Origin of the sequence: Streptomyces sp. B93 (assembly GCF_018070565.1) — a bacterium.
GTDB lineage: Bacteria > Actinomycetota > Actinomycetes > Streptomycetales > Streptomycetaceae > Streptomyces.
Map to the genome: position 1 here is coordinate 1 of NZ_JAGPXL010000022.1, position 55,777 is coordinate 55,777.

The following is a 55,777-nucleotide window of genomic DNA, read 5'->3' on the forward strand; positions in this document are numbered from 1 at the left end:
GCCCCCCCACCAAAAGGGGTGAACGGTCGTAACTTTCCCGTGCGGGTCGCGTTTCGTGGCGCTAAGAGATCACTTGCGCACGAATGGCTACGCGCATGACTGCGACGGTCGGTCAGCTCTTCGGGTACGGCCAGGGGTTGGGGCGGCAGCGGATGCCGTCGTACTCGAGGAACTTGGTCTGCTGCTGCATCACGGGGGCGAGGTCGCCCTCCTTGTCGCAGGTCACGTGCGAGTAGCCGAGGCGGTGGCCGATCTCGTGGTTGATCAGCATCTGCCGGTAGGCGTGGATCTGGTCGCCGTAGGTCGTCGAACCCCGCGCCCAGCGGTAGGCGTTGATCATCACGCGTTCGGTCGCGGCGGAGTCACAGGAGACGTTGTCGATCGTGGTGTCCAGGCCGGACCGGGCACACCAGTCGGCGGTGGTGCCGGGGCTGGCCAGGGTGATCACGAAGTCGGGGTCGCCGGAGTGGATGCGTTCGAAGGTGCGCCCGCCGTTGTGTGCCCAGCTCCGGTTGTCGTTCAGGGTCTTCTGCACGGCCTCCGCGAAGAGTTCACCGTCCAGCCCGAGCCCCTGCTCCACGTCCACCCGGTAGGTGTACTTCTGCCCCTTCCCCGGCGCCTTGTCGACCCCGGGGATCGCGTCGAACGTCCCCGGCCCCTCCAGGGTGGGGCTGAGCGCGTAGACCTTGCCCATCTTCTGCTCGTACGTCAGCGGGGTCGCGCTCGGTGACACCGACGGCGCGGCGCCGCCGTTCGCCCGCACCGGCGCGTCCCGCGCGTCCCGCGCCTGGGAACGCGCGCCCACGGTGTCGTCGGCCCCCTGGTCGGTGACCTGTCCGGCGACGACAACGGCCAGCACGGTGGTCACCGCGGCCGCCGCGATGCCCGTGAACGTCCGTCCCTTGCCGCCGCCCTTGGCCGGCACCGCCGGCTCTCCCGTAGGCGGGGCGTCGTCGGGGTCCGTGCCGACGTCCGGGGCGGTCTCCCACCGGGTGACGGACGCGTACGGCTCGCCCGCGGCGGCCATCGCGGGTTCGCGGGCCCTGCGCGGGACGAAGAGGTCGCCCTCCTCGTCACCGAAGGCGTCGAGGTACTCCTGGCGCGGCCCGGTCGGCCGGGTGTGCCGCGGTCGCGGTATCCCCGGCCCCTGCCCGGGCCGCCCCGGGGTCCCCGGCCTGGCAAGCGGGCCGTATCCGACGGCCCCGGCCGTCGGCCCCCTCAACTCACCCCAGGCACCGCCCGGTTCACGCTGCTCCGGATGCCCGCCACGAGCCCGCGGCCCCCCGTGCGCGGGCGTGCCGCCACCGGGAAACCGGGGGGTGCCGTGGGCGGGCGTGCCGTCCGGGAGCCGGGGAAATCCGTGCGCGGGAGTACCGTCCGCAAGCGTCGGGAACCCGTGCGCGGGCGTGCCGTCCGGCAACGTCGGAAACCCGTGCGCCGGAGTCCCGTCCGGAAGCCGCGGGAAACCATGCGCTGGCGTCCCGTCCGGCAACGTCGGAAACCCGTGCGCGGGCGTCCCGCCAGCAGACCTCGGCCCTCCGTGAGGCGCCCCCTCGTGAGGCGCCCCTCCCTGAACCGGCCCTCCGTGACCCGGCCCTCCGTGGCCCGACGCCACCCCGTACCCCGACGCCCCGCCGCCCTCCGGCGGCAGCGGCCGCCCGCGGCCGGGGCCCGGCGGTGTGGGGCCGGTGGGACCGGCCGACGGTGTGGACCCCGGCGCCCTGCGCCGGTCCTTCGCATCCGCGGTGTCGCCCTTGGGGGTGGACCCCCGACGGCTGTGGCGTCCCACGTCGCGCCTCAGCTCCCCGAGTTGGCGGATTCGATCCGGTCGCCCGAGCGTACTGCACCCCGCGCGGACCGCTGCGACTTCTCCGTGTCCAACGGCCCGTCCGCCCGCTCCGTCACCGCCGCCGAGCCCGCATCCGTTTCCGCGCCCTTGCCCGTATCCCTGCCCGTGTCCCTGTCCGTGTCCCTGTCCGTGTCCCTGTTCGTGTCGTCGAGGAAGTCACGGAAGGCCTGAGCGACCGTCCGCGGGTACTCCATCATCGCCACGTGCCCCGCCTCGGGCAGGGTCAGCAGCCGGGAGTCGCGGAAGGCGCGGGCCGCCCGCTGCGCCATGCGGAAGCCGACGAGCTGGTCACGGCCGCCGTACACCAGCAGGGTCGGCGCGAGCACCCGCTCGGCCTGCCGCCACAGGGCGTGCTGGCCGCCCAGCGTGTAGGCGTTGACGATCCCGCGCGCGGAGCGGGCCATCGCGTCCCAGAAGTACGGCAGCCGCAGCCGCCGTTCCATCTCCTCGACGGCGTGGCGGAAGCCCTCGGGCGTCACCTGTCCGGGGTCGCCGTAGCAGAGCCCCAGGACACCGCGGACGCGCTGCTCGGCCGTCCAGCCCCGGGTCATACGGGTGAACAGTCCGGCGACCCCGGGCAGCGCGAGGAGCGCCGTGGGTACGGCGGTGCGCTGGACGCGGATCTCGGGCAGGGCGGGGGACACGAGGGTCAGCGTACGGACCAGGTCCGGCCGTACCGCGGCGACACGGGTGGTGACCGCGCCACCGAGGGAGTTGCCGAAGAGGTGGACCGGGCCGCGGCCGGAGGCGTCGAGGTAACGGATGACCGCGCGCGCGTGCCCCGTGACGGAGTAGTCGCCGTCGTCCGGGGGCGGGGAGTCGCCGAAGCCGGGCAGGTCGACGGCCTCGTTCTCGACGACGTCGTCGAGCAGGGGCATCAGGGACGACCAGTTCTGCGAGGAGCCGCCGAGGCCGTGGACGTACAGCGCGGGCGGCAGTCCCTCGCGCGCGGGCGGTCTCGAACGGACCGTCAGCGTGATGCCGGACAGCCCCACCGACCTCAGCCGCTCACCCTCCGCGACCCTGACGGGCGCCACCTTCGGAAGGACGTTGGCGGGCGGCACGGACGGCAGCTCGGTCGAAGACATGCGGCAATGTTACGAGACGATCACATACTGGTTCATGTGTTCACCGTCACAAGGTGCCACGGACGGTCGCGGGACGTCACGCGGCGTACGCGGGTCGCCGCCCCTCCCCCGGTGCGCCCACCCGCCCCCTCCGGATGCGCACCGCGTGACGTCCCGTGCGCGGATCGCATAGCGTCCGGATCGGGTGTCTCCTACGCTCGTACAGAGGGCACCCGCATATGGCCCCTGCGTCTTTCAGGGGCGTCAGGCAGGTAGAAGGGAGCCCATCATGGCCGTCGACCCCACCGACCCCGAGACGTTCGAGGACGACGTACAGGAGGAGCCGGACTTCGACGTGGAGGCGCCCGAGCCGGACGCCGCCGAGCAGCAGAAGAACGTGACCCCGGACCGCGACGACCCGCTGACCGGCGTGGACCCCGCGCGGGCCAACGAGGCCGACCTGGCGGAGCAGGCGCGGGTCGTCCCGCTCGACGAGGACGACTACCGATGACCGGTCGGTGACCCGGCGCACTGCTGAGCAGGAACGAGGACGATTTTTGCCCGCTTCGCACCCGTTCGAAACCTTCTGTACGGCTATCACCGCCGTCCGGTCCGTGAAATTCTGCCTGCGCACCGCGCACAGCACGGTTACCGAAAAGTACGATGGCGGCGCGGCGCACACCGCATGTGGACGACTTTGGGAGGCGGCGTGACAGCCATCGAGCAGACAGAGGCGGCACGCCCGCGAGGCACGCGCCTGCCGCGCCGTGCCCGACGGAACCAGCTGCTGGGCGCCGCCCAGGAAGTCTTCGTGGCCCAGGGCTACCACGCTGCCGCCATGGACGACATCGCCGAGCGCGCCGGGGTCAGCAAGCCGGTGCTCTACCAGCACTTCCCGGGCAAGCTCGACCTCTATCTCGCCCTGCTGGACCAGCACTGCGAGTCCCTGATCCAGTCCGTACGGCACGCGCTCGCCTCGACGACCGACAACAAGCAGCGGGTACGGGCGACGATGGACGCCTACTTCGCCTACGTCGAGGACGACGGCGGCGCGTTCCGCCTGGTCTTCGAGTCCGACCTGACGAACGAGCCCGCCGTGCGCGAGCGCGTCGACAAGGTCACCAACGAGTGCGCCGAGGCGATCTGCGACGTCATCGCCGAGGACACCGGTCTGTCGCGGGCCGAGTCGATGCTGCTGGCCTCGGGTCTGGGCGGCCTCGCCCAGGTGGTGGCCCGCTCCTGGCTGCACAGCGACCGCAGCGTCCCGCGCGACCAGGCGGTCCAGCTGCTGGCCTCGCTCGCCTGGCGCGGCATCGCGGGCTTCCCGCTGCACGGCAGCGACCAGCCCCCGCACTGACCCACGGCGGCGGAGCGGGTTTGTTCCCGCCGCCTGTTCGCTCGTGGCGTTCTCGCGCGGAGCGTGCGCGTCCCCTCACCGGGCTAATGTGTGCTGCGTACGGCGCGGACGCCCGCGCACTTCACTGACCGTCGGAGGGACATAGCCGTGGAGGTCAAGATCGGCGTGCAGCACGCGCCCCGCGAGATCGTTCTGGAGAGCGGTCAGAGCGCCGAGGAGGTCGAGCAGGTGGTGGCCGAGGCGCTCGCCGGGAAGTCGCAGCTGCTGAGCCTCGTGGACGAGCACGGCCGCAAGCTCCTGGTCCCGGCCGACCGTCTCGCCTACGTCGAGATCGGCGAGCCGGCCCCGCGCAAGGTGGGCTTCGGCGCGCTGTAGGCGCTGCGCGAAGGGCGGGGCCCGGCGGCCGGTGCAGGCCGCGGGGCCCCGCCCTTCGCGTGTCACCGATCGAACACAGGTCCTTCACAGGCGAGGATTGCATTCCGCAGGTCAGGGGTAAGACGGGCTACGACCGTTAGGGCAGGACGGCCGCGTGGGAGGACCCCGACATGCTCTTGGAAGCGATCAGCTCCGCGATCCTCGGTCTGGCGCTGGCGTGGGCGGCCGCCCACCGGCTGCCGCACCGTCTGCCCGCCCGTCCACTGGTGCTGTCGACGGGCGTCGCCGGAGCCCTGTTCGGCGCCTTCGTCATGCACAGCGCGCTGGACGCCGGTGGCTTCCTGATGGTCCTCGTCGGCGCGGCGATCGTCTCCGTCGCGTCCCTGTCGCTGCTGCTGCGCCCGGCGGGAAGACTCCGCCGCCGCTCGGCGACGGCCTGACCCCGCCCCGCGGCCGGGCCCGCCCGCACCCACGCGGACGGCGCCGACGGCGCGGCGACGACCGGTGACCGACCGGCTCAGGCGGTCGGCCGACCAACCGGACCCGGCAGCCATCCGACCGGCCGAACCCGGCAACCAGTCGACCACCCGGACCCGACAACCAGCCGACCGGCGGAACCCGGCAGCCGCTGCCGCCCCACTCAGGCGGCCAGCCCCAGTGCCGCCATCCGCTTGGTGTGCGCCTCCGTGATGCGGGAGAACATCTTGCCGACCTCGGCGAGGTCGAAGCCGTCCGCGACCCCGCCCACAAGCATCGTCGACAGCGCGTCCCGGTCGGCGACCACCCGCTGGGACTGGGAGAGCGCCTCCCCCATCAGCCGCCGCGCCCACAGCGCCAGCCGCCCGCCCACGCGCGGGTCGGCGTCGATGGCCGCCCGCACCTTCTCCACGGCGAAGCTGGCGTGCCCGGTGTCGTCGAGCACGGCCAGCACGAGGCCCCGGGTGTCGGAGTCGAGGCGGGCCGCGACCTCGCGGTAGAAGTCGCTGGCGATCGAGTCGCCGACGTAGGCCTTGACGAGCCCTTCCAGCCAGTCCGAGGGCGCCGTCTGCTTGTGGAAGCCGTCGAGCGCGGCGACGAACGGTTCCATCGCGCGCGTGGGCTCCTCCCCGATCTCGGTGAGCCGGTCCCGCAGCCGCTCGAAGTGGTGGAACTCCGCCGACGCCATCTTCGCCAGCTCCGCCTTGTCCGCGAGCGTCGGCGCCAGCTTGGCGTCCTCGGCCAGCCGCTCGAACGCCGCCAGCTCGCCGTACGCGAGCGCTCCGAGCAGGTCCACGACCGCGGCCCGGTACTGCGGATCGGCGGAGGCGGCGGCCCAGTCCTGGGCGGCGACCCCGGTGTGCTCGGCCCTGGCGTCGGGGGCGGGGGACGTACCGGTGGCCGCGGTCTTCTCGGCGCTGTTCCCGGCGTCCTTGTCAGGCTTGTCAGAGCTGGTCATGAAGCGCACAATAGCCCGCTCACCGCGGCTCGGAAGGTCCTGGTCAGTCACCGGTCGGTCACTGTGACAGCGACGACCCGCGCCGGTGTGACGACCACTACATGACCGAATCGGCCGTCGCATGTGCGCGGATCCGGGGTATGGTGGTAATGCGCCTGCCGAATATTCGACGGGCCGCGCGTATGAGGATGCCCGGTCGGTGGCCCGATCGGCTCCGACCCGACAGCCCTCCCTGACCGTACGCCGCTGTGCGTACGACGATCGGAGGGAACCCTCAGCGGTACGAGTGCTAGAGCGTCGGCAGAGGTCCCGTGCTCTTCGGCTGCCGCAAGGCGGCCGACGTCCCCGGCACGGTCCGACACGACCCCCGCGCTCGCCTCGCACCGCGCACACAGAAGAGGCAGCACCCTGACTACGACGTTTCGACAGCTCGGAATCCTCCCCGAGACCGCCGAGGCCCTCGAGGCCGTCGGCATCATCACCCCCTTCCCCATCCAGGAGATGACGCTCCCCGTGGCCCTCTCGGGCACGGACGTCATCGGCCAGGCCAAGACCGGCACCGGCAAGACGCTCGGCTTCGGCCTCCCGCTCCTCGAGCGCGTCACCGTCCCGGCCGACGTGGAGGCGGGCCGCGCCCGCCCCGAGGACCTCACCGACGCCCCGCAGGCGCTCGTCGTGGTGCCCACCCGCGAGCTGTGCACCCAGGTCACCAACGACCTGCTCACCGCGGGCAAGGTGCGCAACGTGCGCGTCACCGCGATCTACGGCGGCCGGGCCTACGAGCCCCAGGTCGAGGCCCTGAAGAAGGGCGTCGACGTGGTCGTCGGCACCCCGGGCCGACTGCTCGACCTCGCCGGGCAGAAGAAGCTGAACCTGAAGCACATCAGGTCCCTCGTGCTCGACGAGGCCGACGAGATGCTCGACCTGGGCTTCCTGCCCGACGTCGAGAAGATCATCGACATGCTCCCGGCCAGGCGCCAGACCATGCTGTTCTCGGCCACCATGCCGGGCGCGGTCATCGGGCTCGCCCGCCGCTACATGTCGCAGCCGACCCACATCCGCGCCACCGCGCCGGACGACGAGGGCGCCACGGTCGCGAACACCAAGCAGTTCATCTACCGCGCGCACAACATGGACAAGCCCGAGATGGTCGCGCGCATCCTCCAGGCCGAGGGCCGCGGCCTGGCGATGGTCTTCTGCCGTACGAAGCGCACCGCGGCCGACCTCGCCGACCAGCTCAAGCAGCGCGGCTTCGCCTCCGGCGCGGTCCACGGCGACCTCGGCCAGGGCGCCCGCGAGCAGGCGCTGCGCGCGTTCCGCAACGGCAAGGTCGACGTCCTCGTCTGCACCGACGTCGCCGCCCGCGGCATCGACGTCGAGGGCGTCACGCACGTCATCAACTACCAGTCGCCGGAAGAGGAGAAGACCTACCTGCACCGCATCGGCCGCACCGGCCGCGCGGGCGCCAAGGGTACGGCGATCACTCTGGTCGACTGGGACGACATCCCGCGCTGGCAGCTGATCAACAAGGCGCTGGACCTGGGCTTCAGCGACCCGCCGGAGACGTACTCGACGTCCCCGCACCTCTTCAGCGATCTCGGTATCCCCGAGGGCACGAAGGGCGTGCTGCCGCGCTCCGAGCGCACCCGTGCCGGGCTCGAGGCGGAGGAGCTGGAGGACCTGGGCGAGCCGGGCGGACGCGGCGCACGCCGTGGCCGTCGGGGTGACTCGCGCACCGCCGACCGTGCCGCCGACCGCGGTCGCCCGGACCGCTCCGACCGGTCGAGCCGCTCCGACGACGCCGACGACGAGCGTTCCGCCCGCAAGCCGCGCCGTCGCCGCCGGATGCGCGGCGGAGCCCCGGTGGACGCCACCGCGGCGCAGACCCCCGCCGCGACCGCCGCACCGGACGCCGTCGACGCCCCCGAGGCGGAGGCCGTCCCGGCGCAGCGCACTCCGCGCCGCCGTCGCCGTACCCGTGCGGGCGCCCCGGCGGAGGTGGCGACCGCTGCCGAGGCCGCGCTGACGCAGGCGGAGGGCCCGGCCGTGCTGGACCCCGAGCCCGCTCCGGCCGTCCCGGCACCGGACACCGCGGAGGCCCCCGCGCAGCCGCGCCGCCGCCGCACCCGCAAGACCGCGGAGGCGGCACCGGCCACCACCCCGGTCGCCGAGCCGACCGCGGCCCCCGAGGCAGCGGCCGTGACGGAGCCGGAGAAGCCCCGCCGCCGCACCCGTAGGACCGCCGCGGTCACCGAGACCGAGGTGGCCGCACAGGTCGAGGCCGCCGCCACCGCCGAGATCCCGGCGCAGGCGACGGCGGAGCCGGAGGCCGAGGCCAAGCCCCGTCGTCGTACGACGCGCAAGGCCGCCGCGTCCGCCGAGGCCGCCGTGGACACGGCCGAGGGCACCCAGACCAAGCCCCGCCGCACCCGCAAGAAGGCCACCGCCCCCGCGGAGACCACCACCGAGGCGACGGAGGAGACGGCCGCCAAGCCGCGCCGCACCCGCAAGACCGCCGCGTCCGCCGAGACCGTGGCGGCCGAGGCGGCCGAAGCCGCGGATGCCGTCGCCGCCAAGCCGAAGCGCACGCGCAAGACCGCCGAGGCCGCCGTGGACACGGCCGAGGGCACCCAGACCAAGCCCCGCCGCACCCGCAAGAAGGCCACCGCCCCCGCGGAGACCACCACCGAGGCGACGGAGGAAGCGGCTCCCAAGCCGCGCCGCACCCGCAAGACCGCCGCCGCCAAGACGGCCGAGGCCGCCGCGGAGATCCCGGCCCAGGCCGTGCCGGAGCCGGACGCCGCGGAGGCCAAGCCGCGTCGCCGTACCCGCAAGGCGGTCGCCGCCGAGGAGCCGGAGGCGGCGGCCGAGAGCAAGCCGACGAGGGCCCGCCGTACGACCCGTAAGGCCGCGGTCGCCGCGGAACCGACGGACGGCTGACCGACCGCGGGCGACCGGACGGCCCACCAGCCGTCCACCGCCCGCGAGCCCCGCCCACACGGCCCACCCCGATGGCCCGGCCCCACCTCCCTGGGACCGGGCCATCGGCACGTCCAGGCCCTGAAGGCCGTGACCCACAGCCCGGAAGACCACGACCCCGGAGCCGTGAAGGCCATGACCCACAGCCCGGAAGACCATGCCCCAGAAGCCCTGAAGACCATGGAACCGGAGCCCTGAAGGCCATCACCCCGCACCCGTGAAGGCGTAACCCGCACCCGCTACCCTCACCCCGTGACCGCTCCCCTGCCCCTGACCCCGCCCCCCGGAGCCCGCGCCCGCACCCTGCGGACCGGGCGCGGGGACTTCGCCGTCGTCGACCATCCGGTGGCCGCCGGTACCGAACCGCGCGGGGCCGCGCTGCTGCTGCCCGGGTTCACCGGCAGCAAGGAGGACTTCCACCTGCTGCAAGAGCCGCTGGCGGCACGCGGGTACCGCACGGTGGCCGTGGACGGCCGGGGCCAGTTCGAGTCGGACGGCCCGCCGGACGACGAATCCGCCTATCTGCAAGGCGAGTTGGCCCGGGACGTGCTGGCCCAGGCCGAGGCGCTGCGCGCGTCCCTGGGCGACGGCGTACCGTTGCACCTGCTCGGGCACTCCCTCGGCGGTCAGATCGCCCGCGCCGCTGTCCTGCGCGACCACTCCCCCTTCCGCTCGCTCACCCTGATGGCGTCCGGTCCGGCGCAGATCTCGGTGTCCCAGCAACAGCGGGTGAAGTTGCTGCACGACGCGCTGGCGGTGATGTCGATGGCGCGGGTGTGGGAGGCGATCCAGGCCATGGGTCCGCCGGAGGAGGTCGGCGGCCCCGCCCGCGGGCTCGGCGGACAGGACCATCTGCGGCGCCGCTGGCTGGGCCACAAGCCCGCCCAACTCCTCGCCACGGGGCGTCAGTTGTGCACCGAACCGGACCGGGTCGGGGAACTGGCGGCCGTTCCGCTGCCGTACCACGTCCTGTCGGGCGAGCGCGACGACACCTGGCCGCTGCCGCTCCTGGACGACATGGCGGTACGGCTGGACGCGCGCCGTACGGTCGTCGCGGGCGCCGAGCACTCGCCGAACGTGGACCGGCCGCTGCCGACCGCCGAGGCCCTCGCGGACTTCTGGGACACCGTCTGATCCTCGCGGCGCGGGCCGGCCGGCCCGTCAGTACTGCGTCTGCAAGTGCTCCCAGAAGCCGTCCCGCAGTGCCCTGCGCAGGTCGGCCTGGCCGCGCAACGAGTACTGGAGCAGCCCCTCCGCCTCCACCAGCAGGTCCTGGTCGACGGGTCCGGGCAGATAGGGGTGGCCGGGCAGCAGCTCGATCAACGCCTCCCGGCCCCGGTCGGCCAGCCACTTCGCGGCGATCTGGGCGCCCACGAACCGGACGTCCTCGCGGGTGGGCCGGGTGGCGCCGGCCTCGTAGGCGGGGACCGTCCGGCGGGCGACGTACGGCTTGAAGAAGTCGAGGTCGAAGGTGCGCTGGCTGTCGACCTCCCACAGCAGCGGCTCCGCCTGGTTACGGCCCTCGGGCGCCTCGATGCCCCACAGGTGCACCCGCGCCCCGTACCCCTGCGCCGCCTCGACCGCCGACACCAGGTCCTCGTCGCCGCCGAGCAGGGCCGCGTCGCTGATGGCGCGGTGCCGGGCGAGGGACTCCAGGTCGGTGCGGATGAGGGAGTCGACGCCCTTCTGCTGGTTGTTGGCGTTGAGGTTGCCCAGGCGGACCTTCACATCGGGCAGCTCGGCGATGGTCTGCTGTTCGGCGGTGTGGATACGGCGCCGGGCGCCGTCGTACCAGTACACGCGCAGCAGCCTGCTGTCGGCGAAGATCGTGCGGGCCTTGTCGATGAGGGCGTCGATCAGGCCCTCGGCATCCAGGTCGAAGGCGCGGCGGTCCTCCGTTCCGGCGACGAGACGTCCCGCGGCCGCATAGAGGTACCCGGCATCGACGAAGATCGCGTGGGTGGAGGGCGTCTTCGCCACTTCCGCGAGCATGCGTTCCAGCAGCTCGTTGGTCCGGTCGATGCGGGCGCTGAGGGCCGTGAGGTCGTCGTTCATCACCTCCATTCTCCCGGCGGTCACGCTGCGAACACAACCGGTCCCGAACGGTCGGCAATCGAGGCACATACACAGACTTACCGGTCAGTAATTAGCCGTTCGAAAAATTTCTTTAGCGTAGGGAATGTTTGTAACACTCGAAGAGTTGCATACGTAAGTGAACACCCCAGACCGGACGAAGGGAGAAGCCATGCGCTTCGAGATCATGCGGCTCGACGACGTCGACGGCACGCCCGTGGACCGCACCGTCGTGGACGCGGCCTCCGTCAACCGGATCGTCCAGCAGGCCGCCGCCATAGGCCAGCGGCTGTGGATCCGGCCCGCGGACACCTCCGCCTCGTAAGGACGAGACGAGGGACAGGACAGACGAGGGACAGGACGACTCAGGCCCCCTGGATCACCTGGGTGACCCCGTTGATGATCTGCTGCACCGCGATCGCCGACAGCATCATCCCCGCCAGCCGGGTCACCAGCACCACCCCGCCGTCCTTGATGACCCTGATGATCAGCAGCGAGTAGCGCATCACCAGCCACAGGACGACATGGATGGCGAGGATCGCGACCCACACCGCCACCTGCGACCCGACACCGTCCGCCTTCTGCACGGCCAGGATCACCGACACGATCGCACCGGGCCCCGCGAGCAGCGGCATGCCCAGCGGTACGAGCGCGACGTTGACGTCCTTGGTCGCCTTGGGCTCGTCGGTCTTGCCGGTGAGCAGGTCGAGTGCGATCAGCAGGAGCAGCAGTCCGCCCGCGATCATCAGCGCCGGGACGGAGACATGCAGATAGCTCAGGATCTGGTGCCCGAGCAGCCCGAACACGGCGATCACACCACCGGCGACACAGACGGCCTGGAACGCCATCCGCTTCTGCACCTTGGCGGGCCGCCCGGCGGTCAGGGCGAGGAAGATCGGGGTGATCCCAGGGGGATCCATGATGACGAAAAGGGTCAGGAACAGGGAGCCGAAGACGGCGGCGTCGAACATGGGAGGGTACTGGCCTTGCGGTGAAAGTGATGAGAAGGGGGACCTACGGGGACTCAGACCGCCCCGCCACCGGCCCCCGGCACCGGGAACGCGCCCGTCGCCCGCCGGGTGATCTCGCCGTACACCTCGGGGTCCGTCGTGTACTCGCCGAGCACACAGGTCTTGCGGCTGCCGTGGTAGTCGCTGGACCCGGTGACCAGCAGCCCCAGTTCCTTGGCCAGCCCGCGCAGCCGCGCCCGGGTGTCGAGGTCGTGGTCCATGTGGTCGACCTCGATGCCGTCGAGGCCCTCGGCGGCCAGCTCGGCGATCGCGGACTCGGGGACCGTGCGCCCGCGCTTGGCGGCGCCCGGGTGGGCGAAGACCGCCACCCCGCCCGCGCCCTTGATCAGCCGGATCGCCTCGAAGGGGTCGGTCTCGTGCTTCTCCACGAAGGCCCGGCCGCCGTCGGCCAGCCAGTCCTGCGTGAAGGCGTCGCCCACGGTGGGTACGACACCCAGCTCGACCAGCGCCGAGGCGACATGCGGCCGGCCCACCGAACCGTCGCCCGCGATCCGTGCGACCTGCTCCCAGGTGACGGGCACGCCCAGCGCGTTCAGCTTGGCGATCATGCCCTTGGCCCGCGGCGTACGGTCGTCCCGCACCAGCTCCCGCTCGGCGAGCAGGGCGGGCTCCTCGGGGTCGAAGAGGTAGGCGAGCATATGCATGCTGACCCCGTCGAGACGGCAGGACAGCTCGGCCCCGGTGACGAGGGTCAGCCCCTCGGGCACCGCGGCGATCGCCTCGGCGTAGCCACGGGTGGTGTCGTGGTCGGTCAGCCCGACGACGTCAAGGCCCGCGGCGGCGGCGTTGCGCACCAGCTCGGCGGGGGTGTCGGTGCCGTCGGAGGCATTGGAGTGGGTGTGCAGGTCAACGCGCACGACACGGACTCCAAGCGACGACGGAACAGACACGGACATCTGATACTAACGGCTCCCCGGACCCCCTTGTCACAGCCGAACCCGCCGTTCACCCCCTACTAACGTCGGGGTAACGCCGGAACGGGGCGCGGGGAACCGCGCACCCCACCACAACGGGACCCACACCCGCGAACCCATCCAAGCCACCCCACCGAGCAGGCGCCCTACGGCTCAAGCAAGCGTGGGGACAACGCACCGCAGGGCACCAGCTCCAGCTCCGCGCCCGCGTCCCGCAGATCCGTCAGCACCAGCTCGTCGTACATCAGCAGCCCGGACTGCTCGGGCCACACGACCGCCCACAGCCACAGCCCCAGCGCCTCCCCCGCGAAGACGGCACGGTCGTCGGGTGTGCCGGAGACCAGCCAGAGCGGGGTGGGCCGGCCCGCGGCGAGGACCTTGGCCTGGGCGGGTTTCTCCACGTTCATGTACGGCCCCGGGTCCGGGCCGTCGATCCCGGCGTACCGCGCGCCGAGTCCGACCCCGAGTTCCTCGGCGACCAGGATCAGCTCGCCCATGCCGCCCAGCGGGCCGGGCCCGGTGCAGGCCACCGCCGAGGCGCGCCCGCCACTGCGGTCGTCGCCCGCGCTGGCCACACCGGTGAACAGCCAGCCGACCGGCAGCGGCCAGGGCATCCACACCGGCACCTTCGTGCGGTGCACCACCACACCGAGGGCCTCGACGCTGGGTGGGACCACCGGCTGCACCGGATGCACCGTGCCATGGGCATCGCACTGCCAGGAATCGGCGAAGAGGCCGGGAGCCCTGACCCGGCCACCACACTTCGGGCAACTGGGTTCGCCCCTCATAGGGCCCCACGGTCCTACCCGTACACCGCCACGTCAAGGACGATCACCCGTCCGGAGGGAAGACCGTTCCGGAAGATTTGGATGCAGCACCCACCGATGAGCGCCCATCCATGAGCGCCGGCCCGTGACATCGGTCACTCCAGCGGCACGGACCGGCGGGCGGGGTCGCGCAGGTCCGTGCCGTGCGTCAGCCAGCGCTCCTGGAGGGCCACCGCCCCGTGCACCCGCTTCCAGGCGGCTTCGTTGGGGGTCATCGGCAGCAGCGGCAGGAACCGTACGGGATCCAGCGGCTCGTCCAGCTCAAGATCCTCGACCAGGCCGCCCGGCTCGGCGACCAGCACCGAGGTGAACGCGGCGCCGGGCCACAGGGGTTCACCGGTGTCGAGGGAGGCGCCGGGTGCCACCACCACTCCCTCGACCTGCGGGGACGCGGCCAGCACGGCCAGCGGGCGGAGCACCTTGTCGGTGTCGGCGACCCCGGAGCGCACCGACAGCAGCAGCTCGGCGCGCGGACCCCTGACCGGGTCGGCGAGCATCGCGGTGGGGTCGGCCATGGGCTGCGCGGACATGCCGAGCGTGGCGTAGCGGACGATGTCCCCCTCCTGGAAACGGAGCACCTCCATACGGTCCGTACCGAGGAAGGTGACCGCGGCACGGGCGTCCGGTTCGCCCAGCGCGGTGCGCAACCGGGCCTCGACCAGAGGAAGAACATCTGTCATGCGGCGAGCATAGAACTCGTCAGCACCGGGCAAAGCAGCGCCTTGACACTTCTGTCGGCTGATACTCTTGGCCGGTGGTCGGGGCAGCACGCAGCAGCGTCGCGGACTTCACGCCCTGACGCCGAAGGAACTCCCTTACGAGGGACCGGCCGGAGGAGGTGGGGCTGTCATGGATCGAAGTCGACCGTGCAGTACCACTCGCTCTTCCGGCTGCTGATTCCGCTGCTCTCGCTGCTCTGGCTTCCCCGCCTCTCGCGGCTCTCCGCTCGCCTTCGTTCCGGAAGAGCACTTCGTTTCGTCTTGCTTGATCTGTCTGATCTCAGTCAGTAGCGAAGTTCGCCACCGCGACGGTGCGGTGCTCCCCGCTTTGTGGACGTGCCAAACATCCCGAAGTCAGGACGTCCCCATTCCGGGCAGTTCCACCCGTCCAGGCGACCTGCGTTGCTCCCCCGCGAAGGAGCCTGCCATGTCGATGATCCGCGACCTGCGTGCCGTGGTCCGCCCGTCGTCCCGCCCCACGCCGCGCAAGGACACGGGCGAGTACGACACCACCCGCGACCCCGCGACCCCGTCGGCCGTCGTCGACTGCGCCGTCTACCGCGACGGCGCGCGCGTGGAGTCCGCGAAGCCGCTGACCCCGCAGGAGGCGATGCGGCAGGTGCGCCGCGACGGAGGGTTCGTCTGGATCGGACTGCACGAGCCCACCGAAGCCGAATTCGCGGGCATCGCCACGGAGTTCGGGCTGCACCCGCTGGCCGTCGAGGACGCCGTCCAGGCCCATCAGCGGCCGAAGCTGGAGCGCTACGACGACTCCCTGTTCACCGTCTTCAAGACCGTCCACTACGTCGAGCACGACGAACTCACCGCCAGCAGCGAGGTCGTCGCCACCGGCGAGGTCATGTGCTTCACCGGCCAGGACTTCTTCATCACCGTCCGGCACGGCGGCCAGGGCTCGCTGCGGGCGCTGCGGCACCGGCTCCAGGACGATCCCGAACTGCTGGAGAGGGGACCCTCGGCGGTGCTGCACGCCATCGCCGACCATGTCACCGACGGGTACATCGCGGTCGCGGACGCCCTCCAGGACGACATCGACGAGGTGGAGACCGAGGTCTTCTCACCGGGCCGCAAGGGCACCCCGCGCGGCACCGACGCCGGGCGGATCTACCAGCTCAAGCGTGAGGTGCTGGAGTTCAAGCGGGCCGTGGCCCCGCTGCTGCGGCCCATGCAGCTGCTCAGCGAGCGGCCGATGCGGCTGATCGACCCCGACATCCAGAAGTACTTCCGGGACGTCGCCGACCACCTGGCCCGGGTGCAGGAGCAGGTGACCGGCTTCGACGAGCTGCTCAACTCCATCCTCCAGGCCAACCTCGCGCAGGCGTCCGTCGCCCAGAACGAGGACATGCGGAAGATCACCTCATGGGCCGCCATCATCGCCGTACCCACGATGGTGTGCGGCGTGTACGGCATGAACTTCGAGCACATGCCCGAACTGGGCTGGCGTTACGGCTATCCGCTGGTCCTCGGGGTGACGGCGATGATCTGTCTCGGCATCCACCGCACCCTGAAGCGCAACGGCTGGCTGTGAGGGCGCCCGGCGGGTCCCGGCTAGGCTGAGCGCATGACTGGACAGCTGCTCGACCGTGCCCTCGTGGAGGAGGCCACCAAGAAGTCCGGCCTGATCTGGGTCAGGGGCGCCGGTGCCCCGGCCGCCCGGACGCTGTGGCACGCCTGGCACGAGGGCGCCGCCTGTGTGATCGGGGACGGTCCGGGTGAGCAGCCGCTGCCGGGGCTGGTCGACGGGGCCGAGGCCGAGGTGACGGTCCGCAGCAAGGACAAGGGCGGACGGCTCGTCAGCTGGACCGCCAAGGTCGTCGAACTGACGCCCGGTTCACCGGCGTGGTCGGCGGCGGTCGCCGAACTGAAGGGCAAGCGCCTCAACGCGCCCGACGGCGAGGCCATGCCCGACCGCTGGCGGCGCGAGTGCCGGGTGCTGCGCCTCGAACCGACCGGCGCCACGGCCCCGTTGCCGGACGGCTCCCTCGCCGAGGCGCCGCTGCCGACCCCGGCCACGACCCGGATGCCGATCCCGGCGGGGCTGCCGCGGCTGCTGCTCAAGCGCCGCGGACGGCGCGGCTAGGACGTCGGCAGCTGCTTGCCGTAGTCGACCGTCTCGTCCTTCGCGGGCTCGTCCAGGGCGAAGTCCTTGCCCCAGTCGGAGAAGCGCAGTGTGCCCGCGTTGCCGCCGCGCACCAGGCGTAGCGGGTACGGCTTGCCCTCCAGGGAGACGTCCAGGGTGCCGCCCGCGCCCTGGTCGCCGCTGATGCGGATGGTGCGCACCCCCGACTGCTCGTGGTGCCCGTCGGTCGCCAGGGTGCCGTGCAGGGTCAGCAGGCTGTCCAGGAGCACGTCCTTGTCGGTGAACCCGCTGAACCGCTTGTACGACGGGTCCTGCTGCGGCACCTTCACGTACTTGCCGCCGAGTTTCTCGGCCGTGGCCGCCGCGTCTGAGCCGCCCTTGCCGTCGCCGCCGTCACCGCCGTCCTCGTTGGCCCAGAAGTCGGCGTCCGCCATCAGGAACAGCTGCTCGCCCACCCGCAGCAGCCGGAACGTCGCCCCCTCGGCGGTGACCGAGCCGGTGCCGCCGTCCGACTTCAGGCGCATGTCCAGCTCGTAGGTGCGCCCGCTGGCGACGACGGACCCGGACAGCCGCACGGCGTCCACGGACCCGGCGGCGGCGAGGGTCTTGGCCTGGATCTGCTCCGGCGCCAGCTTGCCCACCCCGTTGGTGCCCGCGTTCGGATCCTCGTCGCCGCCGCACCCCGTCAGCACCGTGCCCGCCATGGCCAGTGCGCACATCCCGCCCACCAGGGCGGTGCGGCTGCGGTTACGGCCCCGGGGAATCGCAGTCACAGGTGAGGCTGCCTTTCCGATGTGTTCTTCAGCGGCGTACCGCAGCGTACCGGGGCCGGGTGGCGCCGGCGGAGCCAGTCCGTCCGGACCGCTCACCAGGGCGGACCCGATCGGTACGGGCTAGCCTGAAGCCCATGTGAGCGGGCAAAAGGGAAAAGACAGGCTCTACGCCCCCTACGCATCACACGCCAGGAAAAGGAGGCGCGGCACATGGCAGCGGGCGCCCCCCGGATCTTCGTCTCACACCTCTCCGCCGTCCCCGTCTTCGACCCGAACGGCGACCAGGTGGGCCGCGTCCGCGATCTGGTCGTCATGCTGCGGGTCGGACGGCGCTCACCGCGGCTGCTCGGACTGGTCGTCGAACTCACCACCCGGCGCCGTATCTTCCTGCCCATGACCCGGGTCACCGGCATCGAGTCCGGCCAGGTCATCACCACCGGCGTGCTCAACGTCCGCCGCTTCGAACAGCGCCCCACCGAGCGCCTCGTCTTCGGCGAACTGCTGGACCGCCGGGTGCGTCTCGTCGAGACCGGCGAGGAGGTCACCGTCCTCGACCTGGCGGTGCAGCAACTGCCCGCCCGCCGCGACTGGGAGATCGACCGCGTCTTCGTCCGCAAGGGGCGCAAGGGCGGCGCCTTCCGCCGCGCCAAGGGCGAGACCCTCACCGTCGAGTGGTCGGCGGTCACCGGCTTCTCCCTGGAGGAACACGGGCAGGGCGCCGAGAGTCTGCTCGCCACCTTCGAACAGCTGCGCCCCGCCGACCTGGCCAACGTCCTGCACCACCTCTCCCCCAAACGCCGCGCCGAGGTCGCCGCCGCCCTCGACGACGACCGCCTCGCCGACGTACTGGAGGAACTGCCGGAGGACGACCAGATCGAGATCCTCGGCAAGCTGAAGGAGGAGCGGGCCGCGGACGTCCTGGAGGCCATGGACCCCGACGACGCGGCCGACCTGCTCGCCGAACTGCCCACCGACGACCAGGAGCGGCTGCTGAGCCTGATGCAGCCCTCCGACGCGGCCGACATGCGGCGGCTGATGTCGTACGAGGAGCACACCGCGGGCGGTCTGATGACGACCGAACCGATCGTGCTACGACCGGACGCCACCGTCGCCGACGCCCTCGCCCGGGTCCGCAACCGCGACCTCTCGCCCGCCCTCGCCGCCCAGGTCTACGTCTGCCGCCCGCCCGACGACACCCCGACCGGCAAATACCTCGGCACCGTCCACTTCCAGCGGCTGCTGCGCGACCCGCCCTACACCCTGGTCAGCTCGATCATCGACGACGACCTCCAGCCGCTCGCCCCGGACGCCGAGCTGCCGCTGGTCGCCGGGTTCTTCGCGGCGTACGACATGGTCGCGGCGCCCGTCGTGGACGAGGCCGGGGCGCTGCTCGGGGCGGTCACCGTGGACGACGTACTGGACCACATGCTGCCCGAGGACTGGCGGGAGACGGAGTACCACCTGGACGAGGGGGTGAGCGCCGGTGGCTCCTGAGCGCGACACCGGCCGCGAGCGCGCCCCGGCCGGAGCCACCGCCAGCACCCGCTCCCGCCCCCGTCTCGACCAGCCGCGCCCGCCGCGCCGCCGCATCCTGCCCGAGTGGGACCCGGATGCCTTCGGGCGCCTTTCGGAGCGCATCGCCCGCTTCATCGGCACCGGGCGCTTCCTGGTCGGGATGACGATCGTCATCATCACCTGGGTGCTGTGGAACATCGTCGCCCCGCCCGGCGTGCGCTTCGACGAGTACCCGTTCATCTTCCTGACCCTGGCCCTGTCCCTCCAGGCCTCGTACGCCGCCCCGCTGATCCTGCTCGCGCAGAACCGGCAGGACGACCGCGACCGGGTCAACCTCGAGCAGGACCGCAAGCAGAACGAGCGGTCGATCGCCGACACCGAGTACCTGACCCGGGAGATCGCCGCGCTGCGCATCGGCCTGGGCGAGGTCGCCACCCGGGACTGGATCCGCTCCGAGCTCCAGGACGTGGTCAAGGAGCTGGAGGAGCGCACCAACGGGCACCACGGACAAAGCGGGCAGCGCGTATTCCCGGCGGAGCGGTCACCGGGACGTGACGTACACGACCGCTGACGGGGCTCTCGGGGCCCGCGCGGGGCGCCGTACCATCGTCCTTATGGCTACGGAAGACGCGGTGCGCGAGGCACTGGCGACGGTGAACGACCCCGAGATCAACCGACCCATCACCGAACTCGGCATGGTCAAATCGGTGGAGATCGGTGCGGACGGAGCGGTCGCGGTCACCGTGTACCTGACGGTCTCCGGGTGTCCCATGCGCGACACCATCACGCAGCGCGTGACCGACGCGGTCTCTCGCGTCGACGGCGTCACCCACGTCGACGTCACCCTCGACGTGATGAGCGACGAGCAGCGCAAGGAACTGGCGAACGCCCTGCGCGGCGGCCAGACCGAGCGCGAGGTCCCCTTCGCCAAGCCCGGCTCCCTCACCCGTGTCTACGCGGTCGCCTCCGGCAAGGGCGGCGTCGGCAAGTCGTCGGTGACGGTCAACCTGGCCGCGGCGATGGCGGCGGACGGCCTGAAGGTCGGTGTCGTCGACGCCGACATCTACGGCCACTCCGTGCCGCGCATGCTGGGCGCCGACGGGCGGCCCACCCAGGTCGAGAACATGATCATGCCGCCGTCCGCGAACGGCGTGAAGGTCATCTCCATCGGCATGTTCACGCCGGGCAACGCGCCCGTCGTCTGGCGCGGCCCGATGCTCCACCGCGCGCTCCAGCAGTTCCTGGCGGACGTGTACTGGGGCGACCTGGACGTCCTCCTGCTGGACCTGCCGCCCGGCACCGGTGACATCGCCATCTCCGTCGCCCAGCTGGTTCCCAACGCCGAGATCCTCGTGGTGACGACCCCGCAGCAGGCGGCGGCCGAGGTGGCCGAGCGGGCGGGCTCCATCGCCGTCCAGACCCACCAGAAGATCGTCGGCGTGGTCGAGAACATGTCCGGCCTGCCCTGCCCGCACTGCGGCGAGATGGTCGACGTCTTCGGCACGGGTGGCGGCCAGGTCGTCGCCGACGGCCTCACCCGCACCACCGGCACCAACGTCCCCGTCCTCGGCTCCATCCCCATCGACGTCCGCCTGCGCGAGGGCGGCGACGACGGCAGGCCGGTCGTCCTCACCGACCCGGACTCCCCCGCGGGCTCGGCGCTGCGCGCCATCGCGGGCAAGCTGGGCGGCAGGCAGCGGGGCCTGGCGGGTCTGTCGCTGGGGATCACTCCGCGCAACAAGTTCTGAGCGACGGCGGGGTTAGGCCCTTAGGGGCGCGAGGAACTGCGCGAGCAACCATCCACAACCCGCACGCGCCGAACAGCGTCAGCCCCCACGGCGAAGGGGCGCCGAAAACCAACCCGGCGCCCCGAAAGAACCTACGCGTACTCCGCGATGTCCTTGACTACGGCGAAGCCGAGCCCGTACGCGCTCATGCCCCGCCCGTACGCCCCCACGTGCACCCCCTGCTCGGTGGACCCGGCCAGCACCCACCCGAACTCCGACTCCCGGTAGTGGAACGGCGTCGGAACGCCGTCCACCGGCAGGGACAGCGTGGACCACTCGGGCCCGTCGAGGTCGTCCGCCAGCGCCCACGCCGTCTCGGTCTGCTGGTCCAGCCAGTCGTCCCGCAGGCTGTGGTCCATCTGCCCGGGCCAGGTGAAGGACAGCAGCCCCACCCCGGCGAGCCAGGCCGCCGAGGACACCGAGGTCGCCTCCAGCAGCCCCGTGCCGTCCGCGCTGCGCCGTACGGGGTTGGCGGCGACGGTCACCACGACCGCGAACCGCTCCCGCTCCTCCGTCGTCGCCTCGGCGCGTACGGAGGGCTCGTCACCGTGCCCGATCGAACCGTGCTCCACGGCCCCGTCGGCCGCCGTACCGACCTGCATCAGCCAGCGCGGCCCCGTGAAGGCCTCGTCGAGGCCGTACCACGGGAAGGGCGCGCGCAGGTAGCCGTCGACCGCACGCCGGGCGGAGGGGACCTGTTGTCCGCCCTCCGCGGCCGGCGCCTGCTCGACTGCCCGACTCGTCGTCTCCATCTGCCCGGACGCCTCCTCGCTCTCGTCGGACCGGGCGGCCCGCCCCCCTTCGGGCGTACTCGTCCGTTCCGCACAACAACTCGGCAGCATATCCACACCACGGAGGGCAGCCGGGAAACCGCCCGGCGCGTGGGTCGCCCAGGGCCTGTCGGACAGGCCCTGGGAGGGGGTCAGGTGGCGTCCGCGTCGAAGGGCGGGCGCTCGTCGGGCTTCTTGGTCATGTCGACCTTGCCGCCGCCCGAGGAGGAGGACGAGGAAGGGGCCGGGGACGAACCGGACGCGGACGACGAGTCGCTGTCACGGCCCTGCACCGCGTCCGTGACCTCGGCCATCTCCTTCTTCAGGTCGAAGCCGTTGCGGATCTCCTTGAGCCCCAGCTCGTCGTTGTCCAGCTGCTTGCGGATGAACGTCTTGGGGTTGAGGTCCTCGAACTCGAAGTCCTTGAACTCGGGACCCAGCTCCTGCCGGATGTCCTGTTTCGCGCTCTCGGAGAAGTCACGGATCTTCCGGATCGTGCGCGTCACGTCCTGGATGACCTTGGGGAGCTTGTCCGGACCGAAGACGAGCACGGCGAGGACGATGAGTGTCACCAGCTCTAGCGGTCCTATGTCATTGAACACCTGAAGCTCCTTGCCATGTCCCGGGCCGGAACCACGGTACCCGGCGATCCTGTCCGACCGGTACCGTCCCGGCGGTCAGTCACCGTCGGACGTGCCGAGCACCAGGGAGATGGTCCGCTCCTGACCGGCGCGCAGCAGGGTCAGTTCCAGCCGGTCTCCAGGGCGGTGCGACCGGATCTTGACGATCAGCTCCTCGCCGGAGTGGATACGCGCCCCGTCCACCCCGGTGATGACGTCGCCCGGCTCGATACCGGCCCGGTCACCGGGGCCGCCCGGGGTGACCGGGGCACCGCCGTCGCGCCCCTCGGTGCCGACGCGGGCTCCGTCTCCGCTGTAGTCCATGTCGAGGGTGACCCCGATGACCGGGTGCGTCGCCCCGCCCGTGTTGATCAGTTCCTCGGCGACGCGCCTGGCCTGGTTGACCGGTATGGCGAAGCCGAGCCCGATGGAACCGGCCTGCCCGCCGTCCAGGTCGGAGCCGCTGTCGGCGCTGCGGATCGCGGAGTTGATGCCGATGACGTGGCCGCGGGAGTCGAGCAGCGGGCCGCCGGAGTTGCCCGGGTTTATCGGCGCGTCGGTCTGGAGGGCGTCGACATAGGAGATGTCGCTGCCGTCGCCCTTCTCGCCGCCCGCGGTGATGGGCCGCTCCTTGGCGCTGATGATGCCGGAGGTGACCGTGCCGGCCAGGTCGAAGGGGGCGCCGATGGCGACGACGGGGTCGCCGACCTGGACGTTGTCCGAGTTGCCTAGCGGCATGGGCTGGAGTCCGCTGACACCGCGCACCCTGACCACCGCCAGGTCGTATCCGCTGTCCCCGCCGACCAGTTCGGCGTCCGCGGTGTCGCCGCTGTGGAACGTGACGGTTATCTCACCGTCGTCCCCGGCGGGCTCCACGACATGGTTGTTGGTGAGGATGTGGCCGCGGTCGTCGAGGACGAAGCCGGTGCCGGTGCCCTGTGCCTCGTCGCCGCTGACATGGAGGGTGACCACACCGGGCAGGGCTCGCGCCGCGATCCCCGCCACGCTGTCCGGAGCCCGCCCGGACGGCTCCTTCCCGGCCTGCGGCAGCTCCACAGTCCCCACGCCGCCGTTGCGCTCCAGATACGCCCCTACGGCGCCACCGACGCCGCCGGACACCAGCGCGAGCAGCACGGCGCCACCGATCAGCGACCTGCGCACCCGCCCACGCCGCTGCCGTGTGCTCTCCACGCCCGCCCCGCTCTGCTGGAGCACGCCGGCGCTCCCGGCGGCGACGGCCCACGGGTCGTAGCGCCGCCAGGGGTCCTCCGGGGACGGGGCGTCGACGGGGGTGGCCACCGCCGGGGCCTGTGCGGGCAAGGGAGCCGGTGCGGGTGCGGGCAGCGGACCCTGTGCGGGTGCGGGGCCCGTGGCCCGCGGCGGTACGAGCGGGCCCTGGGCCGGTGCCGCCATGGGCGCCGCCGTGCCGGGCGCGGGGTGCGCCGACGGGTGCGGGACCGGGGCCTCGGCGACCTGCGGCGGCACCGGCGCGGTCACGGTGCCGTGCGCCGGGGTCGTCCCCGGGTGCTGCACCGGGGGCGCGGGCGCCCAGGGACCGGGTTCGCCGTAGGGCGGGGTGCTGTAGGGGTCGGGGTCGTGGAGGGGGCGGGGGGCATCGGTGGGAGGCCCGGACCCGGCATCCGCCACGGACGACGTCTCGCCGGAAGGCAGGGCCGAGCCGTCCGCCAGGACCGCGTCGGCAGAGGGCGCGGGCCAGGCACCCGGCAGCGAGCCGTCCCCGGCGTCTCCCGTGCGTTCGGCCGCCGCCCCCGGCGATCCATGAGCCCCGCTCCCGACGGAGGAGTCGACTACGCCCTCCTCCGGTCGGCGCAGCTCGAAGTCGCCGTCGGTCGTCTCACCCGGCGTCCCGGACCCGGCCCCGGTGGCACCGGTGTCGGTCCCCCCGGGGCGGCTCGCAGCGCTCTGCGTGGGCTTGCCCTCGTTCATGCTCTCCCCACAGCCGGCCGCGGCACGGCTCATCGGTGGTGGCCGCGGTTCGTCGACTCCGCGCCCGGCGGCGTGCCTGGGGCGCGGTCCACCCTGGATTCAACCAGGTTCGTGTACGGACGCGCAGGGCCCGGTCAGCGGGCGGTGGGGCCGAAGGGCGACGGGGAGGGTGCGGAGGTCGCCTCGGCGCCGGGCGCGGCGAGCAGACCGGGCGTGGTGATCTCCGGGGCGGTGGCCCACGAGGTCAGGGTGACCGGTGGGGTCGCCGCCAGCGGGCGTATCAGCGGGGACATCGCGGCGGCACCGGCCACCACGGGAGCGGTGAGGTGGTGCAGGAGCCGCTCGTGTCCGGTGCCGGGGGTGGGCAGCCCGGGCAGCAGGGGCGCGGACACCGCTGTCGGCGCCGCCGGAATCTCGCCGAGCGACCGCTGACCGCCCTGCCCCTGTGCGAACAGCGGGCCCACGCCGCGCCGCCGCTGGTTCTCGGGGGTCGCGGCACCGGTGCCGGGGGTGCGCACCGGAGTGACGTTGCTGCCGTTGCCGGAGCCGCCGCGGGCGTCGGTGGTGTCGCCGGGAACGCCGGTGGTGACACCGCCCAGGGCGATCGCTGCCAGGGACACCGCGCCGGCCGCCACGAAGGCGAACCGCCGCCCGCGGGAGGCAGCCCGCTCGGGGTCGGCCTTGCCCACGTCATGAATGCGGAAGCCGCGCGGCGCGACCGGCTCGGAGGCCAGCAGCGGATCGTGGGGACGGGCGGGGACGAAGTCGAACTCGAACCGCTCACCGCGTCTCATACCGAAGAGCCCGGTCCCGCCCGGCGCTCCGGGCAGTCCACCGGCGAGGTCTCCCCCGCCCAGCGGCGGGCTTCCGGCATCGGTGTCACCTCCCCCCGGCAGCCCCTGGAGACGGGCCAGGAAGCTCTCGGAGGGCGGCGGCGGGGCGGCCTCCGCGAAGACGTTCTTCAGGCGGCGCTGGGCGTCGACCTCCGCCTTGCACTTCGGGCAGGTCGCCACGTGCGCCAGTACGCGCTCACGCGTGTCATGACTGAGTTCGCCGTCGACGAGGGCGGCGAGCCGGTCACCCAGATGCTGGTCCGCGAGGCGTTCCCCGGCGGATTTCGGCCGTGATCCACTCACGCGGACGCGCCCCCTCCTCCCAGAGCGGGAACACGGGCCGCGAAGGAGCGGCGCTCGGCGCGCGCCTTCGGCGACCGGTGCGCGAGGGCCTTGCGCAGCTGCGAACGGCCCCGGTGGATCCGGGACCGGACGGTGCCGAGCTTCACGCCGAGGGTCGCGGCGATCTCCTCGTACGACAGCCCTTCGATGTCGCAGAGGACGACCGCGGCGCGGAACTCGGGGGCCAGGGTGTCAAGGGCCTGCTGGACGTCCGCGTCGAAGTGCGCGTCGTTGAAGACCTGCTGCGGGGAGGGCTCGCGGCTGGCCAGGCGCTCGGCCGCGTCGTCGCCGAGAGCGTCGAAGCGGATGCGCTGCTTGCGGCGGACCATGTCGAGGAACAGGTTGGTCGTGATGCGGTGCAGCCAGCCCTCGAAGGTGCCCGGCGAGTACGTCGACAGGGAGCGGAAGACACGGACGAAGACCTCCTGGGTGAGGTCCTCGGCGTCGTGCTGGTTGCCGGTGAGGCGGTAGGCGAGGCGGTAGACGCGGCCACTGTGCGTGCTGACGATCTCCTCCCAGGTGGGCGGAGTCCACGCCTGCCCGTCCGCGTCGGTGGTGAAGGTCGCGGTACGGTCGCGGTCGGCGGCGTGGCCGGGGTCAGCAGCGGTGTCAGTCACGGATTTCGGCTTGCCCGCCGATCCGAGAAAGCGCCGGAGCACTCCTCCCCGATCCACAGACGCAGCCGCACCTCCCCTGTTGGCTCTGGTGGTGTCCAGTGGAGCCCCTACCATAGCCACCTCGTCCGTTAGCTCCGGATAAGCGGTTTTACGAGAATTTGATCTGTGCTGGTACGGCTGATGCGGCTGCGTCAGCACTTGCTCGTCGTCCCGTTCCACGTCGTGATCCAACCGTGTCCCCCGCTGTCGTCTCCTGCCCCTTTTAACGCCCGGTCCCATCTGCGGGTTCCCGACGGCAACGGATACAGTCACGCCCAGGCAACCACGGGGACAGGAGAGGGTCATTACCGGCAACGGGCAGATGGGCTGGGCGGCGTTCGCCGACGCCTTTCTCGCCGAGGACGAGGCGCTGCGCTGGGCCCGGGACCGGGCCCGGGAGGCAGGCCTGCGTTCGGTGTCGCCCGGCACGGGGGCCGCGCTGCGGCTGCTGGCCGCCTCCGTGGACGCCAAGGCCGTCGCGGAGATCGGCACCGGCACCGGGGTCTCCGGCATCCACCTGCTCAACGGCATGCGGCCGGACGGCGTGCTGACCACCGTCGACCCCGAGCCGGAGCACCAGCAGTTCGCCCGGCAGGCCTTCCGCGCCTCCGGGTTCGCCAGCAACCGGGCCCGTTTCATCCCCGGCCGGGCGCTGGACGTCCTGCCGCGCCTCGCGGACGCGGGGTACGACCTCGTGTTCTGCGACGGTGACCGCCAGGAGGTGCTGGACTACCTCGCTGAATCGTTGCGCCTGCTGCGTCCGGGCGGCCTGGTGGTCTTCGAGGGCGTCTTCGCCAACGGCCGCACCGTCGACTCCGGGCCCCAGCCCACCGAGGTGCTGCGCCTGCGTGAGCTGCTGCGCACCGTGCGGGAGAGCCAGGAACTGGTGCCCTCGCTGCTGCCGGTGGGCGACGGCCTGCTGTGCGCGGTCAAGCGCTGACCGGCGGTCGGCCGGACGCCAAACGGGCGCCCATCCCCGTGGCGCCCGCCCCCGTGGCGCCCGCCCTCGCGGCGGCCACCCTCGCGGCGGCCACCCCCGTACAAACAGCCGCCCCGGCACCGAACGCGTGCGTTTCGATGCCGGGGCGGCTGAAAGGGTATGGTCGCTTGCGCGTCAGCCCACGACCTTCTTGAGGGCGTCGCCAAGTGCGTCGGCCTCGTCAGGGGTCAGCTCCACGACGAGTCGACCGCCGCCTTCGAGCGGAACGCGCATGACGATGCCCCGCCCCTCCTTGGTCACCTCGAGCGGGCCGTCGCCCGTCCGCGGCTTCATGGCCGCCATGCTCGTTCCCCTTCCTGAAACCAGCTCATCGTCGTAGCCGACGGCCCCTGGAGGGCACGCCGCGTCCTTGAAAGAGACGCGCGACACCGGCATCGAACACATTGCTTCCAAGCCATTATCCCGCATCCCACGACCCGATGACCAACATCAGTCGGCATCGCTTGGGCAACGCGCGCGAGCAAAACCACTCAATTCGGCGATGTGACTGCGATACTGCGCCGCCGCACCGACTTCCCCCGGCCAGAAACCGGCGCGAATTCTTTGACGCAGCTCACATGCCGGGCCCGGTCCAGCGTTGGCGATCTCCGTCATGCTGTCCTTCGAACAAGGACATACCGGCGAGTACGACGAGAGGGGACGCACCATGGCCGACACCGTGCTCTACGAGGTGAGCGACGGTCTCGCGACGATCACGCTGAACCGCCCCGAGGCGATGAACGCGCTGAACGTCGCCACCAAGGTCGCCCTGCGGGACGCGGCCCGCACCGCGGCGGACGACGACGCCGTACGGGCGGTGCTGCTGACCGCGGCCGGTGACCGGGCGTTCTGTGTGGGCCAGGACCTCAAGGAACACATCGGGCTGCTCGCCGCCGACCGCGAGACCGGCTCGGGGCAGACCATGAGCACGGTGCGGGAGCACTACAACCCGATCGTCCGGGCGCTCGCCGAGGCACCGAAGCCGGTCGTGGCGGCGGTGAACGGCGTCGCGGCCGGGGCGGGCTTCGGTTTCGCGCTCTGCGCCGACTACCGGGTGGTGGCGGACACGGCGTCGTTCAACACGTCCTTCGCGGGCGTGGCCCTGACCGCCGACTCCGGGATCTCCTGGACGCTGCCCCGGGTGATCGGCGCGAGCCGCGCCGCCGACCTGCTGCTCTTCCCGCGCTCCATCAAGGCGCGGGAGGCGTACGAGCTGGGCATCGCCAACCGGCTGGTCCCGGCGGCGGACCTGCGCGCCGAGGCGGAGCAGGTGGCCCGCGCCCTGGCCGAGGGCCCGACGCTGGCGTACGCGGCGCTGAAGGAGTCGATGGCCTACGCCCTCACCCACTCCCTGGAGGAGTCCCTGGAGAAGGAGGACGAACTCCAGACCCGCGCGGGCGCGTCCCAGGACCACGCGATCGCCGTCCAGGCGTTCGTGAACAAGGAGAAGCCGAAGTACCTGGGCCGGTAGGGACCAGGGGTGCCGGGGGGCCGGGGGGGTGCCGGGGGTTGACCGCGGTTCCCCGCGCCCCTCACCTGCCTCGGCTCGCGCACGTCTCCAGGTGGTCGTCGACCAGGCCGCAGGCCTGCATCAGCGCGTACGCCGTGGTCGGGCCGACGAAGCGCAGGCCCCGCTTCTTCAGCGCCTTGGACAGGGCCGTCGACTCGGGGGTGACCGCCGGGACGTCCTCGAGAGTCCTCGGGACCGGGCGGGCGGCCGGGTCCGGGGCGTGGGACCAGATCAGCTCGTCCAGCTCGCCCGGCGTCCAGTCGGCGAGCACGCGCGCGTTGGCCAGGGTGGCGTCCACCTTGGCGCGGTTGCGGATGATGCCCGCGTCGGCGAGGAGGCGCTCGCGGTCGGCGTCGGTGAAGGCCGCCACCGAGGCGATCTTGAAGTCGGCGAAGGCGGCGCGGAACCCCTCGCGGCGGCGCAGGATGGTGATCCAGGACAGCCCGGACTGGAAGGCCTCCAGGCTGAGCCGCTCGAAGAGCGCGTCGTCGCCGTGGACCGGGCGGCCCCACTCCTCGTCGTGGTACGTCACGTAGTCCGCGGTGGACAGGGCCCAGGGGCAGCGCAGCACGCCGTCCGGGCCCGCGAGGGCGGCGCTCACGGCTGGTCCTCCGGCTCCGGCTTGTCCAGTTCGACCCGGGCCGTGGCTCTGGCGCCGGTGAGCGCCGACTCCAGGTCGGTGATGCGGGCGTCACGCTCGGCCAGCTCGGCGGAGAGGCGGTCCAGGGCGTCGTCGACGTCCTCCATGCGGTACCCGCGGACGGCGAGCGGGAAGCGCAGGCTGTCGATGTCCGCGCGGTTGACCGGGCGGTCCTCGGGCAGCGTGTCGTACAGCCGCTCGGGTGCGGCCTCGGGCAGCGGGCCCCCGCCCTCGCCGCCGCCCACCACGACGAGTGTCACCGCGGCGACCACCACGGCGAGCGCGACGACCAGGAACAAGAACATAACCATCGCGACGCCCCACGCTCCGAGTTCGAGGTTCGATGATCCCGGCACCCGGACCGGGATCACGGCACCGGTCGGGCCGATGCCGGATGTGTCAGCTCCGATCGTGCCATGCGAGTCTGACAGTTAGGGTCGCAGGCGGCCGTAAGAGGCCGAGGACCAGGACATTCGTACGAGAAGAGGTCACAGGGGATGCTCAGGCTGGGCAGGCGGGAGTTCGACCCGCGCGAGCCGGTGATCATGGCGATCGTGAACCGGACCCCGGACTCCTTCTACGACCAGGGGGCGACCTTCCGGGACGAGCCCGCGCTCGCCCGGGTGGAGCAGGCGGTGGCCGAGGGCGCGGCGATCATCGACATCGGCGGGGTGAAGGCCGGGCCGGGCGAGGAGGTCACCGCCGAGGAGGAGGTCCGGCGGACCGTCGGGTTCGTGGCGGAGGTGCGGCGGCGCTTCCCCGAGGTCGTCATCAGCGTCGACACCTGGCGGCACGAGGTCGGCGAGGCGGTGTGCGAGGCGGGGGCGGATCTGCTGAACGACGCGTGGGGCGGGGTCGATCCGCGGCTCGCGGAGGTCGCCGCGCGGTACCGGGTGGGGCTGGTGTGCACCCACGCGGGCGGGGCGCAGCCGCGGACGCGGCCGCACCGGGTGGTGTACGACGACGTGATGGCCGACATTCTGCGGGTGACCGTGGGGCTGGCGGAGCGGGCGGTGGCGTTGGGGGTGCCCAGGGAGTCGGTGCTGATCGATCCGGGGCATGACTTCGGGAAGAACACGCGGCACAGTCTGGAGGCGACCCGGCGGCTGGGGGAGATGGTGGCCACCGGGTGGCCGGTGCTGGTGTCGCTGTCCAACAAGGACTTCGTGGGGGAGACGTTGGACAGGCCCGTGAAGGAGCGGGTGATCGGGACGCTGGCCACGACCGCGGTGTCGATGTGGTTGGGGGCGCAGGTGTACCGGGTGCACGAGGTGGCGGAGACGCGGCAGGTGGTGGACATGGTGGCGGCGATCGGGGGGTGGCGGGAGCCCGCGGTTGCCCGGCGGGGGCTGGCGTAGGGCCCTTTTCGCCCCCGCCGCCCCTTCCCGTCCCGAGCCTGGGGGCTGCCGCCCCCAGACCCCCGCTTCGGCCCTGAACGGGCCTCGCCCTCAATCGCCGGACGGGCTGGGAGTGCCGCGTCAGCGGCCCGCCTCCTTCGACACCAGACCCACCGCCTCCTCCACGTCGTCCGTCAGGTGGAACAGGGCCAGGTCCTTCTCCGCGGCCTTGCCCTGGGCGATCAGGGTGTGCTTGAGCCAGTCGACCAGGCCGCCCCAGTAGTCGGTGCCGAAGAGGACGATGGGGAACTGGGTGACCTTCTGGGTCTGGACGAGGGTGAGGGCCTCGAAGAGTTCGTCGAGGGTGCCGAGGCCGCCGGGGAGGACGACGAAGCCCTGGGCGTACTTGACGAACATCATCTTCCGGACGAAGAAGTAGCGGAAGTTCAGGCCGATGTCGACGTAGGGGTTGAGGCCCTGCTCGAAGGGCAGCTCGATGCCCAGGCCGACCGAGACGCCGCCCGCCTCCAGGGCGCCCTTGTTGGCGGCCTCCATGGCGCCGGGGCCGCCTCCGGTGATGACGGCGAAGCCCGCGTCGACCAGGCCTCGGCCGAGGCGTACGCCCGCCTCGTACTCCGGGGAGTCGACCGGTGTGCGGGCCGAGCCGAAGACGCTGATCGCGGGCGGCAGTTCGGCAAGCGTGCCGAAGCCCTCCACGAACTCCGACTGGATGCGCAAGACGCGCCAGGGGTCGGTGTGCACCCAGTCCGACGGGCCGCCGGTGTCCAGCAGCCGCTGGTCCGTCGTACTCGCCGTGATCTGGCCGCGTCGCCGGAGGACCGGTCCCAGGCGCTGTTCCTCAGGCCGCCTGTCGTTGCCGGGGTTACCGGTAGCCATGTGCGCTCCCTCCGCTTGCCGTCTTTCCACCTCAGCGTAGATCTACGCGGGTTACGTACGGGGTACCTGAGCATGTCCGCCGTACGGCCGCGTAAACCGGGCCCGCCGTCACGCCGTGAGCCAGGCCCGCAGGCGCTCCTCCCCGGCGAGGATCTTGGCGACCTCGACGCGTTCGTCCCGCTTGTGGGCCAAGTGGGGGTTGCCGGGGCCGTAGTTGACCGCCGGGATGCCCAGGGAGGCGAAGCGGGAGACGTCCGTCCAGCCGTACTTGGGCTGCGGGGTGCCGCCGACCGCCTCGATGAACGCCGCCGCGGCCGGGTGGGACAGGCCGGGCAGGGCGCCGCCGCTGTGGTCCTCGACCACGAACTCCTCCACCCCGCAGTCGGCGAACACCTCGCGGACGTGGGCCACCGCCTCGTCCTCCGTGCGGTCCGGCGCGTAGCGGAAGTTGACCGCGACCACGCACTCGTCGGGGATGACGTTCCCGGCGACGCCGCCGGAGATCCGTACGGCGTTGAGGCCCTCGCGGTACTGGAGGCCGTCGATCACCGGGTTGCGCGGCTCGTACGCGGCGAGGCGGGCCAGGATCGGGGCGGCGGCGTGGATCGCGTTGGAGCCCATCCAGCTGCGCGCCGAGTGCGCCCGCTCCCCGCTGGTCCTCAGCAGCATCCGCAGCGTGCCCTGGCAGCCGCCCTCCACCTGTCCGTCGGAGGGTTCGAGGAGCACCGCGAAGTCGCCCGCCAGCCACTCCGGGCGGTTCTCGGCGACGTGCTTCAGGCCGTTCAGCTCGGCGGCGACCTCCTCGTTGTCGTAGAAGACGAAGGTCAGGTCGCGGTTGGGGGCGGGCACGGTGGCCGCGATGCGCAGCTGTACCGCCACGCCGGACTTCATGTCGCAGGTGCCGCAGCCCCACAGGACGCCGTCGTCGTCGAGGCGGGAGGGGACGTTGTCCGCGATGGGCACGGTGTCGATGTGTCCGGCGAGGATCACCCGCTGGTCGTGGCCCAGACCGGTCCGGGCCACGACGTTGTTGCCGTAGCGGTCGACCGTCAGGTGGGGCAGGGCGCGCAGGGCGGTCTCGATCGCGTCGGCGAGCGGCTTCTCACCGCCGCTCTCGGAGGGGAAGTCGACCAGCCGGGCGGTGAGCTTCGCGGCGTCCAGGGTGAGGTCAAGCGGGGTGTCGGCCATGGCGACGACCCTAGCGCGCACGGCGGAAGCGCCGCCCGCCCGCGGTTCGCGCAGGTCCTTCGCGCACCCCCGGCGTCAGGAACCGTACTCTCCAGTACCTTGTATCGCGTGCCAGAGCCGTCCCCCATCAAGCGCAAGCGTCGCGGCCGCCTACTCCGTACCGGGGCGGCCTTCCTGGTCCTGTTCGCGGTCGCCGGTTACCTCGCGGTGCAGTACGTCACCGGCGGGACCGGCGCCCCGGGCTGCAAGGCCGTCTCCGCCAAGGACGACGGGGCGACGTACGAGTTCAGTCCGGAGCAGGCGGTGAACGCCGCGACGATCACGGCCGTCGGAATAGCGCGCGGCATGCCCGAGCGGGCCGTGACGATCGCGCTGGCGACCGCCCTCCAGGAGTCCGCGCTGCGCAACCTCGACCACGGCGACCGTGACTCGCTCGGTCTGTTCCAGCAGCGTCCGTCGATGGGCTGGGGCACCGAGGAACAGATCATGGACCCGTCGTACGCGGCGGGCATGTTCTACGACCATCTCGCCGAGGTCCCCGGCTATACCCGGCTGCCGCTGACCGTGGCCGCCCAGCGCGTGCAGCGCAGCGGCTTCCCGCAGGCGTACGCCAAGCACGAGCCGGACGCCACCCTGCTCGCCGCCGCGCTCACGGGCCGCGCGGGAGCCACGCTGACCTGCGACGGACGCCCGGCGGCGACTCAGGCCGCGGGGCCGCAGGCGGTCCGCTCGGCGCTGGTGCGGGACTTCGGGCGCGACGCGCTGGAGGAGACAGCGGCGGAAGTGGGCGGCAAGGGTGGGGGCGACGGCGACGGCTCGGTGGAGTTCGCCGCCGAGACCAGCGGGCGGACGGTGACCGTGCCGGTCTCCGCCGACACCAACGCCGTCGCCGGACGCACCGTCGAGCAGCGCGGCTGGCAGCTGGCCCACTGGGCCGTCGCCAACGCCTCCGCGCTGCACATCCGGAGCGTGTCGTACGCGGGGCGGGAGTGGACCGCCGGGAACACGGACAGCCGGTGGCGGGCCACGGGGACGACCGAGGCCACCGACGCCAAGGGGTCCGGCGGGACCGGCGGCGCGGCGGGCGCCGTCCGAATTGTCACTGGGCAGTAGTGCGGGGCGTCACCCTCCCGGGTTAGGCGCACGGACCTGACGTCGACGGTGTGCGCAGGTTTTCGTGCCGTCACCCCCGCTTCGGCGAAACCCTTGGGAACAAAGGGCTGTAAGGATTCGGCGGGCCATCGGGACCGGTGTTCTTTGCCCGCTTTTATCCACAGCAGATAATGCGACGCATTACCAACTCTTTACGTTGTGCCGCCGCAACCTTCCCGGGTTTCGAGCGGTAGTCACTGCGTCTGGGCCCGGACGATCAACAGCCTTCCAACTGTTCTCTCCCGTCAAAGGAGCACCATGTCCCTCCCTCTGACCCGCCGGATCGCCCGTGCCGCGCTGCTCGTCGCTGCGGGAGCGGCTGCCGGGGTCGGTGCGGCCGGCTCCGCCAGCGCGGCCCCCGAACTGCCCGCCGCCCCCAACCTCGGCGGCCTCACCGCGCTGGACGGCGCGAACGTGGGCAACACCGTGGACGGTGCGGCGCAGAGCGTCACCGGCGCGGCCGGTGAGACCGGCAGCAAGGCGGTCAAGAAGTCGGTGCCCGCCGCGGGCAAGACCGGTGGGCAGACCGTGAAGAAGGCGACTCCCGCGGTGCAGAAGGCGGCCGGTGACGCGGCCGGGGCCGCGGGGGAAGTGCTGGGTGACACCGCCACGACCGCGACCAAGGGCGGGCTGCCCACGGACGGGGTGGCCAAGGGCGGTGCGCTGCCGGTGCAGGGCCTGCCGGTCGGCTGACCCGCTTCTCCTGTTGCCGGCGGTGGGGTTCAGGGGTTTCCCCCTGGGCCCCACCGCCGTTTGGTGGGTGCGGGTGCCGTCTGTTGCCGCGGTACCCGGCGTCGGTGGCTGTGCCCACCCGTTCCGCCCTGCGGAACGACTGCCCACAGCCAGGCGAACGGGATTACCCCCCGAGGCGGGCTACCGCCGCCGCCACCCGTTCGTCCGTCGCCGTGAAGGCCACGCGTACGAAATGGGCGCCCGCTGGACCGTAGAAGTCGCCCGGGGCCGCCAGGATGCCGAGGTCGGCGAGGTGGGCGACCGTGTTCCAGCAGGACTCGTGGCGGGTGGCCCAGAGGTAGAGGCTGGCCTCGCTGTGTTCGATGTGGAAGCCGTGGGACAGCAGGGCGTCGCGGAGGGCGCTGCGGCGGGCCGCGTAGCGGGCGCGCTGGGCGTGGACGTGGTCGTCGTCGCCGAGGGCCGCCACGACCGCCGCCTGGGTGGGGGCGGAGGTCATCATGCCGCCGTGCTTGCGGATCTCCAGCAGCGGACCGAGGACCGCGGGGTCCCCGGCGATGAACGCGGCGCGGTAGCCGGCCAGGTTGGAGCGCTTGGAGAGGGAGTGGACGGCGACGATGCCGTCGTGGGAGCCGCCGTTGACGTCGGGGTGGAGGACGGAGACGGGGTCGGCCTCCCAGCCCAGTTCCAGGTAGCACTCGTCGGAGACGACCAGGACGCCGTGGGCGCGCGCCCAGGCGACGATCCTCGTCAGCTCCTCCTTGGGGAGGACCCTGCCCGTCGGGTTGGACGGCGAGTTGAGCCAGAGCAGCTTGAGGTTCGCCGGGTCCAGGTCGGTCGGGTCGTCGTAGGACTCGTGGTCGGCGCGGGCCAGCCGGGCGCCGACCTCGTACGTCGGGTAGGCGAGGCGCGGGTAGGCGACCTTGTCGCCGGGGCCGAGGCCCAGCTGGGTGGGGAGCCAGGCGACGAGTTCCTTGGAGCCGACGACCGGCAGCACGTGGTGGTGGGTGAGGTCGCGGGCGCCGAGACGGCGGCCCAGCCAGCCGGTGATCGCGTCGCGCAGCTCCGGCGTGCCCCAGACGGTCGGGTAGCCCGGCGAGTCGGCGGCGGCGACCAGAGCCTTCTGGATCAGGTCGGGGACCGGGTCGACCGGGGTGCCCACGGACAGGTCGACGATGCCGTCCGGGTGCGCGGCGGCCGTCTTCTTGTAGGGCGCGAGCTTGTCCCAGGGGAAGGCCGGGAGGCGGTCGGAGACGGAGGACACGGGGGCTGGCTCACTTTCTCGTACGGCACTCGGAAAACGCCTCGGTCCCGTACGGCGCCGGTGATGACCGGGGTCATCGGGCCGTACGGGACCGAGGCGGCGCGGTGTGCGGGCCGCTCAGGGCGTTCTTCGCTGCACGCCCTCGGTGTTACTCGCCCGAGGCCTGCGGCGGCAGCGCGGCGATGAAGGGGTGGTCCCGCTCGATCAGCCCGAGCTTGCTGGCGCCGCCGGGCGAGCCCAGCTCGTCGAAGAACTCGACGTTGGCCTTGTAGTAGTCCTTCCACTCCTCCGGAGTGTCGTCCTCGTAGAAGATCGCCTCGACCGGGCAGACCGGCTCACAGGCACCGCAGTCGACGCATTCGTCCGGGTGGATGTACAAGGACCGCTGGCCCTCGTAGATGCAGTCGACCGGGCACTCCTCGATGCACGCCTTGTCCTTGACGTCGACACAAGGCTGCGCGATGACGTAGGTCACGCTGTCGTTCCTCCTCGATACGGGCGCTGGCGGGCCTCCTCAGGCTCCGCCGCCTGGCGCGCGGGAGCGCGGCGTCGTCGATGCCCGCCCCTAGTATCTCCGTTCCTGGGCATGATCCGAACAGGAGGGGTGAACTGGCCTGTGGAAATGTCGGCCGTTGGGCGTCTTGAGGTCCGTATCACCGCTGCTGACGTGGGCAAACGCGTCTCGGTACGACGGTTGACCGGCGCGTCGGTCACCGCGGGGAAATTCACCGACACGGTGGGTGTTCTCACATCATGGGACGAGGGTGTGCTGGTGATCACACGGCGGGACGGTGAGTCCGTGCGGATTCCCGAGTCGTCGCTGGTCGCGGGCAAGGTGGTACCCGCCGCGCCCGCCCGGCGCCGGGGGCCTGCGGCCTCCTACGAGGAGCTGGCGCGGGTCTCCGCGCGGGCCTGGCGGCCGGTGGAGAGCGAGCGGCTCGGTGACTGGGAGCTGCGCGCGGCCTCGGGCTTCACCCGGCGGGCCAACTCGGTGCTGCCGCTGGGCGACCCCGGGCTGCCGTTGGACGAGGCGCTGACCGCCGTACGGCGCTGGTACGGCGCTCGGGGGCTGCCCGCCTATGTGCAGACCGCCACCGGTGCCGAGGGCACCCAGGAGCTGCTGTGCGGGGAGCTGGAGCGGCGCGGGTGGGTGCGGGAGGTGACCGCCGAGCTGTGGGCCGGGGCGCTGGCGCCGGTCGCGGACCTGCGGGCCGATCCGTGCGGGGTGGTGCTGTCGCGGACCGCCGACGCGGCCTGGCTGGCGCGCTACCAGCGCAAGGGCGTGAGCGACGTGGCGCTGCGGGTGCTCGGCGGGGGGCCGTCCGTGTGGTTCGCGGCGGTGCCCGGTGCGCAGGGTGTGCCGGACGCGATCGGGCGGCTGGTGGTGGACGGGCGGTGGGCCGGGTTCGCCGCCGTCGAGGTCGCCCCGGAGCAGCGGCGCCGGGGGCTTGCGACGACCGTGATGGCCGTACTGGCGCGGCAGGCGCTCGACGAGGGCGCCTCCGCCGGGTGGCTCCAGGTGGAGACGGACAACGCGGGGGCGCGGGAGCTGTACGCCCGGATGGGGTTCACGGCGCACCACGCGTACCACCACTACCGGGAGCCGGACCCCGCCCCGGCCGCCCGCTGATCCACGTCCCGCTTCCGTCGAAGGGCAACCTGACTCATGCGTCCCCCCTTCCCGCCGCCTCCCGAGCGCTCCGCCGAACTGCGGCGGCGGTTCGCCGCGGAGGCACGGTCCGAGCTGCCGGACCTGTCGGCGCTGTGCCTGCTGCTGGGCGCCGTGGCGGACGGCGCGCTGGACGAGGCGGGCATCGACGCCGCGCAGATGGAGCTGGACGAGCTGGCGGGGCGGCTGCCGTTCCGGCCGGGCGGGCCGCACGCCTGGGCGGTGGCGCTGCGTGACCTCCTGGGCGAGCGGCTCGGCTTCCGCGGCTCCCCCGGCGACTACCAGCGGCTTGAGTCGTCCCTGCTGCACGAGGTGCTGCGGCGGCGGCGCGGGCTGCCGATCCTGCTGTCGGTGGTGTGGCTGGAGGTGGCCCGGCGGGCGGGGGCGCAGGTGTACGGCGTGGCGTTGCCGGGACACTTCGTCGTCGGGTTCGGGGCGGCCGGGGAGCAGGTGCTCGCCGATCCCTTCGACGGGGGGCGGGTGCTCACCGGGTCCGACGCGGAGCTGCTGGTGGCGGGGGCGGCGGGGGTGCCGCTCGACCCGGGCATGCTGACGCCCGCCGATCCGCTGGACGTGGTGCTGAGGGTGCTGAACAACGTACGGGCGTGGTCCGCGGCCCGTCCCGAGCGGTCGGACGTGTCGCTGTGGGCGGTGGACCTGTCGCTGCTGCTGCCGTCGCATCCGGCGCGGCTGCGCTACGAGCGGGCGCAGCTGCTGGTGCAGCGCGGGGAGTTCCTCGCCGGGGCGGCCGAGCTGGAGGCGTACGCGGAGCTGGTGGCGGGGGTGGACGAGGCGGCGGCGGAGCAGGTACGGCGGCAGGCCCGCGTGGCGCGGGCCAAGCTGAACTAGACGGGTGCGGCGGGCTTCGCCGTTGGGGTGGCTGTTGTGTGCCGGGTGCGGGTGGTTCGTGGCTGGTCGCGCAGTTCCCCGCGCCCCCGAAGGGGCGCGGGGGTCACCGGCGTTCCTAGTTCGGGTCCGTCTCTATGACGGCCGTGCGGTCGGTGGTGCTCTTCAGGGCCAGGCGGAGGGCGCCGATGACGTCCTCGACGGTGACCGCGGTCTTCTGGCCGGTGGCGCGGGTGATGCGGACGTCGTCGAAGGTGCTGCCGTACAGCTCCTGGAGGGCGGCCTTGTCGTAGCTCTCGACGAGCTTGCCGTCGACGGCCTTGACGCCGAGGAACTTCCACAGGGAGTTCTCGGGGCTGAAGGCGATCGAGTGGGCCGGGTCGGTCTGGACGGTGACGTTGTCGGACATCGCCGGTTCGGCGAACTCCTTCATCATCCGGTCGACCTCGGCCTTGTCGACGGTCGGCTGCTTGGCGGTGGTCGGCACCTGGACGGTGGCGGCCGTGCCGGTCTCGACCTGGGTACGGTAGGCCGCCTCGACGGCACTGGCCGCCGGGCCCACGGCGATGCCCTTGCCCGCCTTGCCGTAGACCGGGACCGCCTTGCCGGACTCGAACCTGATGGTGCCCTCGGTCACCGACCCGGCGCCGCCGGCGGCCCTCTCCAGGGCGGCGTTCAGCTTCTCCTCGTCGACGGGCATGACCGGTTCGACGACGCGCTGGTTGCCGAACAGGGAGCCGATGACGGAGACCGGGTTGTAGTCGCTCTCGGCGGCCGCCGCGACCGTGGCCGTGGCGTCGAACTGGAGGCCCGCCTGGTCCGGCTTGAGCGCGACGGCCTCGCCGTCCACGGACAGCTTCAGCGGGCTGTTGATCCGGTCGCCGAGGGCGTCGCCGAGCTTCTTGACGGCCTCGTCGCGGGTGCCGCCGCCGATGTCGACGCCGAGCACGGTGGTGCCCTTGGGCACGTCGGAGTGGTTCATCAGCAGCCCGGCGCCGTAGGCGACACCGGCGACGGCGATCAGGCCGCCGCCGAGCAGTACCAGCTTGTTGCGGCCCTTCTTCTTGCGGGGGGCCGCGGCGGCGGGCGCGGGCGGCTTCGGCTGCTGCTGCGGCCGGGGCGCGTCCGCGTGCGCGGGGGTGCCGAACGGCGGGGTGCCGCGGTCGGCGGGGGGGACGACGGGGATGCCGCTGGTGACGGTGTGGCCGGAGACGTTGTCCGCGGTGTTGCCGTAGAGGCCGCCGGGGGGTTCGGGGGCGGGCTTCTGCGGGGTGAGGATCGCGGTGTCGTCGCTCAGTCCGCCGCCGGGGCCGTGGCCGGGGGCGCCAGGGGCCGTACGCGGCCCGCCGCCCGCCGTTCCGGGGCCGCCCGGAGCGTTGGGCCCGGCCGGGCCGCCGGGGCGGCCGGGAGCCGCTCCAGGGCCGCCGACGGCGGGCAGCCGGGGGCCGTCGCCGGTGACCGGGCCGCCGGTCGGGCCGCTGGGGTGCTGGGCCGCGCCGGGGCCGCCGAAGCCGCCGTAGGGGTCCTGGGCGTGCTGGCCGGTCTGGCTGCTCGGGTCGTCGTCGGAGAAGTACGGCAGGTCGTCGCGGCGCGGCTCGGGGCCGCGCTGACCGGCCGTCAGCGCCTCGGTGACGTCGAAGGAGCCGGTCCCGCCGCCGTGGCCGGGCGCCACGGGGCCGCCGGTGGCGCCCGGGAGCCCGGCGCCGTTCGTGCCGCCGCCCTGCATGTTCATGGAGCCGCCGGAGCCACCGGGACGCCCGGCACCCGGCCGAGGCCCGGCCGGGACACCCGCACCCGCACCCGGCGTGCCCGGAGCGGGGGAAGCGCCGGAGGCGGACGCGCCGTTGGCGGTGGAGCCGCCCTGACCGGCCTTGGGCGCCTGGGACTTGCGCGGCGCGAACCAGTCGCTGGTCTTCTCGCCGCCACCCGGGCCACCGGCACCGCCGGGACCACCGCTGCCACCGGCCGCGCCCATCGCGCCCGTTCCGCCGGACGCGGCGGCCCCCGCGGGCTCCACGGAGCGCTCGGCACCGCCCAGCGCGGCGGCGGGCACCCCACCGGACGGCGTCGGCGTCCCGCCCTCGGTCGCGCCCGTGTCCTCGGTCTCACCGACGGGCTTGCGCACGACGACCGGCGGAATCGGCCGCGATCCGGGGATGTTGATCCGGATCCGGGTCGTCAGCGTGGTCTCGGTCTTGCGGTCCTCAGGCTGTGCGGCCGTACGGCCCGCGTCCGCGTTGCCGCCCGTGGGCGTGCCGTAGGGCGGCGTCCCCGACGGGTAGGCGGCTCCGCCGCGCCCGTTGGGCCCGGAGGACGGACTGTCAGTTTCACGACTCAAGGCAGGTTCTCCCGGTTGGCTCGCCGCCCGCTGCGACCTCGCTCTGCTAGGGCCCCCCTCCGCTGGAGGGGACCAGAGAGCCTGGGGGAGGCTCGGCGGCGGGACCACCATACTGGCCACTTCTGGCGCTTATCCCATGACCGCCGTGGAAACCCACACCGGACTCGCACGAGTGCGGGACGGCGAACTGGTACGTCAATGCCAAGTCGGACGACCCGGACCTACGGTTGCCGGCCCGTCACCAAGGTGGCGCACATCACAGCCACACCCATGCCGCCGAGGAGGAAGAGGTACGAACCGGCTCCCGCGGCGAACAGGAAGTCGCCCTCCGGACGGCTGGCGGTGAGCAGTACCACGGCGACCATCCAGCCCGCGGCGGGTGCGATCGCCCCGCCCCGGCCGCCGAGCGCGCGGGCGCCGCCGACGAACAGTCCGGCCGCACCGGCGAGCGCGAGCAGCAGCCCGCCGGGGAACCAGCCGTCCTGCACCAGCGCCCCGGCGCAGCCGACGACCGCGCCGAGCAGGAAGAGTCCCAGGTAGAGGGCGATCCGCAGGGCGGAGGGCCGGTGCAGGGGCTGGGCGAGCAGCGATCCGCGGTCGCTCATGCCGACCCCTCCGGTTCCCCGGGGGCCAGCCCGGCGAAGAGGTCGCGTTCGTCCGTCGCGCCCGGCTCGCCGCTCACCAGCTCGTAGTACTCGGTGGTGAAGATCGGCTGGGCCAGTTCGTTGGAGAGCGCGAAGTACGGCCCGGCGACCTCGATCTGGGTGGCGTGCGCCCGCATCGCGGCTGCCTTGGCGGTGGCGTACGCGGTGCCGTCGACGGTGGTGGTGACGCGCTCGTCGAGGACGACGCCGGGTACGTCGTCGAGGGTGGCGCTCTTGGTGAAGGGCAGGCCGGGCAGGGCGTCGGCGAGGCGGGCGAATGCCTCCTCGGCGGCGCCGCGCGGTACGCGGTTCCAGTAGATCTTGGCGATGGGGCAGCCCGCCTCGGCGGCCAGCTCGGCGGCGCGCATGGCGATGCGGTGGGCCTTGATGTGGTCGGGGTGGCCGTAGCCGCCGTGCGGGTCGTAGGTGACCAGGACCTGGGGGCGGACCTCGCGGATGATCTCGACCAGCTGGGCGGCGGCCTCGTCGAGGTCGGCCTGCCAGAGGCAGTCGGGGTCGTCGTTGTCGGGCAGGCCCATCATCCCGGAGTCCTGGTAGCGGCCGGGGCCGCCGAGCTGACGGAAGTCCTCCACGCCGAGCGCGCGCATGGCGGCGGCCAGCTCGCCGAGCCGGTGCTCGCCTAGGGCGGCGCCGGTGAGGTGGGCGAGCCCGGGCGGGATCACCTCGCCATGCTCACCGAGGGTGCAGGTGACCAGGGTCACATGGGCACCCTCGGCCGCGTACCTGGCCATGGTCGCGCCGTTGTTGATCGACTCGTCGTCCGGGTGCGCGTGCACCAGCAGCAGACGACGCGCGGGCAGTACCGTCATGCACCCACCCTACGAGGCGCCGCCGACACTGCCGCGCGGTCCTCTCAGAACTTGATGCTGCCGATCATCCCCGCGATGTTCGTCGTCAGCTCGCTGATCGTGGGAGCGACGGTCGAGGACGCGAGGTAGAAGCCGAGGAGCATGCAGACGATGGCGTGCCCCGCCTTCAGGCCTGACTTCTTGATCAGCAGGAAGACGATGATCGCCAGCAGCACCACCGCCGAAATCGAGAGTGCCACGGCGGCTCACCTCCAAGAACCCGGGAACGTGGGGGAAACGGTCGAGGAACAGGTCTGGGAACAGTGCGAGGGAACGGGTAAATCCATACAGCAGCCAGCAGGTTGATACCCACGCAGCGCTAGTGATCATAACTATCCGTACGTGCGCATCGATCGGCGCACGGCCGCACAAGGGGGCGCATGGCCAATATGGTCAGGGCATGACGATGGCGCCTGATTCCTTCCCCCGACGGCACGCCCGCAGCCAGCGCTTCACGCTCGGCGCGCCGCGTTCGTTCACGGTGGCTCCCGACGGTTCCCGTGTCGTGTTCGTGCGCTCCCGCTCCGGTACCGACCGGGCCGGTGTGCTGTGGGTTCTCGACCTGGCGGACGGCTCGGAACGGGTGGCGGCCGACCCGCGCGCCCTGCTCGGCGGCGCCGAGGAGGACCTGCCGCCGGAGGAGCGGGCGCGGCGCGAGCGCAGCCGTGAGGGCGGCGCGGGCATCGTCGGCTACGCCACCGACACGGCCGTGGAGCTGGCGTCTTTCGCCTTGTCAGGGCGGCTTTTCACGGCCGAGCTGCGGGCCGGTACGGCACGTCAGCTGCCCACCGCGCAGCCGGTGGTCGATCCGCGTCCGTCGCCCGACGGACGGCATGTCGCCTATGTCGCGCGGGGCGCGTTGCGGGTGGTCGGCGCGGAGGGCGCGGACGACCGGGCGCTCGCCGAGCCGGAGTCGGAGGGGGTTTCCTACGGTCTGGCCGAGTTCATCGCGGCCGAGGAAATGGCGCGTTCGCGTGGGTTCTGGTGGTCGCCGGAGTCCGACCGGCTCCTGGTGGCGCGCGTGGACGACACGCCGGTGAGGCGGTGGTGGATCTCCGACCCCGCCCGGCCGGAGCGTGACCCACAACACGTCCCCTACCCGGCCGCCGGGACGGCCAACGCGGAGGTCCGGCTGCTGGTGATCGGCCTGGACGGCTCGCGCACGGAGGTGGTCTGGGACCGGGCGCGCTATCCGTACCTGGCTCGAGTGCACTGGTCAGCGGCGGGTGCTCCACTGCTGCTCGTACAGGCGCGCGACCAGCGCAGCCAGCTGTACCTGGCGGTGGACCCGGACACGGGCGCGACCCGGATGGTGCATGCCGACGAAGATCCGATTTGGCTTGATCTTTTCCCCGGGGTGCCGTGCTGGACCCCGTCCGGGCAGCTGGTGCGGATCGCGGACGAGGGAGGCGCTCGGGTACTCGCGGTCGGTGAACGCCCGCTGACCGGGCCGCAGTTGCACCTGCGGGCGGTGCTCGACGTCTCCGACGACGACGTGCTGGTCTCGGCGTCCGCCGGGGCGGAGGCCACGGCCGCGGAGATCGGCGAGGTCCATGTGTACCGGGTCAACGAACTCGGCTGGGAACGTGTCTCCCAGGAGCCCGGTGTGCACACGGCGGTGCGCTCCGGGGACGTGACCGTGCTGGTCTCGGCGGCGCTCGACCGGCCGGGGGCGCTGGTGCGGGTGCTGCGGGACGGCAAGCAGGTGGCGACTGTCCCCTCGTACGCGGAAGATCCTGGTCTGTCCCCGCGCATCACGCTCACCTTGGGGGGCGCACGGCAGATCCCATGCGCCGTGCTTATGCCTCGGGACTACGCCGGTGACACCGCGCTCCCCGTGCTCCTCGACCCGTACGGCGGGCCGCACGGCCAGCGGGTGGTCGCGGCGCACAACGCGCACCTCACCTCACAGTGGTTCGCCGACCAGGGCTTCGCGGTGGTCGTGGCGGACGGCCGGGGCACCCCCGGGCGCTCCCCCGCCTGGGAGAAGGCGATCAGGGACGAGGTCGCGGCGGTCGTGCTCGAGGACCAGATCGACGCGCTCCGGGCCCTCGCCGCCGACTTCCCGCTCGACCTCGACCGGGTCGCCGTTCGCGGCTGGTCCTTCGGCGGCTATCTGGCGGGGCTCGCGGTGCTGCGGCGCCCCGACGTCTTCCACGCGGCGGTGGTCGGCGCCCCGGTCACGGACGTACGGCTGTACGACACCCACTACCAGGAGCGCTATCTGGGACACCCGGACGAGCAGCCCGAGGTCTACCGGCGCAACTCGATGATCGACGACGAGGGCCTGGTCGACGCGGCCGAGCCGCACCGGCCGATGCTGATCGTGCACGGCATGGTCGACGACAACGTGGTCGTCGCGCACTCCCTGCGGCTCTCCTCCGCCCTGCTGGCCGCGGGCCGCCCGCACGAGGTGCTGCCGCTGTCCGGCGTCACCCACATGACCCCCCAGGAACAGGTCGCGGAGAACCTGCTGCTGCTCCAGGTGGACTTCCTACGGCGCGCCCTGAATCTGAGCTGAGCCAAGGACATTCCACGGAGCACCGCAACCATCAATTGAGGAACCACGACGAAACACCGGCGAGGTCCGCGAAGGCGGCGCCGGTTCAGGCGCAAAAAGGGGCAACGGGCCGGGATGACATGGCGCATCCCGGCCCGTTTACGGCACCCGCACGGCCGTACGCTCCACAGCGTGCCGCGTCCGTATATCGGAACCGGGTCGCGGGAGTTGCCTCCGTGTTACTCGTTCTCGGCCTCCGGCGGGACCACCTGTTTCTCCTCCGCGAAGTGGCACGCCGAGTCGTGGACGGCCGGGCCCCTCGCCCCCTGGAACGCCTCCGGGACCGCCAGCGCCGGGACCTCCACCACACAGCGTTCGCGGGCCTTCCAGCAGCGGGTGCGGAAGCGGCAGCCGGAGGGCACCTTCGTCGGGGAGGGCACGTCACCGGCGAGGATGATCCGCTCCCGGTGCTCCCGGGCCTCCGGGTCGGGCACCGGGACCGCGGAGAGCAGCGCCTGGGTGTACGGGTGGGTGGGGTGGTCGTAGATCTCGGCGTCCGAGCCGGTCTCCACGATCCGGCCGAGGTACATCACCCCGACCCGGTCGGAGATGTGCCGCACGATCGACAGGTCGTGGGCGATGAAGACGTACGACAGGTCGAACTCGTCCTGGAGGCGCGCCATCAGGTTGATGACCTGCGCCTGCACCGACACGTCCAGCGCCGACACCGGCTCGTCGGCGACGATGATCTCGGGGCGCAGCGCCAGCCCCCGGGCGATGCCGATGCGCTGGCGCTGGCCGCCGGAGAACTGGTGCGGATAGCGGTTGATGTACTCGGGGTTGAGGCCGACGACGTCCAGCAGGTCCTGCACCCTCGTGCGCCGGTCGCCCTTGGGGGCGGCCTCGGGGTGGATCTCGTACGCCTCGCCGATGATGTCGCCGACGGTCATCCGGGGGTTGAGGGAGGTGTACGGGTCCTGGAAGACCATCTGGATGTTGCGGCGTACCGCCTTCAGCGCGCGGCCGGAGAGGTGGGTGATGTCCTCGCCCTTGTACCTGATCGTCCCGGCGGTCGGTTTCTCCAGGCTGACCAGCATCTTCGCGACCGTGGACTTGCCGCAGCCGGACTCGCCGACGATGCCGAGGGTCTCGCCGCGGTCGAGGGTGAAGTCGACGCCGTCCACGGCCTTCACGGCGCCGATCTGCTTCTTGAAGAGGATGCCCTGGGTCAGCGGGTAGTGCTTGACCAGCCCGCTGACCTCCAGGATCGGCTCAGCCATGCAGGCACTCCCTCCAGAAGTGGCAGGCGCTGCCCCGGTCCGGACGGCCCTCGATCTCGTACAGGGGCGGCTCGTCGGTGGTGCAGACGTCCCGTGCCAGCGGGCAGCGCGGGTGGAAGGCGCAGCCCGGCGGGATGCGCAGCAGGCTGGGCGGCAGGCCCTTGATGGCGTACAGCTCCTGGCCCTTCTGGTCCAGGCGCGGGATGGAGTCGAGCAGGCCGCGCGTGTACGGGTGGGCGGGGGCCTTGTAGATGTCGTGGACGGGCGCGGACTCCACGATGCGGCCCGCGTACATCACGGCGATCCGGTCCGCGACGTCGGCGACCACGCCGAGGTCGTGGGTGATCAGGATGAGTCCCATGTGGTACTCGCGCTGCAACTCCGCGAGCAGCTCCATGACCTGGGCCTGGACGGTGACGTCGAGGGCGGTGGTGGGCTCGTCGGCGATGATCAGCTTGGGTTCCAGGGCGAGCGCCATCGCGATCATGATCCGCTGGCGCATACCGCCGGAGAACTGGTGCGGGTACTGCCGTACGCGCTCCTTGGCGGCGGGGATGCGGACCCGGTCCATCAGCTCCACGGCCCTGGCCCGCGCGTCCTTCCGGGACATCCCGCGGTGCACGGTGAACATCTCGCCGAGCTGGTCGCCCACCGAGAGCACCGGGTTGAGGGCGGACAGCGCGTCCTGGAAGATCATCGCCATCTCGGCGCCGCGGACCTTCCTGCGCTCCTCCTCCTTCAGCTTCAACAGGTCCCGGCCCTGGAAGAGGACCTCGCCGCCGGTGATCCGGCCGGGCGGCATGTCGAGGATGCCCATGACGGCCTGGGCGGTGACCGACTTGCCGGAGCCGGACTCGCCGAGCACGGCGAGCGTCTCGCCCGCGTCCACCTGGTAGTTGACGCCGTTGACGGCCTTGGCGACCCCGTCCCGGGTGTGGAACTCCACGTGCAGGTCGCGTACGTCGAGCAGCATGGCGGCGGCTCACCTCAGCTTGGGGTCGAGGGCGTCGCGCACCGCGTCGCCGAGCATGATGAACGCGAGCACGGTGATCGCCAGCGCTCCGGAGGGCCACAGCAGGGCGTGCGGGGCGTTGCGGATGTAGGGGGAGGCGGCGGAGATGTCGATGCCCCAGGACACGCTCGGCGGCCTGAGCCCGACCCCGAGGAAGGACAGCGTGGCCTCCAGCGCGATGTAGGTGCCGAGCGCGATGGTGGCGACCACGATCACCGGGGCGACGGCGTTGGGCGCGATGTGCCGCAGCAGCAGCCGGGAGTTGGAGGCGCCGAGGGCGCGGGCGGCCTGGACGTAGTCGTTCTGCTTGGCGGTGATGACCGAGCCGCGGGCGATGCGGGAGATCTGCGGCCAGCCGAGCAGCACGATGAACCCGATGACGGGCCAGATGGTGTTGCTGGTGACCACCGACAGCAGCACGAGTCCGCCGAGGACGACGGGGATGGCGAAGAAGACGTCGGTGATCCGGGAGAGGACGGAGTCGGAGGCGCCGCCGAAGAACCCGGCGAGGGCGCCCAGGACGCTGCCCAGCAGGGCCACCCCGAGCGTGGACAGCACCCCGACCGCGACGGACATACGGGCCCCGTAGACGGTCCTGGTGTAGACGTCGCAGCCCTGCCCGTTGAAGCCGAACGGATGGCCGGGCTGGGAGCCTTCCTGCGCCTTGGAGAGGTCGCACTGGAGCGGGTTGCCGGAGGCGATCAGCGACGGCCACAGGGAGATCACGATCAGAAAGAGGATGAACAGGCCCGAGCAGATGAAGACCGGGTTGCGGCGCAGATCGTGCCAGGCGTCGGACCACAGGGACCGCGGCTTCTCCTGGGGCCCGGTGCCGACCGGACCGCCCGGGGTCTTCTCCAGGGTCTCCGCCTCGTCCAGGCCCAGGTCCATGGCGCCGCCCTGACCGGTGGAGGCGATGGCGTTGTCGGGCTCACGCGGCGGCTCAGGCATAGCGGATCCTCGGGTCGAGTACGGCGTACAGGAGGTCGACGATGAGGTTGGCCGCGAGGAAGACCAGGACGAGGATGGTCACGAAGCCGACGACGGTCTGCGTGTTCTGGCGCAGGATGCCCTGGTAGAGCTGGTAGCCCACGCCGTGGATGTTGAAGATCCGCTCGGTGACGATGGCGCCGCCCATCAGGAAGCCCACGTCCGCGCCGATGAAGGTGACGACGGGGATGAGGGAGTTGCGCAGCAGGTGCCGGGTGATGACCCGGCGCCTCGGCAGGCCCTTGGCGACGGCGGTACGGACGTAGTCGGAGCGCCGGTTCTCCGCGATGGACGTCCGGGTCAGCCGGGTGACGTACGCCAGTGAGACGGACGCCAGCACCAGGCCGGGCACGATCAGCTCGTCGAAGGGCGCCTCCGGGGAGACGGAGGGACTGATCCAGCCCCACTTCACGCCGAGCAGCAGCTGGATCAGCAGACCGGTGACGAACGTGGGGACGGAGATGACGACCAGGGTGGCCAGCAGCACCCCGGTGTCGACGGGGCGGCCGCGGCGCAGCCCCGTGACGACCCCGAGGGTGATCCCGATGACGATCTCGAACAGGATGGCGATGAGGGTGAGCCGGATGGTGACCGGGAACGCCGTGCCCATCAGCTCGGTGACCGGCTGGCCGTTGAAGGCGGTGCCGAAGTCGCCGGTGAAGACGTTGCCCATGTAGGTCAGGTACTGCTGCCACACGGGCTCGTCGAGGCCGAACTCGTGGCGCAGCCGGGCGGCCGTCGCGGGATCGCACTGGCGGTCGCCGCAGAGTCCCGCGATGGGGTCGCCCATCACGTTCACCATGAGGAAGATCAGCAGCGTGGCCCCGATGAAGACCGGGATCATCTGGAGCAGCCGCCGGACGACGTAGCGTCCCATGCCGCCCCCTCAGCTGACCTGGATCTCGTTGTAGACGGGGACGCTGAACGGGTTGAGCTTGACGTTGGACAGCCGCTCCGAGTAGCCCGCGCTGCCGTTCTGGTACCACAGCGGGATGGCGGCCATGTTGTCCCGGACGACCTCCTCGGCCTGCTGGAAGAGGTCGACGGCCTTGGCGGTGTCGGACTCGGCGTTGGCCTGGTCGACCAGGTCGTCGAACTGCTTGTTGCTCCACTTGCCGTCGTTGGAGGAGGCGTTGGTGTAGTACAGCGGCTGGAGGAAGTTCTGGATCAGCGGGTAGTCCATCTGCCAGCCCGCGCGGAACGGCCCGCTCATGTTCCGGTCGGTGATCTGGCTGCGGAAGTCCGCGAAGGTGCCGATCGGGTTGCCGACGCAGGCGCGGTCGTTGTCGAGGGCGTTGTTGATGGAGTTGCAGACCGCGTCGACCCACTCCTTGTGGGAGCCGGTGTCGGCGTTGTAGCTGATCCTGACCTGTCCGCCGGGCAGCCCGCCGCCCTGCTCGATCAGCTTCTTCGCTTCGTCGGGGTCGTACTCGCACAGGTCCCCGCACAGCTCCGGGTCGAAGCCGCCGTCCTCCCCGAGCACCGGGGACGTCCAGTCCTTGGCGGGGGTGCGGGTCTTCTGGAAGATCGTCTCGGTGATCTGGCCGCGGTCGATCGCCCGGGACAGGCCCTTGCGCACGTCGTCGGAGCCCTCCTTGTTCCAGTTCTTGTCGTAGAACGGGAAGGCGAGGGTCTGGATGATCCCGGCCGGGGTGTTGATGTAGCGGTCGCCGAGGTCGTTCTGCACGTTCCGCAGCTGGGCGGCGGGCACGTCGTCGACGAGGTCGAGGTTGCCGGCGAGCAGGTCGGTGTAGGCGGTGTTGTTGTCGGTGTAGACCTTCAGGTCGACGCCGCCGTTCTGCGCCTCGTCGTCGCCGGGGTAGTCCTCCCACTTGCGCAGCGACATCTGCGAGCCGCGGGTGTAGGAGTCCACCAGGTACGGGCCGTTGCCGACCGGCTTGGCCAGCCAGGCGTCGTGGTCGTCGAAGAACGCCTTGGGCAGCGGCACGTAGGCGTTGTAGCCCAGGGTCTCGGGGAAGGTGGAGAACTTCTGGTTGAGCTTGACCGTGAAGGTCCGCTCGCCGGTGACCTCCAGGCCGGAGAGGGTGTCGGCGGTCTGCTCACTCCCGTCCTCCGGGTGGACGGCGTCGTAGCCCTCGATGTAGCTGAAGAAGTAGGCGTTGCGCTGGTTGTTCTTCAGGCTGGCGCCGTAGTTCCAGGCGTCGACGAAGGACTGGGCGGTGACCTGCTCGCCGTTGCTGAAGGTCCAGCCGTCCTTGACGGTGACGGTGAAGTTCTGCGAGTCGGTGGTCTCGATGCTCTCGGCGAGCATGTCCTTCGCCTCGCCCGTCTCCGGGTCGTACTTCTTCAGCCCGCGGAAGATCATGTCGAGGACCTTGCCGCCCTGCACCTCGTTGGTGTTGGCGGGCTCCAGCGGGTTCTGCGGGTCCCCCCAGGACGAGCTGAGCACGGCGCCCGAGTCGCCCCCGCCGCCGTTGCCGTCCCCGCCGCCGCAGGCCGCCGCCACAAGGCCCGCGGCCACCGCACACGCGGCCCATCTGGCGTGCCTGGCTCCACGCATGGAGTCCCTCCTCGTTCGCGCCGTACGTCAGCGCCGGGGCGCTGAACCGTTAACGGCCAATATCAGGGCAGAGGGGGGCACAGTGCATGCAGTGTCCGGCCGGATGGATGACGGGCCGTGGAACACGACGGAGCCCGGCCGGGTGGCCGGGCTCCGTCGGGACGTGGCGGCGGTGCCGCGTCAGGACTTGGCGGGGGCGTCGCCCTCGGCCTCCAGGGCCTGGAGCGCCGGGTCCATGACCACGTCGGCGCCGTGCGCCTCGGTCGTCGGGTCCTCCGGGAAGTGGCAGGCGGTCAGGTGACCGTCGCGGTTGCCGGAGATCTGGACCAGCGGGGGCTCCTCCGTGGCGCACTTGTCCTGCGCCTTCCAGCAGCGGGTGCGGAAGCGGCAGCCGGACGGCGGGTGGATCGGCGAGGGCACGTCACCGTAGAGACGGATGCGCTCGCGCTGCTCGGCGTCGTCGTCCACCTGCACCTCGGGCACCGCGGACAGCAGCGCGTGGGTGTAGGGGTGACGCGGCCGGTTGTAGATGGAGTCCCGGTCGCCGACCTCGACCACCTTGCCGAGGTACATGACCGCCACGCGCTGCGAGAAGTGCCGCACGATCGCCAGGTCGTGGGCGATGAAGACGAACGCGATGCCCAGCTCTTCCTGGACCTTCTGGAGCAGGTTCACCACCTGCGCCTGGATGGACACGTCCAGGGCCGAGACCGGCTCGTCCGCGACGATCAGCTTCGGGTTCAGGGCGAGCGCGCGGGCGACGCCGATACGCTGGCGCTGACCGCCGGAGAACTCGTGCGGGAAGCGGTTGTAGTGCTCGGGGTTGAGGCCGACCAGCTCCAGCAGCTCCCGGACGCGCTTCTCCCGGCCGCCCTCGGGGTTGATCCCGTTGACCTCCATCGGCGACTTGATGATGGAGCCGACGGTCTGCCGCGGGTTCAGCGAGGAGTACGGGTCCTGGAAGATCATCTGGATCTCGGACCGCACCGGCGCCAGCTGCTTGCGGTTGGCACGGGTGATGTCCTGACCGGCGTACGTGATCCGTCCCGCCGTCGGCTCCAGGAGGCGGGTGATCAGCCGGCCGGTGGTGGACTTGCCGCAGCCGGACTCGCCGACCAGGCCGAGGCTCTCGCCCACCCCGACCCTCAGGTCCACGCCGTCGACGGCCTGGACGGCGCCGACCTTGCGTTTGATCGGGAAGCCGCCGTAGATCGGGAAGTGCTTGGTCAGGCCCGTGACCTCCAGGAGCGGCTCCTTGGAGGTGGCGGCGGAGCCCTGCTGTGCGGGGAGGGTGAGGTTCTCGCTCATGATCTCGGTTCTCCCTAGCGCAGCCGGGGCTGGATCTCGTCGATGAAGATGGTCTGCTTCTGCTCCGCCGTGAGGTGGCAGGCGGCGGCACGGCCCTCGGCCAGCGGCGGCCGGGACGTGGTGCACAGATCGCCGGACACCTGGTCACGGAAGGCGCAGCGCGGGTGGAAGGGGCAGCCGGACGGCGGGTTCAGCAGCGACGGCGGGCTGCCCGGGATCGGCGTCAGCTCCTGGTCGATGTCGCCGTCGAGGCGCGGCATGGAGCTGAGCAGACCCCAGGTGTAGGGGTGCGTCGGCGTGCGCAGCACCTCCTTGACCGAGCCGCGCTCGACGGCGCGGCCCGCGTACATCACCAGCAGGTCGTCGGCCATGTTGCCGATGACACCGAGGTCGTGGGTGATGAAGATGATCGCGGAGCCGAACTCCTGCTGGAGGTCCTTCAGCAGGTCCAGGATCTGCGCCTGCACGGTCACGTCGAGCGCGGTGGTCGGCTCGTCGGCGATCAGCAGGTCGGGGTCGCACATCAGCGCCATGGCGATCATCGCGCGCTGGCGCATACCGCCGGAGAACTGGTGCGGGTAGTCGTCGAAGCGCACCTTGGGCTGCGGGATGCCGACCTTCTCCAGCATCTGGACCGCCCGGTCCTTCGCCTCCTTCTTGGAGGCGCCGGTGTGCTTCATGTACGGCTCGGAGAGCTGCCGTCCCACCGTGTAGTACGGCGACAGCGCCGTCAGCGGGTCCTGGAAGATCATCGCCATCTTGTTGCCGCGGAGCTTCTCCAGCTCCTTCTCCTTGGCGGTGACGAGTTCCTGGCCGTCCAGGACGATCTCGCCGTCGATGGTGGTGGTCCTCGGGTTGTGCAGGCCCAGGATGGTCAGGTTGGTGACGGACTTGCCGGAACCCGACTCACCGACGATGCCCAGGGTCTTGCCCCGCTCGACATCGAAGGAGAGCCCGTCGACCGCCTTGACGATGCCGTCCTCGGTGGAGAACTGCACCCGCAGGTCACGGACCGAGAGGAAACTCTCGGACCCGGTCGGGGCCGGGACGTCCTCGGTCTTGGTCAGTGTGGTCACGGTGGTTCGTTCTTCCTAGGAGAGCCGGACGCGCGGATCGATCCAGGCGTACGCGATGTCGACGAGGATGTTCAGGAGCAGGATGAAGAAGGCTCCGACCAGCATGACACCCATCGTCAGCGGCAGGTCCTTCGTGACCGCTCCGTCCACGGCGAGGCGGCCGATTCCCTGGAGGGAGAAGGTGAGTTCGGTCACGACACCGCCACCGAGCAGGGCGCTCAGGTCGATGCCGAGGATGGTCACGATCGGGATGAGCGAGCCGCGCCAGGCGTAGCGGAAGAAGACGTACTTCTTGCCCATGCCCTTGGCCCGGGCGGTGCGCACGTGCTCCTCCTGGAGCTGCTCGATCATCGAGGAGCGCGCCATACGGGTGTACTGACCGGTGAAGATCGTCGCCATGACGGCCATCGGGATCCACAGCCCCGCGAGCCAGCCGAACGGGTCCTCGGTGAACGGGACGTACTTCGGGAACTCCACCCAGCCGGTGTTGTACACGAAGATCAGCAGCACGATCGGGCCGAGGAAGTAGATCTGGAACGAGCTGAGCACCATGGACGCGCCGGTGGCGGCCTTGTCGATCATGGAGCCGCGCCGGTAGGCGGCGACCATGCCCGCGCCGATGCCGATGACGAGGAAGACGACCAGGGCGCCGACCGTCAGGGACAGCGTCAGCGGGAAGCGGTCCATGATGATCGAGGTCACGTTGTCGTTGTAGAAGAACGACCGGCCCAGGCAGGGCGCGGGGCATTCGCCCTGCGGGAAGTCGCGCCCGGCCACGATGCCGGTCATGAACTCCCAGAACTGCGCGGCGAGCGGCTGATCCAGGCCGAGGGCGTGCCGGATGTCCTCCAGTCGCGCGGGCGAGCAGTCCTTGCCACAGGCCAGGGAGGCGTAGTCGGAGGGCGCGGCGACGAAGAGGAAGAAGGTTGCGGCACCGATCAGGAACAGGGTGACGACGGCACCGACCGAGCGCCGGAGGATGAACTGAAGCATGGCGGGGGGCTGCTCTCTGCGGAGACGGTGGACGGGTTCACGGAACCGCGGGGGTGCGCTCCGCCTGGTGCGCACCCCCGCGAACAGCCGTAGAGAGTTACGACTTCAGGAACAGTCGGGTCACGTCGAGGTAGCTCGACTCAGTGCTGTAGCGGGCACCGCCGATGTTCGAGCCGTACAGCTGGAACTGCTTGGTGTACCACAGCGGGGCGGCCGGGTTGACCTCCTCCAGGATGTACTTGTGGGCCTCTTCCCACGTCTTCGCGGCATCTTCCGGCTGCTGGTTCAGGGCCTTGCCGATCAGCTCCTGGACCTTCGGGTCGTTGATGTGCGAGTAGTTCGACTTGCCGTCGCCGACCTGGTCACCGTCGTAGACCGGGGTCACGACCGTGGACGGGGAGGGCCAGTCCTGGCCCCAGCCGGTGATGTAGATGTCGTACGGGTTCTTGACCTTGCCGATCTGCTCGTAGTACGACGCGGCGTCGATCTCCTTGGAGACCACGTCGATGCCGACCTTGCCGAGCGCGTCCTCGATGGCGACCTTGCGCTTCTGGCCGGCCTCGGAGTTGGCGTAGGCGAAGACCAGCTTCTTCTCGGCGGCCGGAACGTCCGCGAGCAGCTCCTTGGCCTTCTCGATGTTGCCCGCGGGCGTCTTCAGACGGCCGTAGGGGTCGTACTTGGCGTCGTAGCCCGGCAGGGTCGGGGCGAACAGGTTCGGGGCGACGTCGCCACCGAACGCGCCACCCTCACCGGCGATGAGCGACTTGGAGTTCACCGCGTAGGTGACGGCGTCCCGGACGGTCTTGTTCTTGACGCGGTCCAGGTTGAACGTCAGCTGCATCACGTAGGGCTGGTAGCCCTTGATGGTGCGCTTGTTGACGGCCGGGTCGCTGATGACGTCCTGGATCTGGGTGGCGTCGACGCTGCCGGTGAACTGGATGGCGTTCTTGGCCTCGCCCTGGTCGGAGATCAGACGCTTGGTCTGGGTCGACTCGGTGACGCCGAACTGGAAGTCGAAGCCGTCGACGTACTGGTGACGGACCGGGTCGGTGTTGGCGTCCCAGTTCTCGTTCTTGACGAGCTTGAGGGACTTGCCCGCCTTGAACTCCTCGATCTTGTACGGGCCGAGGGAGACGGGGGCGGTGTCGTACTTCTCCTTCGTGTCGGTCTCCTCCGGCACGATGGAGTAGCCCGGCATGGCCAGCGTCATCGGCAGGTCGGGACGCGGGGTGTCGAAGTGGAAGACGATCGTCTTGTCGTCCGGGGTCTCCAGGACGGAGTCCGGCAGGTGCTTCTTGCCGTAGCCGCCGTCCGGCAGGGCCTTGCGGTAGTCGGCACCGCTCAGCCAGGTCTGGAGGAAGGTCGGGCCGTCGAAGATGAACTCCGCGTACAGGCGCTCGACGGTGTGGCGGACGTCGGCCGAGGTGATCTCGTTGCCGTTCTCGTCCTTGAGGCCGTCCTTGAGCGTGAACGTCCAGGTCTTGTTGTCGTCGGACGCCTGGCCGGAGTCGGTCGCGAGGTCACCCACGACCGAGACGCCGCCCTTGCCGTCCTCCTGGAAGTTGGTCAGGCCGCGGAAGACCAGGTTGGAGAACTGACCCGCGTCGGAGACGTAGATCTGGCCCGGGTCCATGTGGGAGAGACCGGACTCCTGGTAGACCGTGACGGTGCCGCCGGGCTTGGCCCCGGGGACCTCCTCGGCCGGACCGGTGGAGGCCTTGGCGTCCAGGTAGGCAACGCCCTCGGACTGCTCCTTGGCCTTGTCCTGGCTCTCGCCCTTGTTCCCGCCGGAGTTGTTGCCGGTGTTCTCCGAGCAACCGGTGAGCGCGAGGGAACCAGCCGCGATGGCGACCAGTATGGCGCGCCCTCTGCGCGAGGTGAACGACTTCATAGCGGTGTATGCACCTACCTGTCGGTTGTTATCCATGAGTACTGCCTGACGCGGCTGGTAGGCCGACGCGGGGGCGGCAGCCACCCCCCACCAATGGACGGCTCAGCGCCCGGACTTGGGGTCGAAGGCATCCCGTACCGAGTCTCCGAGGAGGTTGAAGCACAGGATGAAGATCACCAGCGCCACACCCGGGAAGAAGATGAACGCGGGGTCCTG

56 protein-coding genes (1 of these 56 cut by a window edge) are annotated in these 55,777 nt (G+C 71.6%); 20 read left to right on the forward strand and 36 right to left on the reverse strand.

What is annotated here, in order from left to right:
- Positions 1-112: 112 nt before the first annotated feature.
- Both KBY47_RS21295 and KBY47_RS21300 read right to left on the reverse strand, forming a co-directional pair.
- Positions 113-1,789, reverse strand: a complete 1,677-nt coding sequence (locus KBY47_RS21295; protein WP_210923023.1) for a DUF3152 domain-containing protein — start codon at positions 1,787-1,789, stop codon at positions 113-115.
- A gap of 8 nt (positions 1,790-1,797) precedes the next feature.
- Positions 1,798-2,937 (reverse strand): alpha/beta fold hydrolase, encoded by a 1,140-nt coding sequence (locus tag KBY47_RS21300; protein ID WP_210923024.1) that lies wholly within the window; start codon positions 2,935-2,937, stop codon positions 1,798-1,800.
- Between the two features lie 268 nt (positions 2,938-3,205).
- Between KBY47_RS21300 and KBY47_RS21305 the strand changes: the two genes are divergently transcribed.
- From KBY47_RS21305 to KBY47_RS21320, 4 genes are all read left to right on the forward strand, one after another.
- Entirely contained in the window at positions 3,206-3,427 is a 222-nt protein-coding gene (locus KBY47_RS21305; protein ID WP_210923025.1) for a hypothetical protein, read from the forward strand.
- Positions 3,428-3,625: 198 nt separating this feature from the next.
- Positions 3,626-4,273, forward strand: a complete 648-nt coding sequence (locus tag KBY47_RS21310; protein ID WP_210923026.1) for a TetR/AcrR family transcriptional regulator — start codon at positions 3,626-3,628, stop codon at positions 4,271-4,273.
- Positions 4,274-4,420: 147 nt separating this feature from the next.
- On the forward strand, positions 4,421-4,648 hold the full coding sequence (locus tag KBY47_RS21315; protein WP_210923027.1) for a DUF3107 domain-containing protein: 228 nt from the start codon (positions 4,421-4,423) through the stop codon (positions 4,646-4,648).
- Between the two features lie 170 nt (positions 4,649-4,818).
- The gene (locus tag KBY47_RS21320; protein WP_210923028.1) at positions 4,819-5,088 is read left to right on the forward strand and encodes a hypothetical protein; all 270 of its coding nucleotides are present in this window, start codon (positions 4,819-4,821) and stop codon (positions 5,086-5,088) included.
- A gap of 200 nt (positions 5,089-5,288) precedes the next feature.
- On the opposite strand, the gene KBY47_RS21325 is transcribed toward KBY47_RS21320, so the two are convergent.
- Positions 5,289-6,092, reverse strand: a complete 804-nt coding sequence (locus KBY47_RS21325; RefSeq protein WP_210923029.1) for a ferritin-like fold-containing protein — start codon at positions 6,090-6,092, stop codon at positions 5,289-5,291.
- A gap of 492 nt (positions 6,093-6,584) precedes the next feature.
- On the opposite strand from KBY47_RS21325, the gene KBY47_RS37070 reads away from it, so the two are divergent.
- Together KBY47_RS37070 and KBY47_RS21335 are read left to right on the forward strand one after the other, a co-directional pair.
- Positions 6,585-9,023 (forward strand): DEAD/DEAH box helicase, encoded by a 2,439-nt coding sequence (locus KBY47_RS37070; RefSeq protein ID WP_282108431.1) that lies wholly within the window; start codon positions 6,585-6,587, stop codon positions 9,021-9,023.
- A 291-nt stretch (positions 9,024-9,314) separates the two neighbouring features.
- Complete coding sequence (locus KBY47_RS21335) at positions 9,315-10,196, forward strand: alpha/beta fold hydrolase (RefSeq protein ID WP_210923032.1); 882 nt, start codon at positions 9,315-9,317, stop codon at positions 10,194-10,196.
- A gap of 27 nt (positions 10,197-10,223) precedes the next feature.
- Here the strand turns inward: KBY47_RS21335 and KBY47_RS21340 are convergent, their stop codons facing one another.
- A complete protein-coding gene (locus KBY47_RS21340; protein WP_210923033.1) occupies positions 10,224-11,117 on the reverse strand; it encodes an NYN domain-containing protein in 894 nt (297 codons plus the stop codon).
- Positions 11,118-11,307: 190 nt separating this feature from the next.
- On the opposite strand from KBY47_RS21340, the gene KBY47_RS21345 reads away from it, so the two are divergent.
- Positions 11,308-11,460 (forward strand): hypothetical protein, encoded by a 153-nt coding sequence (locus tag KBY47_RS21345; RefSeq protein ID WP_210923035.1) that lies wholly within the window; start codon positions 11,308-11,310, stop codon positions 11,458-11,460.
- Between the two features lie 40 nt (positions 11,461-11,500).
- Here KBY47_RS21345 and KBY47_RS21350 read toward each other — a convergent pair whose 3' ends face one another.
- The 4 genes from KBY47_RS21350 to KBY47_RS21365 all read right to left on the reverse strand — a co-directional run bounded on the left by KBY47_RS21350 (position 11,501) and on the right by KBY47_RS21365 (position 14,587).
- Entirely contained in the window at positions 11,501-12,106 is a 606-nt protein-coding gene (locus KBY47_RS21350) for a MarC family protein (RefSeq protein WP_210923037.1), read from the reverse strand.
- A 53-nt stretch (positions 12,107-12,159) separates the two neighbouring features.
- On the reverse strand, positions 12,160-13,023 hold the full coding sequence (locus KBY47_RS21355) for a PHP domain-containing protein (RefSeq protein ID WP_210923039.1): 864 nt from the start codon (positions 13,021-13,023) through the stop codon (positions 12,160-12,162).
- A 203-nt stretch (positions 13,024-13,226) separates the two neighbouring features.
- Positions 13,227-13,868: a DUF6758 family protein gene (locus KBY47_RS21360; RefSeq protein WP_210923042.1), complete on the reverse strand. Its 642-nt coding sequence runs from the start codon at positions 13,866-13,868 to the stop codon at positions 13,227-13,229.
- Between the two features lie 134 nt (positions 13,869-14,002).
- Positions 14,003-14,587, reverse strand: a complete 585-nt coding sequence (locus tag KBY47_RS21365; protein WP_210923043.1) for a suppressor of fused domain protein — start codon at positions 14,585-14,587, stop codon at positions 14,003-14,005.
- Between the two features lie 466 nt (positions 14,588-15,053).
- On the opposite strand from KBY47_RS21365, the gene KBY47_RS21370 reads away from it, so the two are divergent.
- Entirely contained in the window at positions 15,054-16,172 is a 1,119-nt protein-coding gene (locus tag KBY47_RS21370; RefSeq protein ID WP_210923045.1) for a magnesium and cobalt transport protein CorA, read from the forward strand.
- A 33-nt stretch (positions 16,173-16,205) separates the two neighbouring features.
- Positions 16,206-16,724: a hypothetical protein gene (locus tag KBY47_RS21375; RefSeq protein ID WP_210923047.1), complete on the forward strand. Its 519-nt coding sequence runs from the start codon at positions 16,206-16,208 to the stop codon at positions 16,722-16,724.
- On the opposite strand, the gene KBY47_RS21380 is transcribed toward KBY47_RS21375, so the two are convergent.
- Positions 16,721-17,497, reverse strand: a complete 777-nt coding sequence (locus KBY47_RS21380) for a hypothetical protein (protein WP_210923049.1) — start codon at positions 17,495-17,497, stop codon at positions 16,721-16,723. The two genes, KBY47_RS21375 and KBY47_RS21380, sit on opposite strands and share 4 nt — an antisense overlap.
- A 210-nt stretch (positions 17,498-17,707) precedes the next feature.
- Here KBY47_RS21380 and KBY47_RS21385 point away from each other — a divergent pair, with 210 nt between their 5' ends.
- From KBY47_RS21385 to KBY47_RS21395, 3 genes are read left to right on the forward strand one after another with little or no spacing between them, the layout of a single operon-like run.
- On the forward strand, positions 17,708-18,991 hold the full coding sequence (locus KBY47_RS21385; protein ID WP_210923051.1) for a magnesium transporter MgtE N-terminal domain-containing protein: 1,284 nt from the start codon (positions 17,708-17,710) through the stop codon (positions 18,989-18,991).
- Positions 18,981-19,583: a DUF1003 domain-containing protein gene (locus KBY47_RS21390; RefSeq protein WP_210923053.1), complete on the forward strand. Its 603-nt coding sequence runs from the start codon at positions 18,981-18,983 to the stop codon at positions 19,581-19,583. Before KBY47_RS21385 ends, KBY47_RS21390 begins: the two co-directional genes overlap by 11 nt.
- 43 nt (positions 19,584-19,626) lie before the next feature.
- Positions 19,627-20,760 (forward strand): Mrp/NBP35 family ATP-binding protein, encoded by a 1,134-nt coding sequence (locus tag KBY47_RS21395; protein WP_210923055.1) that lies wholly within the window; start codon positions 19,627-19,629, stop codon positions 20,758-20,760.
- 131 nt (positions 20,761-20,891) lie between these two features.
- Here the strand turns inward: KBY47_RS21395 and KBY47_RS21400 are convergent, their stop codons facing one another.
- From KBY47_RS21400 to sigE, 5 genes are all read right to left on the reverse strand, one after another.
- Entirely contained in the window at positions 20,892-21,551 is a 660-nt protein-coding gene (locus KBY47_RS21400; protein ID WP_210923057.1) for a hypothetical protein, read from the reverse strand.
- 170 nt (positions 21,552-21,721) lie between these two features.
- Positions 21,722-22,171, reverse strand: a complete 450-nt coding sequence (locus KBY47_RS21405) for a sec-independent translocase (RefSeq protein ID WP_210923059.1) — start codon at positions 22,169-22,171, stop codon at positions 21,722-21,724.
- A gap of 75 nt (positions 22,172-22,246) precedes the next feature.
- Positions 22,247-24,136 carry a trypsin-like peptidase domain-containing protein gene (locus KBY47_RS21410; protein ID WP_210923061.1) on the reverse strand — a complete coding sequence of 630 codons (1,890 nt, stop codon included), beginning with the start codon at positions 24,134-24,136 and terminating at the stop codon, positions 22,247-22,249.
- A 134-nt stretch (positions 24,137-24,270) separates the two neighbouring features.
- Positions 24,271-25,272 carry an anti-sigma factor gene (locus KBY47_RS21415; RefSeq protein WP_210923063.1) on the reverse strand — a complete coding sequence of 334 codons (1,002 nt, stop codon included), beginning with the start codon at positions 25,270-25,272 and terminating at the stop codon, positions 24,271-24,273.
- Complete coding sequence (gene sigE / locus KBY47_RS21420; protein WP_210923065.1) at positions 25,269-25,970, reverse strand: RNA polymerase sigma factor SigE; 702 nt, start codon at positions 25,968-25,970, stop codon at positions 25,269-25,271. Before sigE ends, KBY47_RS21415 begins: the two co-directional genes overlap by 4 nt.
- Positions 25,971-26,289: 319 nt before the next feature.
- Between sigE and KBY47_RS21425 the strand changes: the two genes are divergently transcribed.
- Positions 26,290-26,907 carry an O-methyltransferase gene (locus tag KBY47_RS21425; protein WP_210923067.1) on the forward strand — a complete coding sequence of 206 codons (618 nt, stop codon included), beginning with the start codon at positions 26,290-26,292 and terminating at the stop codon, positions 26,905-26,907.
- A gap of 174 nt (positions 26,908-27,081) precedes the next feature.
- Here KBY47_RS21425 and KBY47_RS21430 read toward each other — a convergent pair whose 3' ends face one another.
- Positions 27,082-27,249: a DUF3117 domain-containing protein gene (locus tag KBY47_RS21430; RefSeq protein ID WP_003966491.1), complete on the reverse strand. Its 168-nt coding sequence runs from the start codon at positions 27,247-27,249 to the stop codon at positions 27,082-27,084.
- A gap of 147 nt (positions 27,250-27,396) precedes the next feature.
- Positions 27,397-27,561 (reverse strand): hypothetical protein, encoded by a 165-nt coding sequence (locus tag KBY47_RS21435; protein ID WP_210923069.1) that lies wholly within the window; start codon positions 27,559-27,561, stop codon positions 27,397-27,399.
- A gap of 52 nt (positions 27,562-27,613) precedes the next feature.
- On the opposite strand from KBY47_RS21435, the gene KBY47_RS21440 reads away from it, so the two are divergent.
- Positions 27,614-28,417: an enoyl-CoA hydratase/isomerase family protein gene (locus KBY47_RS21440; protein WP_210923071.1), complete on the forward strand. Its 804-nt coding sequence runs from the start codon at positions 27,614-27,616 to the stop codon at positions 28,415-28,417.
- Between the two features lie 61 nt (positions 28,418-28,478).
- On the opposite strand, the gene KBY47_RS21445 is transcribed toward KBY47_RS21440, so the two are convergent.
- The gene (locus KBY47_RS21445; protein WP_210923074.1) at positions 28,479-29,057 is read right to left on the reverse strand and encodes a DNA-3-methyladenine glycosylase I; all 579 of its coding nucleotides are present in this window, start codon (positions 29,055-29,057) and stop codon (positions 28,479-28,481) included.
- Entirely contained in the window at positions 29,054-29,407 is a 354-nt protein-coding gene (locus tag KBY47_RS21450) for a DivIVA domain-containing protein (RefSeq protein WP_210923076.1), read from the reverse strand. The genes KBY47_RS21445 and KBY47_RS21450 overlap by 4 nt, the downstream gene beginning before the upstream one ends.
- Positions 29,408-29,593: 186 nt before the next feature.
- Here KBY47_RS21450 and folP point away from each other — a divergent pair, with 186 nt between their 5' ends.
- On the forward strand, positions 29,594-30,454 hold the full coding sequence (gene folP, locus KBY47_RS21455; RefSeq protein WP_210923078.1) for a dihydropteroate synthase: 861 nt from the start codon (positions 29,594-29,596) through the stop codon (positions 30,452-30,454).
- 120 nt (positions 30,455-30,574) lie between these two features.
- On the opposite strand, the gene KBY47_RS21460 is transcribed toward folP, so the two are convergent.
- Together KBY47_RS21460 and dapE are read right to left on the reverse strand one after the other, a co-directional pair.
- Complete coding sequence (locus tag KBY47_RS21460; RefSeq protein WP_210923080.1) at positions 30,575-31,330, reverse strand: TIGR00730 family Rossman fold protein; 756 nt, start codon at positions 31,328-31,330, stop codon at positions 30,575-30,577.
- A 108-nt stretch (positions 31,331-31,438) separates the two neighbouring features.
- Entirely contained in the window at positions 31,439-32,518 is a 1,080-nt protein-coding gene (gene dapE, locus KBY47_RS21465) for a succinyl-diaminopimelate desuccinylase (RefSeq protein ID WP_210923082.1), read from the reverse strand.
- Between the two features lie 108 nt (positions 32,519-32,626).
- Between dapE and KBY47_RS21470 the strand changes: the two genes are divergently transcribed.
- Together KBY47_RS21470 and KBY47_RS21475 are read left to right on the forward strand one after the other, a co-directional pair.
- A complete protein-coding gene (locus tag KBY47_RS21470; protein WP_210923084.1) occupies positions 32,627-33,631 on the forward strand; it encodes a heavy metal transporter in 1,005 nt (334 codons plus the stop codon).
- A 297-nt stretch (positions 33,632-33,928) separates the two neighbouring features.
- On the forward strand, positions 33,929-34,363 hold the full coding sequence (locus KBY47_RS21475) for an ATP-binding protein (protein ID WP_210923086.1): 435 nt from the start codon (positions 33,929-33,931) through the stop codon (positions 34,361-34,363).
- A 163-nt stretch (positions 34,364-34,526) separates the two neighbouring features.
- Here KBY47_RS21475 and KBY47_RS21480 read toward each other — a convergent pair whose 3' ends face one another.
- Both KBY47_RS21480 and fdxA read right to left on the reverse strand, forming a co-directional pair.
- Complete coding sequence (locus KBY47_RS21480; RefSeq protein WP_210923088.1) at positions 34,527-35,624, reverse strand: bifunctional succinyldiaminopimelate transaminase/glutamate-prephenate aminotransferase; 1,098 nt, start codon at positions 35,622-35,624, stop codon at positions 34,527-34,529.
- Between the two features lie 148 nt (positions 35,625-35,772).
- Entirely contained in the window at positions 35,773-36,099 is a 327-nt protein-coding gene (fdxA, locus tag KBY47_RS21485) for a ferredoxin (protein WP_053665104.1), read from the reverse strand.
- Between the two features lie 141 nt (positions 36,100-36,240).
- Between fdxA and KBY47_RS21490 the strand changes: the two genes are divergently transcribed.
- Positions 36,241-37,254, forward strand: a complete 1,014-nt coding sequence (locus KBY47_RS21490) for a GNAT family N-acetyltransferase (protein ID WP_210923090.1) — start codon at positions 36,241-36,243, stop codon at positions 37,252-37,254.
- Between the two features lie 36 nt (positions 37,255-37,290).
- Complete coding sequence (locus KBY47_RS21495; protein ID WP_210923091.1) at positions 37,291-38,142, forward strand: transglutaminase-like domain-containing protein; 852 nt, start codon at positions 37,291-37,293, stop codon at positions 38,140-38,142.
- Between the two features lie 115 nt (positions 38,143-38,257).
- Here KBY47_RS21495 and KBY47_RS21500 read toward each other — a convergent pair whose 3' ends face one another.
- The 4 genes from KBY47_RS21500 to KBY47_RS21515 all read right to left on the reverse strand — a co-directional run bounded on the left by KBY47_RS21500 (position 38,258) and on the right by KBY47_RS21515 (position 42,190).
- On the reverse strand, positions 38,258-40,477 hold the full coding sequence (locus tag KBY47_RS21500; RefSeq protein ID WP_210923094.1) for a hypothetical protein: 2,220 nt from the start codon (positions 40,475-40,477) through the stop codon (positions 38,258-38,260).
- 221 nt (positions 40,478-40,698) lie between these two features.
- The gene (locus KBY47_RS21505) at positions 40,699-41,082 is read right to left on the reverse strand and encodes a DUF6113 family protein (RefSeq protein WP_210923096.1); all 384 of its coding nucleotides are present in this window, start codon (positions 41,080-41,082) and stop codon (positions 40,699-40,701) included.
- Complete coding sequence (gene mshB / locus KBY47_RS21510; RefSeq protein ID WP_210923097.1) at positions 41,079-41,951, reverse strand: N-acetyl-1-D-myo-inositol-2-amino-2-deoxy-alpha-D-glucopyranoside deacetylase; 873 nt, start codon at positions 41,949-41,951, stop codon at positions 41,079-41,081. The genes KBY47_RS21505 and mshB overlap by 4 nt, the downstream gene beginning before the upstream one ends.
- Positions 41,952-41,995: 44 nt before the next feature.
- The gene (locus tag KBY47_RS21515) at positions 41,996-42,190 is read right to left on the reverse strand and encodes a hypothetical protein (RefSeq protein WP_003992731.1); all 195 of its coding nucleotides are present in this window, start codon (positions 42,188-42,190) and stop codon (positions 41,996-41,998) included.
- A gap of 200 nt (positions 42,191-42,390) precedes the next feature.
- On the opposite strand from KBY47_RS21515, the gene KBY47_RS21520 reads away from it, so the two are divergent.
- Positions 42,391-44,511 (forward strand): S9 family peptidase, encoded by a 2,121-nt coding sequence (locus KBY47_RS21520; protein WP_210923100.1) that lies wholly within the window; start codon positions 42,391-42,393, stop codon positions 44,509-44,511.
- Positions 44,512-44,729: 218 nt separating this feature from the next.
- Here the strand turns inward: KBY47_RS21520 and KBY47_RS21525 are convergent, their stop codons facing one another.
- From KBY47_RS21525 to KBY47_RS21570, 10 genes are all read right to left on the reverse strand, one after another.
- Complete coding sequence (locus KBY47_RS21525; RefSeq protein WP_210923101.1) at positions 44,730-45,770, reverse strand: ABC transporter ATP-binding protein; 1,041 nt, start codon at positions 45,768-45,770, stop codon at positions 44,730-44,732.
- The gene (locus tag KBY47_RS21530; RefSeq protein WP_210923103.1) at positions 45,763-46,743 is read right to left on the reverse strand and encodes an ABC transporter ATP-binding protein; all 981 of its coding nucleotides are present in this window, start codon (positions 46,741-46,743) and stop codon (positions 45,763-45,765) included. Before KBY47_RS21530 ends, KBY47_RS21525 begins: the two co-directional genes overlap by 8 nt.
- A gap of 9 nt (positions 46,744-46,752) precedes the next feature.
- Entirely contained in the window at positions 46,753-47,733 is a 981-nt protein-coding gene (locus KBY47_RS21535) for an ABC transporter permease (protein WP_210923105.1), read from the reverse strand.
- A complete protein-coding gene (locus KBY47_RS21540) occupies positions 47,726-48,649 on the reverse strand; it encodes an ABC transporter permease (RefSeq protein WP_210923108.1) in 924 nt (307 codons plus the stop codon). Before KBY47_RS21540 ends, KBY47_RS21535 begins: the two co-directional genes overlap by 8 nt.
- Before the next feature lie 9 nt (positions 48,650-48,658).
- Entirely contained in the window at positions 48,659-50,293 is a 1,635-nt protein-coding gene (locus tag KBY47_RS21545) for an ABC transporter substrate-binding protein (RefSeq protein WP_210923109.1), read from the reverse strand.
- Between the two features lie 180 nt (positions 50,294-50,473).
- Entirely contained in the window at positions 50,474-51,601 is a 1,128-nt protein-coding gene (locus tag KBY47_RS21550) for an ABC transporter ATP-binding protein (RefSeq protein WP_210923113.1), read from the reverse strand.
- Between the two features lie 14 nt (positions 51,602-51,615).
- Positions 51,616-52,677 (reverse strand): ABC transporter ATP-binding protein, encoded by a 1,062-nt coding sequence (locus KBY47_RS21555; RefSeq protein WP_210923115.1) that lies wholly within the window; start codon positions 52,675-52,677, stop codon positions 51,616-51,618.
- A 15-nt stretch (positions 52,678-52,692) separates the two neighbouring features.
- A complete protein-coding gene (locus tag KBY47_RS21560) occupies positions 52,693-53,670 on the reverse strand; it encodes an ABC transporter permease (protein ID WP_210923117.1) in 978 nt (325 codons plus the stop codon).
- A 97-nt stretch (positions 53,671-53,767) separates the two neighbouring features.
- Positions 53,768-55,561, reverse strand: coding sequence for an ABC transporter substrate-binding protein (locus KBY47_RS21565; protein WP_210923119.1), 1,794 nt, complete (start codon positions 55,559-55,561; stop codon positions 53,768-53,770).
- A 102-nt stretch (positions 55,562-55,663) separates the two neighbouring features.
- Positions 55,664-55,777, reverse strand: partial view of an ABC transporter permease gene (locus KBY47_RS21570; protein ID WP_210923121.1) — the end only. Its footprint extends 933 nt past the window's final position; the window shows 114 of its 1,047 coding nt (coding positions 934-1,047); its start codon lies off the right edge, out of view; it ends in the stop codon at positions 55,664-55,666.

Excerpts from the sequence above, each read along its gene's own strand:
- KBY47_RS21530 (WP_210923103.1), bottom strand. The coding sequence starts at position 46,743 with ATGCTGCTCGACGTACGCGACCTGCACGTGGAGTTCCACACCCGGGAC.
- KBY47_RS21345 (WP_210923035.1), top strand. The coding sequence starts at position 11,308 with ATGCGCTTCGAGATCATGCGGCTCGACGACGTCGACGGCACGCCCGTG.
- KBY47_RS21425 (WP_210923067.1), top strand. The coding sequence starts at position 26,290 with ATGGGCTGGGCGGCGTTCGCCGACGCCTTTCTCGCCGAGGACGAGGCG.
- KBY47_RS21410 (WP_210923061.1), bottom strand. The coding sequence starts at position 24,136 with ATGAACGAGGGCAAGCCCACGCAGAGCGCTGCGAGCCGCCCCGGGGGG.
- KBY47_RS21430 (WP_003966491.1), bottom strand. The coding sequence starts at position 27,249 with ATGGCGGCCATGAAGCCGCGGACGGGCGACGGCCCGCTCGAGGTGACC.
- KBY47_RS21440 (WP_210923071.1), top strand. The coding sequence starts at position 27,614 with ATGGCCGACACCGTGCTCTACGAGGTGAGCGACGGTCTCGCGACGATC.
- KBY47_RS21385 (WP_210923051.1), top strand. The coding sequence starts at position 17,708 with ATGGCAGCGGGCGCCCCCCGGATCTTCGTCTCACACCTCTCCGCCGTC.
- KBY47_RS21545 (WP_210923109.1), bottom strand. The coding sequence starts at position 50,293 with ATGCGTGGAGCCAGGCACGCCAGATGGGCCGCGTGTGCGGTGGCCGCG.
- KBY47_RS21525 (WP_210923101.1), bottom strand. The coding sequence starts at position 45,770 with ATGGCTGAGCCGATCCTGGAGGTCAGCGGGCTGGTCAAGCACTACCCG.
- KBY47_RS21360 (WP_210923042.1), bottom strand. The coding sequence starts at position 13,868 with ATGAGGGGCGAACCCAGTTGCCCGAAGTGTGGTGGCCGGGTCAGGGCT.
- KBY47_RS21450 (WP_210923076.1), bottom strand. The coding sequence starts at position 29,407 with ATGGTTATGTTCTTGTTCCTGGTCGTCGCGCTCGCCGTGGTGGTCGCC.
- KBY47_RS21320 (WP_210923028.1), top strand. The coding sequence starts at position 4,819 with ATGCTCTTGGAAGCGATCAGCTCCGCGATCCTCGGTCTGGCGCTGGCG.
- KBY47_RS21535 (WP_210923105.1), bottom strand. The coding sequence starts at position 47,733 with ATGCCTGAGCCGCCGCGTGAGCCCGACAACGCCATCGCCTCCACCGGT.
- KBY47_RS21365 (WP_210923043.1), bottom strand. The coding sequence starts at position 14,587 with ATGACAGATGTTCTTCCTCTGGTCGAGGCCCGGTTGCGCACCGCGCTG.
- KBY47_RS37070 (WP_282108431.1), top strand. The coding sequence starts at position 6,585 with ATGACGCTCCCCGTGGCCCTCTCGGGCACGGACGTCATCGGCCAGGCC.
- KBY47_RS21395 (WP_210923055.1), top strand. The coding sequence starts at position 19,627 with ATGGCTACGGAAGACGCGGTGCGCGAGGCACTGGCGACGGTGAACGAC.
- KBY47_RS21550 (WP_210923113.1), bottom strand. The coding sequence starts at position 51,601 with ATGAGCGAGAACCTCACCCTCCCCGCACAGCAGGGCTCCGCCGCCACC.
- KBY47_RS21375 (WP_210923047.1), top strand. The coding sequence starts at position 16,206 with ATGACTGGACAGCTGCTCGACCGTGCCCTCGTGGAGGAGGCCACCAAG.
- KBY47_RS21520 (WP_210923100.1), top strand. The coding sequence starts at position 42,391 with ATGACGATGGCGCCTGATTCCTTCCCCCGACGGCACGCCCGCAGCCAG.
- KBY47_RS21300 (WP_210923024.1), bottom strand. The coding sequence starts at position 2,937 with ATGTCTTCGACCGAGCTGCCGTCCGTGCCGCCCGCCAACGTCCTTCCG.
- KBY47_RS21540 (WP_210923108.1), bottom strand. The coding sequence starts at position 48,649 with ATGGGACGCTACGTCGTCCGGCGGCTGCTCCAGATGATCCCGGTCTTC.
- KBY47_RS21505 (WP_210923096.1), bottom strand. The coding sequence starts at position 41,082 with ATGAGCGACCGCGGATCGCTGCTCGCCCAGCCCCTGCACCGGCCCTCC.
- KBY47_RS21475 (WP_210923086.1), top strand. The coding sequence starts at position 33,929 with ATGTCCCTCCCTCTGACCCGCCGGATCGCCCGTGCCGCGCTGCTCGTC.
- KBY47_RS21400 (WP_210923057.1), bottom strand. The coding sequence starts at position 21,551 with ATGGAGACGACGAGTCGGGCAGTCGAGCAGGCGCCGGCCGCGGAGGGC.
- KBY47_RS21560 (WP_210923117.1), bottom strand. The coding sequence starts at position 53,670 with ATGCTTCAGTTCATCCTCCGGCGCTCGGTCGGTGCCGTCGTCACCCTG.
- KBY47_RS21305 (WP_210923025.1), top strand. The coding sequence starts at position 3,206 with ATGGCCGTCGACCCCACCGACCCCGAGACGTTCGAGGACGACGTACAG.
- dapE (WP_210923082.1), bottom strand. The coding sequence starts at position 32,518 with ATGGCCGACACCCCGCTTGACCTCACCCTGGACGCCGCGAAGCTCACC.
- KBY47_RS21460 (WP_210923080.1), bottom strand. The coding sequence starts at position 31,330 with ATGGCTACCGGTAACCCCGGCAACGACAGGCGGCCTGAGGAACAGCGC.
- folP (WP_210923078.1), top strand. The coding sequence starts at position 29,594 with ATGCTCAGGCTGGGCAGGCGGGAGTTCGACCCGCGCGAGCCGGTGATC.
- KBY47_RS21565 (WP_210923119.1), bottom strand. The coding sequence starts at position 55,561 with ATGAAGTCGTTCACCTCGCGCAGAGGGCGCGCCATACTGGTCGCCATC.
- KBY47_RS21435 (WP_210923069.1), bottom strand. The coding sequence starts at position 27,561 with ATGACGGAGATCGCCAACGCTGGACCGGGCCCGGCATGTGAGCTGCGT.
- KBY47_RS21340 (WP_210923033.1), bottom strand. The coding sequence starts at position 11,117 with ATGAACGACGACCTCACGGCCCTCAGCGCCCGCATCGACCGGACCAAC.
- KBY47_RS21495 (WP_210923091.1), top strand. The coding sequence starts at position 37,291 with ATGCGTCCCCCCTTCCCGCCGCCTCCCGAGCGCTCCGCCGAACTGCGG.
- KBY47_RS21370 (WP_210923045.1), top strand. The coding sequence starts at position 15,054 with ATGTCGATGATCCGCGACCTGCGTGCCGTGGTCCGCCCGTCGTCCCGC.
- mshB (WP_210923097.1), bottom strand. The coding sequence starts at position 41,951 with ATGACGGTACTGCCCGCGCGTCGTCTGCTGCTGGTGCACGCGCACCCG.
- KBY47_RS21350 (WP_210923037.1), bottom strand. The coding sequence starts at position 12,106 with ATGTTCGACGCCGCCGTCTTCGGCTCCCTGTTCCTGACCCTTTTCGTC.